Genomic DNA, 57671 nt, shown 5'->3' with positions numbered 1-57671 from the left:
CGGACGCAACAAAGTGGCAGTATGAAAACGGTGTCGCCGATAAGACACTGGTTGACCCGACCACCTATACCCTCGACCAGGCTGGCATGGATCGCCCTGGAAACGCCGATATTCAGCTCGACATGCTCTATGACTATCGGACGAACGTCCCGTTCTATCCTGCATTTCAGGAGTTCTTCCGGAAGTTTCAGCCGCCGATGCTGATCGTTTGGGGAAAGAACGACTTTATCTTCCCTCCGGAAGGCGCAGCCCCTTACAAGCGCGATCTTCCGAAGGTCGAGACGCACCTGCTCGACGCAGGACATTTCGCACTCGAAACTCACGGTGAAGAGATCGCCTCACGCATTGAAGGCTTCTTCTCGTCCAAGTAAACCTAGGCGGGTGAGCAGGGTTTAGACTCTGCTCACCGTCTCCCCACCGTGAGGTCCTATGAAATTCGGTTCGATTCTCTTCACGCCGGTAGTGCAAAAGCTTCAGGAGCGCTATGGCAGCAGGCGCCAATACGAGAGAATCGCTTCATCGGAGGCAACACGAACGCAGCTAACGCCGTTCGAGATCGAATTTCTCTCTGAACGTGACAGCTTCTATTGGGCAACCGTCAGTTCGTCCGGTTGGCCGTACGTGCAGCATCGAGGAGGTCCCCCGGGCTTTCTCAAGGTCATCGACAATCGGACTCTTGCTTTCGCCGACTTCGCTGGAAATCGACAATACATCACCACCGGAAATCTGTTGACCGACGACCGAGTCGCGATGATTCTCGTTGACTATCCAAATCAGGCGAGGCTGAAAATCCTTGGCCGGGCCAAGGTTGTGGAAGGCGAAGAGGCTGCACCTTGGATCAAGCGGACTCAGGTAAAGGAATATAAAGCCATCGTCGAACGGGCCTTCATCATCGACATAGAAGCATTCGACTGGAACTGCCAACAGCACATCGTTCCGCGGTACACTTCCGCCGAGATACACGCAGCCGTCCGCGAAATTGAAGATCGGCTACACGACCTCGAAAGCGAAAATCAGCGCCTCCGGCAGGAGCTAGCAAATACGCTTGCTACGACTACAGATGCCAGAGGCTAAGATCGGTCTCAAAGAGGTCCTTCCGCGTTGATTAACGATCTCGTTGAGTGGGCGACCAGGCTTACAGTTATCGCGTGTTGCTATGCGTTGCGCCGCCATTCAGCGGGGGAAACACCCGTGATTTTCCGAAACATGCGAGCGAACTGACGTGCATCGGAGAACCCGGTGCTCCGAGCGATATCCGCGACCGCGGTACGTGGCTGCCTGAGGAGCGTCTTCGCTCGTTCAATTCTTTTCTTGAGAATGTACTGATAGGGGGTCTCGCCCAGCGACTCCCGAAACGACCGTGCGAAATGATAGCGGCTCAAAGAGCTTAAGACGGCAAGATCATCGAGCCGAATGCCGTCAGAAAGGTTCTCTTCGATGTATCCGAGGATGCGATTTATATGCGGGCGCGACAATCCGCCCTTAAACGAGGGAATACGATGAGACAGCTCGCCGTATCGACGGATGAGCCCCACAGAGAGGGCCATCCCAAGAAGGTCCCCGTACAGACCTCCTGTAGCAAATCCAGACCTCATCTCCCGGTTCATCTCGTTCAAAAGCGCTTCCAGCTGTTGGTCGCGAAAAGACCACTTCAAATTGAAGTCAAACAGCCCTTTGATTCCCATCTGCTCGGCCGCATCCTTCAATAGCGAAGGTTCAATCCCTGCCACCATCCGCTGGGTGGAGCCGTGCCAGATTACTGAGTCGCGTGTGCCCGCGGGCAAGAGCATCATGCTTCCGGGCACCGAGCGTGTTCTGCCCGTTTTCCCTGAACAGAACCAGTCCATATCCACTTGGCCGCCTGTTTGGAGATGCAGACAGAGAGTCTCATGGTCGTGCACAGGAATCTCGCAGCCCCGATGATGATGCATTTCGAGGATCAGGCCATGCCACGGTGACCTGAGGCTGTCCAAGATAGGCTGATCTTCGAATAGCGGCATTTCTCCGTCGCCGACGCGAACAACCAACCGTCGGCCACCGAGCGGGTGAGACTCAAGTGCCGCAGGCACTTCCGTACTGGAAGTTGCTTCGCCTAGCCTTCTTGGCATCCCCGAATTTGCGTGATTGGCCATATCTTCGATCTTCGCAGCAAGAATCCACTCGTTTCAGCAAGTATCACCCACGTAAGCACTTATGCACCCCGGCCAACCTGAGATCATGAATTCGATGACCGAAATAAACGCAGTCAAACTTGCTGCCTTACGAAAATCGAACCACAGCCTTTGGCCCGTGTCCGATTCGGTATGCGGGTTCGATGACGGTCTTCGCTTCGCCAATCTGGGTTCCGACCTCATGCTGCAGGAGGTCGCTCAAGATGTTCAGCAGAAAGGAGCGTCCGCCACAGGGAAGTTCTCTTTCAGACCCTAATTTTACTCTGAACTTCTCCTCTGGGCGTCCGATGCCATGTACAGATTCCTCCCCTACAGCCTCGACCCAATCGATGAGTCTCTGTTGCGACAGTTGTCCGGAAGAGACGAGAGGATTCACCTGCCTCCCAAGGCATTCGCCGTTCTGCGCTTTCTCGTCGAGAATGCGGGTAGGCTTGTTCCTCACAACGAACTGATGGAGAAAGTATGGCCAGACACATTCGTTCAGCCGGAGGTCTTGTCTAGTCACATCCGGGATATCAGGGCGGCCCTGGGCGATAGCGCTCGGAGGCCTCGCTACATCGAGACGGTGTCACGACGGGGCTATCGCTTCATTGCCTTGGTGGATCAGAATGCGTCGTCCACTCTCGCTCAGCACACATTGCCATCGTCAGGCCAGGCACTCGTCGGGAGGGACTATGCACTTGCCAAATTGCATCAGTGTTACCGCACAGCCCTTACGGGATCGAGGCAACTGGTGTTTGTCACTGGCGAGCCAGGTATCGGCAAGACGGCGCTCTGCCGAGAGTTCCTTTGCCAGGTGCGCAGCTCAGACGCCCCTTACGCTACGTGGGGCCAATGCAATGAAGGCTATGGAGTGCAGGAGCCCTACTTTCCCTTATTAAAGGCGATCGGGGATCTATGTCGTGCTGAGGGGCCGCCTTTGATAGAAATCTTCAAGGCGAAGGCACCGACTTGCATTGTCCAATTCTCAGATCTCATCAGTCGCGAAGAACGGGCGGCGTTGGACACTGACGTTCGGTCGGCAACGAGCGGCCGCATGTTGCGCGAGGTCCTGGATGCGCTTGAGGTTGTGGGAGAGTCTCGGCCACTTGTCGTGATCTTGGATGACCTTCAGTGGGTTGATCGCGCTTCAGTGGACGTCATAGCCGAATTCGCGCGGAGACATTCTCCTGCGAAACTGCTCCTCATCGGAACGTTTCGTCCCTTGGAAGCATTTCTGAATGAGAACCCAATTGCGGTTCTCAAAGAGGATCTCCTCGCGCACCGACTCTGTACCGAAGTAAGCCTCTCAGGATTGACCATGTCTGACATCGGTGAGTTCCTCAGTCAGATGACTTCCCAACAGGAGCTCAGGAGCGGGTTGGCGAAGCTTCTCTATAGCCGATCCGAAGGCAATCCGCTCTTCATGGTTGCCGCATTGGAGCACAGCTTGGAGAAAGGGCTGTTGATGATCGAGGACGGTGAACTCCGATTGAGGACCGCCCTTGACCAACTCGACCTTGATATACCCCTCAGCCTGAAACGTGTCCTTGAGGTCCAGATCGACAATCTCGAAACGGAAGAACGAAGAATTCTCGAGGTGGGTAGCGTTGAGGGGGTTATCTTTTGTCCCGCGGTGATTGCCGCCGCGACAGACCATAGTTATCAAGAGGTCGAGGATATCTGCCACGACTTGGCGATCCGAAACCAGTTGCTTCGGGCAATGCCCGAGCATCCGCTCTCAGACGGCTCAACAGCTCTTTGCTACCAGTTCGTCCATGTTCTCTATCGCGACGTACTCTACGACAGGCAGTCTCCGGGCCGCAGGTCCTCTCGCCATCTCCAGATCGGTCTCCAACTCGAGGACGTCCATCGAGACCATCTGGAGGAAGTCGCGGCAGAGATCTCCCTCCATTTCGAACTAGGCTGTGATTGGGAGCGGACTGTTCGGTATCTGCGTTTAGCCGCCGAGAACTCCGAGCGTCGCTATGCCCACCGCGAGGCCATCGCGCTTCTCACGCGCGCATTGGCGTTGGTCTGTCGGGTGACAAAAGAAGATCGATGCAAGCTTGAGCTGGAAATTCTTGAGCGTCTCGCGACTATTTACATCGCATGCTTCGACCCTCGCTGCGTCGCAGCTTATGAGGCGCTGTATCAGAAGGCGAACTCATGCGGTCAGATGGAGGTGAGTGCGCGGGCTCTTCTTAACCTCGCCGGCTGCCTCGTAACTCAGGACGGAAAGCGCTGTATCGAGACGGCCACGCACGCCGCCAAAGTCATCTCGACGCTTCCAAAAGCGCTGCTCCGAACTCGCATGGAGATGACATGTAAATTCATCTTTGTGTGTGCGGCGGGTTGGAACGCTGCTGAAGTTGATCAGCTTCGTCGAAGCTTTCATAACCTTCGTGAGCAAGTCGATGCGCCGGAACTCGCTCCGCAGACGATCCAATATGGAATCATCCAATGGGCCTCTTCACAATACGGGGAGGCCTTCGACTGCCTTGTCGAAGGTATGGAAGCCCTTTCAAAAAGGATTGTTGAGGGAGACCCATACATCACCATCGACTTTCAACGCGCCCACTTCTATTTACCTCGAGCGCTCCTGTTTGGAGGTAAATGGGGTCAGGGGCTGTCAGTCCTCCATGCCTCCATCTCGACTGCGGCGAAGAACGGTGACACGTTTGCGGTGAAAATTCTACGACTCAACCGCGTTTGGATCCACTACCACGCCATGGACTTCGACGAAGTGATCGCAGCATGCGAACCTCTACAGGACGCCGGTGAGGAGTTCAGCGGCTCCTATGTCGCTCGGATGGCTCGTATCCTGCTCGGGTCTGCTCAGGTAGGCGCGGGTGATCTGAGGCGAGGTGCTCTCACGCTGGCGAAGGTCAAAGATGAAATGGCAGTAGGTCCAGTGGTACTGGACTGGTGTTTTCGGCTCCCGCTCCTAGCGGCATTGACCGAACTGGCGCTTGCAGAGCGCAACCTAGATGAGGCGGGGGTTCAGGCTGAGCACTATGCGACTCTGGCACAAACCACGGAAAAGCATACGTATTCTGCCTTAGCCTTGGAGGTCAACGCCAGGGTCGCGCTCGCCCGGGGTGCTTTGACCGACGCCGCCACCTTCATCTCACATGCAGTGGAGTTAATAAACGAACATGATCTGCCGCTGGCCTGCTGGCGAGTTCACGCGACAGCCGCAGAAATATACCGATTGTTAGGGAAAAAGACAGTGTCCCGGAACCACCGTGACGCTGCTAGCTCAGCCGTCACGAAGCTAGCTGACTCACTTGGCCACGAACAGGCGCTTCGGGAGAAGTTTCTCCAGTCCTCGGGCATTTCACGTCTATCGATGAGCAACTCAAATTTGAGTGAAGAGCTTGCCTCGGCTCGGTAGCTCAGGACCACCGGCTACGGAGGAAGGCAACCTGCTCCATGCTAGGCACCCCAGCCTGATGCTGTTCCGAATCGGCCCACACTGGAATCTCTAGGGCGACGGCCATGCGTACCAGATCGGCCACCGAATCCGCTTGCATCTTGTGCAAAACATGACTCCGGTGAATCTGCAACGTCGTCTCCGAGATGCCAAGGACTCCAGCGGCCTGTTTGTTCAAGAGCCCCTTAACGACAAGCGGCAACACTTCTCTCTCTCTGGGAGTGAGAAGTTCGAATCTCTGGCTAAGTTCAGAGAGCAAGAGCCTTTGTTGCCTCTGGCGGCGATCAAGAGCGATTGCAGTCAGCATCGCCTCCGCTAGATGGAGTGGGTTTACGGGTGCCGTTAGAAGTTCCACTGCCCCGGACTTCAGAGCTCGAATTGCCGCCGAGACATCACTGTGGCGGTAGACAAACACCACTGGAGGAGCGCCTTCAGTTGCCATTTGGCACTGGTGGTCGAAGTCGCTGTCGTGATGGGCACATAGGTCAATGAGCAGACACGACGCGTCGTCGTTACGGACGTATTGAGCAAACTCCCTGACCGATCCCAGGCAGACCACTTCAGGGCTAATAAAACCTTTCACGTCGAGAAGGACTCGTTGCAGCAACGGATCAGCACCCACTACATACGCAACCTCACGACTCTGGCGCTGGCCACAATCGCAAGGCTTGTCACTTGCAGGACGAGTGGATCCGGAGCTTGCGTGCACCCCTGCGTCAGTGTGCATTCTGTAGTACCTCGATGTTTGACGTGGCGCAGCAACCATGGCGCTTCCTAAAGCCTTTCGGAAAAATTCACCTGAGTTGTCGCGCCACGGCATTGCAGTCCTACTTGAAGAATGGGACCCACGGTTTCGCGCCGTCTCGAGGCTTCGACTCATAGACATGACACTCTCCGGAGTCAATCTGCGTTTAGAGCCCAAGGTCGCTCAATCCCGGATGATCGTCAGGGCGCCTGCCTTGAGGCCAATGAAACAGACGCTCTGATTCGTCGATACGGACATCGTTGATGCATGCATGACGGTGGTGCATGATCCCTTCGGAGTTGAACTCCCAGTTCTCATTGCCATACGCGCGGTACCACTGGTTGGAGTCCGTCCGATACTCATATGCAAAGCGGACTGCGATTCTGCTACCGTCAAAGGCCCACAGTTCTTTGATAAGGCGATAGTCGAACTCTCGCTGCCACTTGCGGGTCAGGAAACGGACGATCTCTTCTCGACCGTTCACGAACTCCGCGCGGTTGCGCCACCAGCTGTCGACGGTGTAACCCAACGCGACATGTTGGGGACTACGGGTGTTCCAGTTATCCTCCGCCTTCCTAACTTTTAGGATGGCGGTCTCGCGGGTAAAAGGTGGGACCAGCTGTTGCGATGAATCACTCATTGTTTTCTCCTTGTCATTGCCGTTCTTTCAACAATCCGGATTGAAGAGCATAGCGCCCCTCGGTGACGACTCAGACTTCCGGAATGGGTGCCTTAGTCCGCTTCGATGGTCTCTGCAAGGAACCATGTACGGCGCTCTGTTTGGTCGATCCAATTTTCGATCAGGCTGGCTGTTGCTACATCGTGATACTCATCACAGATTGCGTGGGCCGAGCGGAGCCATGTCGTCACGCTCTGGTTGTCTGTAAGAAGCTCAGCGAGCATCATGGCTGCAGGAACCTGTTCTCTCTCACAGTCCTTGATTCTCTGATGACGTGCGATATCACCAATCGACTTCAATGTCGGTCCACCGAGTTTGCGCGCTCTTTCTGCGATCTCGTCGGTCATTGCGAAGAGCTGATCCGCATGCTCATCTAGGAGGAGGTGATAGTCGCGAAAATGCGTTCCCCGCATATGCCAGTGGAAGTTCTTTGTCTTTAGATAAAGAGCAAAGATGTCGGCCAATAGAACCTTGAGTTCAAGTGACAAGCGCTTTACCGCTTCCGGCGTTATCTCCAGTGCACGATCGATTTGCATTAATATCTCCGTCACAACATCGTTTATCGATCCCCGACGTCGTTACGTCCTTTAGGCGATCGAATGTCAGTGGTCATAGGTCGATAAAGGGCGGGGGCCAAGTCTCACAGGCCCCGCCGTGACCCGCCGATCTTAGCTATTCAGGAATTCGAGCAATGCTTGATTTACCTCATCCGCACGCGTTGTGCACATTCCATGAGGGGCTCCCTCAATAATTTGCAAACGAGCGTTCTTGATAATCTTGGAAGACAAATATGCGGAATCCGCAATCGGAACGATCTGATCCGCGTCCCCATGCAGGACAAGGGTCGGCACCTCTATCCTCTTGAGGTCTTCAGTGAGATCCGTTTCGGAAAACGCCTTCACGCAGTCATAGGACGCAATCATTGAAGACTGCATCCCCTCGCGGAAGAACTCATCGCGAACGCCGTCCGATATCTTAGCGTCCGGTTTGTTGTAGCCATAGAAAGGAAGGCTCAGATCACGGAAGAACTGGGCACGATTTTCCGCTACGCCGGCTCTGATCCCATCGAACACGGAAATGGGCAGTCCCCCTGGGTTCTTATCACTCTGTACCATGATCGGAGGAATGGCACCAATAAGCACGGCCTTCCGAACCCGCTTGTTTCCGTGGCGACCGATGTATCGAGTGACCTCGCCACCTCCGGTCGAGTGTCCGACCATAGTGATTTCTTTGAGGTCCAAGTGCTCGATGAGTTCAGCTAAGTCGTCTGCATACGTGTCCAAGTCGTTGCCGCTCCACGTCTGGCTCGACCGGCCGTGACCTCTCCGGTCGTGGGCGATGACTCGAAATCCTCGTTTAGCTAGGAAGAGCATCTGCGAATCCCATGCGTCCGCCTGCAGGGGCCAGCCGTGCGAGAACGTCACTACCGGTCCGCTGCCCCAATCCTTGAAATAGATTGATGTGCCATCTTGCGTTTTGAAGGTATTCACGGGAATTCTCCTTGTCTTGCTCTGTAAGCGTGACAGCCGAAGTAGGGCCACGGTTAGCGTCCATGAGACAGCCAATCAGCCATCCGAACGCACGAGTTTCATGATTCAAGCGAGCGCAAATCTTTAAGCTCGCTTATGAGACCGAGGTGTGTGATTCGGCCACATCGGTGGCGCTGCCCAACGGCAGCTGATTCCACGCCGCGGTCGAATCTACACAGTGACGGCGCCAACGTACAGATTGCTTTCCTGTGGAGACAAGGAGCGTCTCGTATTGTCAGGTGGCGTCCTCACAAGGACAGTAGTCTCCGGACAGCGAGAAACCCTGTTGGAATTATGGAGTTTTTCAGTAGCCCTATCGACTGAGGTGACAAGGTGACCTTGGCAGCTTCAGGATCATCGGTCAGGACTCGCGATCCCTCACGCTGAGAAGTGTGCCATGTATCGCACGCTCCATAGCCAGAACATCTTCACGATTTCGACAGAGTTTTTTATCAAAGCCTGGCTAGGCTTTTGGGAGGATACCCCTCCTTCACCTCTAGTCGAACGGAATGACCGTGACAAAGACTTCGGAATCTTCCCCACCGAACAAATCGATAGTCCCCAACACTGCGGAAGTTCCGTTAGCCCTGGCGATTCTCGCCATCGTCTTTGTCGCCATCGATCTTCGGCCGGGGATCGTCTCCATCGGACCGGTCTTGCCATCGATTCGCGAAGCATTTCATCTTTCTCATACAAGTGCAGCTCTCATGACGTCCATACCAGACGTTTTCATGGGACTTCTGGCGCTCCCGACGCCTTGGCTAGCGAGACGATTCGGAAGAGACCGCGTCATGCTAGCAGCCCTTATCCTCCTTCTTCTTTCGATCAGCCTCAGAGCATTTGCACAGAGCATTGCGGAGCTCTTGGTGTGCACCGGCGGCGTGGGAGCAGGGATCGCCATTGCTGGGACCCTCGTAGCGGGTTTCATCAAGGCGGAATTTCCCTCACGAGTGGCATCCGCCATGGGACTGTATGGAACATCCTTGGCGGTAGGTAGCGTGGCTGCCGCCGCTCTAACTGGGCCACTCGCAGAGAGAACTCAAATGGGCTGGCGGTTCGCCACAGGAGGATGGTCACTCTTGGGGATCGGAGCGATCCTCTCTTGGGCTCTTGCAACGCGTGGTGCGTCCAAGGTCGGTCCACAAGTGACTCACTTCCTCCATGTGTACCCGCTGCCCCTAGGCAATCGAAAAGCTTGGTCAATTGCGATCTTCTTTGGGGTGAATAATCTGTTGTTTTACGCCTTGCTTGCCTGGATCCCATCGCTATACCGGGACTTGGGCTATTCGCCCGCGAGGGCGGGCTTGATTCTCGCCTGTTTTGCGGTTCTCTCTCTACTGGGGAATCCGGTCTTTGGAATCCTTAGCCATTCCCGAGACAGACGTGTCTGGCTCGGCATCTCGGGCGCTATCTGCTGTATTGGTCTGGTCGGGCTACTGGTTGCGCCCACGTCCGCTCCTTATCTCTGGATCTCACTTGCCGCTTTTGGCCAAGCCGGCGGATTCACCCTAGGGATGACCCTGCCCTTGGATAACACCGACTCCGTTGAAGAGACGGATGTCTGGAACGCCTTCACTTTGACTGTCGGCTACCTGATCGCGTCCGCTGGCCCTATGCTGGTCGGCTTCCTGCGTGACCGAACAGGCTCGTTCCGAGCACCAGTCGAATGTCTTGTAGCTGTCGGAGTCGTAATGCTCTGCCTGAGCGCGATACTCGGTCCCCGGAAACTGCCCTCGACGGGAGCGTAGTTGTTCATTGCAAGTACATCTTGCATGCAATCCCTTACAGAACCACACAAGAAAGAAGCGTGCTGAAATCGTGACAGTCGACCCCGCTCAATCTGCTGAGAAACGTCTGCAAGCTCTATTGCCCGAAGTCTATCGCGGCCGCACGGACGACGTTCAGCCGGTCTCCATGGGGTCGGCCCCCTTAGCATTCGATGTCGATGGCAATGTGGCATGGGAGCGCATGTGGGGTACTTTCTGCGATCTTGCCATGGCAGGCGGGCCTCCCCATAAGGGAAAACTCTTGGAACCAGCCGCTCCCGAATCAATCTCCGAGGACCCCGTAGGTTATGAGAGGGTTTGTTCTGAGATCGCGCGTGGCGTGCGACTAGCGGCGAAGCTTCAAACCGAGGCGGGGAGCTACCCTGGATGGCTGCGTGTGAAATGCGTCAACGACGTTATGGCGCAATGGCTGCTCAGGGCTATCACGATGGAGAACGTCTCCGTGCGTTTGGAAGAGTCGGCAATTTTGCTACCGGCAGGCCCCGCGTTTCGTCTTGAGAAAGAAATCAAAAATGTCATAACGGTAATTTCCAAGACCACGCATTACTGGAGTGGCCATCTTCACCGACTCCAGCAGATTGGAATCGCCAATGTCTTCGCTAAGCTCGACACTGACTTTCCCTTGCTGCAGCCAAGCTGGGAGGATGTGGACTGCGACCCGATACCTCGTGGTCGCATCGAGCGTGATCTCGAAGCTACGACGAGCCTGAAGTGTACGAGGGGGACTTACAAGAATTGGATTGGTCTGGAGGTCGGAAACGTCGCCTCAGCCGTGGTCGCGATGCGGCGTCTAGTTGCCACCAATATCTTGTGTCGACGTGAAGAGAGCGCGATCTTTGTGCCCTTGAACCCTAAAATCGCGCCAGACGGTGTGAGCCTTGGAAAGCGCATCTTCGAACTCCTGCCCGATGTGCATAACTCCTAACTAGACTTCCTTGCTTGATCAGGGAGGTGTCGTTGAACGAGCCGACATCAGGCTTGAGGTTCCAGGGCTTGTCGAGAGGCTGCCTTCCCGGTGCCGAAAACCATTCATTCTGGCTGAAACGTTCTCATCCTAAGCGACGTTCGACCGGGTCGCGGCGTCTTTCCGTGCTCTCGATACCGCTCCGGCCTCAGCGTTGGCTCACAACATCTGCAGACTAACTCCAGAGTATGGACAGAGTGCGGCTTCGAGGCAACCGTAGACTCCATGTGGGCGCTCAGTGCTATACCCAAGCTCTTACTGAAGTCCACAAAAGTTGTGTTGAACGGCACGAGTCGATGAAAGATCGGTCTTCACTCATCTATCTCGCTCGACTGCATTGGCCAGTGAGTTGCGCCGAACGACACTCAGACGGAATCCCTCCTCAGAAGTCGCCATGATCTAGGAGACCAACCGCAATCCATCAGTGAAAGAGGCCCGACTCATATGCGATCTGTCAGGAAAGCGAATGTTCAAGAATCGGCGGCCGTCGAGATCATGACGATGTCCCGCCGTGCCGTCCTTGTACGCGGTGCGATCGTGGCTGCCGGGATGAGCCTGCCCAGCGCTGTCTCAGCACTGACCATCGAAGGCAAGCCCCAACCAAATTCTGAAATCACAAAGGGAGAAAGTATGTCTCATCACCTCGATTCGCCCATTGCTCGCCAGGACCTCAGACTCGATATCACCGATCTTTATGTGTTTCGCGGAGAGGTCGGAACGGCCTTCGTCATCAACGTCTGCCATTCGATCGGGCAGCCTCCCATCAGCGGCTACCATCCAGAAGGGATGTACGAGTTCAAGATTGACCACAACGGGGACGCCGTTGAAGAGGTCACATATCGCTTTACGTTCAAAGAGCGTGATTCCGAAGGCAAGCAAAAGTACACCATCCACCGCATCCACGGGAAGGATGCCGTCGATCCCCATGCTCAGGGCACGGTTGTCGCGCAAGGTGAGACTGAAGAGACTGTGAGCACACCTGAGGGAGTGCGGGCATGGGCCGGCCATGCAGGAGATCCGTTTTGGATTGAGCCCGACGTTTTGCACGCGGTTGGACATGCCTTTGAAGATGGGACGAAAGTAGATCTCACGGGCTGGGATCCGAGCAAAGCACACAACCTATTCGCGGGACACACCGTTTATGCGATCGTTCTGGAGATTCCGGACTCGGTATTACTTGCCAATGCCAGAGATAACCACAAGATCGGCGTTTGGGCCGTTTCCACCCTGGCAACAGATGCAGGAGGATGGCGCTCCGTTAATCGCATCGGTCTGCCGATGATGCCGCCCCTCTTTGCGCAATACGACGAGCAATTTGGTAACAGCCTCAATGCGGGCCATCCGTCTGAGGACTTTGCTACCTATGGCTCGCACATCATCAAGTCCATCAGCTCAGTCGTTGCGGCATACGGCACCGCCGAAGACCCTCACGCGTACGCAGAAAAGATTGCCCATCGCATGCTGCCGAATGTCCTCCCATACACAGTGGGGACCCAAGCATCTCTCGGATTCGTCGAGTGGAACGGACGTTCCCTCACCGATCACGCTCCGAATGTGATGTTTTCAACCGCCGCCAACGCTCCGATTCAGTTAGGGATCGGTAAGGAGTCGGTCACATCCAAGCCGCGAAAGTCGTTCCCTTACGTTCCCGTTGTGCTGTAGTAACCCATCGACTGGGTGAGGCCGCACCCAGTCGATAATTTCTCAGGCCTTAGATTCCAAGGCGGAGACTGTGTGGTGGGTTTGCTGAACAATGCTTTCGTAGGTCTTCGCGGGAAGCTCCTGAGTACCTACAGTTTTCTTCTGCTCGCGAACGGAGCGGCTTGGCTCTGGGCAGCTCTAGCCTTTCGGCACTTCCCATTGTTGCTCGGTACTGCGTTCCTTGCGTATAGCTTCGGCCTTCGGCATGCTGTGGACGCAGACCATATTGCGGCGATCGACAATGTCACTCGAAAACTGATGCAAGAAGGTAAACGGCCTGTCACGGTCGGTCTGATGTTTTCGCTTGGGCACTCGACTATCGTTTTCGTCGGCTCAATTCTTTTGGCTTCGACCGCTCAGAGTCTCCAACATCGCGTGGAAACCTTCCGAAACTTCGGGGGACTGATCGGCACAACGGTGTCGACCCTCTTCCTGTTCGGGATCGCGCTCGCAAACCTGACCGCCTTACGCGGGATCTACCGAGTATTTGCGCGCGTCCGCAAAGGCGCCCCGTATATCGAGGAGGAGATGGACCTCTTACTTGCGAATCAAGGGCTGCTCGCACGCGTGTTGCGGCCGATGTTTAAACTGATTCGCGAGAGTTGGCACATGTATCCACTCGGCGTGCTGTTCGGGCTGGGCTTTGATACAGCAACTGAAATTGGCCTGTTGAGCATCTCGGCGACGGAGGCTACTCGAGGGTTGCCGCTGCTCGCGACTCTTGTGTTTCCCACCCTATTCGCTGCGGGTATGTGCCTCGTAGACACGACAGACAACGTCCTCATGCTGGGAGCGTATGGTTGGGCCTTCGTCAAACCCGTCCGGAAACTGTATTACAACCTAACGATCACTCTTGTCTCAATTATCGTTGCGCTCGTGGTCGGAAGTGTCGAGGCGTTGGGCCTGTTGGTTGCGCATTTCCGCCTAAACGGTTCGCTGTGGGATCTCATCCGCAGACTCAACGAAAACTTCGGAACCCTGGGATACCTCATCATCGCTATTTTTATGGTGAGCTGGATCGGCTCGATCACTTTCTACAGGTTGAAGCGCCTCGACGATTCAAGTGTGCAGGCTTAGTGCGCCGTTCAATCGGTGTGCCTAGCTGCGCTTGAGCTCGTTTGAGTAATGACTCATATGCAGATCTACACGCTCATGGCGGCTCGAACCGCCCCGCTTGATACGCACGCCTTTCCTTGAAACGCAACTTGATGATCATTCTTGAACGAGACCTACCAGTTACGATTCGGAGTCTGACGCCCGCGCTCATCCGTCCAAGGTTGAGGACGATCAAACTCTTCTCTGTCCTCATCCTGATCGTTTCAACCTGCTTGCCTAAAGCACGATGCACGAGCACCGTTCGGTTGAACGAGCCGCTCAACGATTCTCAAGCCGATTCCGCCCGAAGAACAAACGCTCCCCCGCCTCAACTCACGGGAGTTGTCTTTGATGGCTCTGGAGCGCTGATGGCAGGAGCCACGATACGCATCTTCAGTGACAAAGGCACCGTCCGCCGCACTCTGCAATCGGGCAAGGATGGCAGCTTCATCGTCGTCGCCTTGCCTGCAGGTGCTTACCGGTTTGTCATTTCGAAACCCGACTTTGTGAGCAAGGAAATCGCCGTCACTCTCCGTGAAAAAGAAAACGAAGGGGTTTTGCGTATCGCCCTTGAGGTGAGTGGCGGGAGTACGACAGTTGATGTTGATGGACGAGGGGATGACCTCACCGGAGTAGCGAGTTCTGCTACCCAGGGAACGGTGGGAGCCGCAGAGATCCAGGATCGTCCGATTCTTCGATCGGGCGAAGTATTGGAAACAGTTCCCGGCGTGATCATTACGCAACATGCGGGTGGCGGAAAGGCTAACCAATACTTCCTCCGCGGCTTCAACCTCGATCACGGCACTGACTTCGCGATTTTCATCGACGACATGCCTCTCAACCTGCCGTCCCATGCACACGGTGAAGGCTACGCGGATATGAACACGGTCATCCCGGAGCTGGTGCAGCGTGTCAATTACGAAAAAGGTCCGTACTACGCGGATGTTGGCAACTATGGCTCGGCTGGATCAGCCCATCTGGAATTCCTTAAGACGGTTTCTCAAAGCTTTGTTCAGGTGGAAGGCGGGATGTACGGCTATGGGAGGTTGGTGTTCGGAGCATCTCGCAAGCTCGGGTTCGGTGATTTGCTTTACGGGGGAGAGGCTTACCACGATGACGGACCCTGGACTCATCCTGATAACTACTACAAATTCAATGGCCTTCTCACGTACAGCCAAGGCGGAGACCTCAATGGTTTCAGCATCACGGCTCGTGGTTATCACGGAACGTGGCACTCCAGTGATCAGATCCCCATCACTGCCGTCCCACTCGTCGGTCTCTTTGGGTCCTTGAACCCGACTGACGGCGGCCATTCACAGCGTTACAGTTTGCAAAATGAGTGGCATCGTCGTGGCGCAGGTACAGAGACGAAGGTTACTGCATACGCTTTCTATTACGACCTCAATTTGTTTTCTGATTTCACTTACTTCCTCACAGATCGTAATCGGGGGGACCAATTCGAACAGCAGGACCGACGTTGGGTAGCTGGAGTCGACGCACGTCACAGCATATACGGTCAATGGTTTGGCCGAAAGGTCGAGAACACCTTGGGACTGCAGGTCCGCAAAGATTGGATTCACAATGCGCTATTTCAGTCGGAAGACCGGATGCGCGTCGATAAAACGGATTCTTCTACCGGAAACACACTGCCCGCCACAACGCAGGCAGACCGATTCACAGATACACAATCGGGCTTCTATGTCGAAAACGAAATCGAGTGGTTCGATAAATTGCGCTCCGTCGCTGCTCTGCGCGGCGACGTCGATTTTTTCAACGTCACCAGTCTCGTTACTACCGCCAACACAGGAACAGCGCTGAAGGTGTTGCCCAGCCCGAAGTTAAGTTTGACTTTTGGCCCTTGGTTCGACACTGAGTTCTATTTGCAGGCGGGGTTCAGCTTTCACAGTAACGATGGGCGTGGGGCTACACAAACCGTGCAGCCGGTTTCGGCAGAGAATCCATACCCCAATACGCCCGTCGCAAGAATCCCTGGCTTGATCCCAACCAAAGGCGGAGAGTTCGGTGTGCGCACGACGTCCCTTCCGCATCTGCAAAGCGTAGTCTCCATTTGGTACCTATACAGTTCTTCCGAGTTGCAACAGGATGGCGATACCGGAAGTACGGTTCCTTCGAAACAACCGAGCAACCGCTACGGCTTTGAATGGGCGAACTATTACACGCCAACAAAGCTTTTAGCCTTTGACTTTGATCTTGCAAACTCGAAGGCCTTATATGCGGCAGTCGACGAAGATGATGCCGCACCCGGCAGCACGGGCGGTAAGCGAGTGCCCGAAGCGGTCGGACTTGTGATTTCGTCGGGCGCAACGCTACATAACTACAAGGGCTTCACGTCTACTCTGCGCTTGCGTTATTTTGGTCCGCGCGACTTGACGTCAGATAGCATCTATCGCTCGCGGGCAACGGCGTTACTCAACGGAGAAGTCGGTTATCGTTTCCACGATCGATGGGGCATCTCTGCCGAGTTCTTGAATTTGCTCGACCGCTGCGATCACGACATCGACTACGCTTATACGTCACGAGTAACGCGAACCGCTGCGTCCGCATTCACAGACGTCCTGCACCCAGAGGAGCCTTTCCAGTTACGTTTCTGGCTGAAACGAAGTTTTTGAGAATGCTCTAGTTTACGAGCAGGTTTCCTGCCGCTGCGTACCAGGCCGCAGGCAGTAGAGGGGAAAAGTGCAGGAAGGGGGAACGTCGTCCTGCCGCGCAGCCGGCGAGCGGGGGCCGGAGCAAAGCGGGAACGTGGGTGGCAGGGAGAAACCGAAGCGGTGTCTTCCTGCGCGATTTTTGAGCAAAACAAATGAGAGGCGGCAGGTTCGCCGCCCCTCGAAAGATGCATTGTCAGGCCGCTTTCTTGGCCTTGGGTGCGGGTTTGGCTTCTGGCTTGGGTTCTTTCTTCGCCTTGGCCTTCGCGGCGAATTCCTGTTTGACCTTCTGGCCGATGGCTTCGGTGTCCACTTTGTACAGGGCCGCGGCATCCTTCAAGACCGTCGCTCCATTTTGGCGGGACGATGCGAGGAGTATCGTCGCCTCGACCATCAGCCGGGACAGCGTGCCTTCATCGGCGCGGCGCATGAATGCGAGTAGCGTTTTCGCGGTGCCTCCCTCATCCCGCTTCTGCCGGATGCCATGTTGACGCGCCAACGTCTCGATGCGCGACTCATCCAAGACGGGGACCAACTTCTCCAGTACGAAGAAGAGATCGCGCTTGAGTAGGCGCACCGGGACGGCGGCGGCGATGGCAGAGAGGACGCGAAGCCCGGTCGCATTGGCGATGGTCTGATCGCGGCGCTGCTTCTCCTGTTCGGCCTTCCATCGCGCCTCATCCCGTCCGCCTGTTTGCTTGGGATGATGCACCGGGCAATTCAGGTTCGCGCATACCTTGTGGATGGTGCCGACATCGCTGCCCTCGGTGATGATGGCCTCGGCGGTGTACTTGCACTGCTTGAACTCGGGACGTTTCGCCTCATCGTTGGACTTGGGGCGGTCGTCACGTATCGCGGTGTACTTGTTCCGTGGCAAGACGGGGCTGCCTTCCGGTTGCGCACCATAGGCCGTGCTGATTTGGACGAGTTCCGGCTTCGCGGCGATGGTCTTCGCAACGTGTGCTTCGACCTTGGCTTGATAGCAGGTGGGGTCGGTGCACTGGTCGCCCTGCTTGCCAAGGTCATCCCCGAAGAGCAGCTTGTTGTGGCCTGTGCGCTTGGGGCAATCGGCGCAACTGGCAGCCATCGGCACAAGTTGCGCGTCCCGCTTGTTGAAGGGCGCATCCTTGAGGATGAGCAAAACGTTGGTCGCAATCCAGAATTGCAGATTGCGGACAGGCAGCAGAACGCGCGTCGGCTTCTCCCCGCCGTTGTAGACCTCCTTGAAGCAAGCCCGAAGGGCGGGCTTCTGTTGCTCTGGCGGCAGCTTCGCCAACAAGAGCGCGTGACCAACGCCGACATGGTCTTGATAGAACGCAGCGGCAGCTTCATCGCACAACTCGGTGAGTTTCAGACGCGTCGTGATGTAGGCAGGAGTCTTGCCGACCTTCGCGGCGATCTGCTCGACGGTATAGGTCGGCTCTGTCAGCGTCAGCAGGCGCTTGTAGCCTTCGGCTTCCTCCATCGGATGAACGTCCCGGCGCTGAAGGTTTTCGACTTATCTTTAGTCCTTCAGAAGCAGTCCATGACGTCCACGACGTGCCATTTCACACCGTCGTGGAATTGTTATCTGTAGAGCGTGTATGACGTGTAGCTGGAAGTGAAGTTCTCTGCTTGCCGGATGGAGGTAGCCCGCATTGGCACAGTGAGCGTAGCGAACTGCGCCAATGCGGGCTGGCGCTCAACCTCTGGGGGTAGATGTGAGCAAGGTGCAACGAATCATCATGGCAGATAGCCATGAGCGCAGTTGGATCGTCCTCGATGCGAGCGGACGACCCATTACAGAAGTCAATGAATACCTGCTGTATCTTCACCATCTCGGGCGGTCCCCGAACACGGTCAGAGCCTATGCTCATCATCTTCAGCTCTTCCACGAGTTCCTGATAGACTCCCGTCGCAACTGGAAGAAGCTGGCTCTGACCGATCTGGCCACATTCGTGGGCTGGCTACGTCTGTCATCGAGGAAGGCCAAGGAGCCGCGTTCCGACTCGACAATCAACGTAGTGCTGGCGGCAGTGGGATCGTTCTATGAATATCAGGACAGGCTGGGTGTAGAGACGGAGATCAGCCGTTCACGCCGCTTCGGAGCAAAGAGTCCCTACAAGCCGTTTCTTCACCAAATCAATCGGACACAATCTCTGCGACAAGCTGTGATGCGTGTGCGAACAACGAAGCTGTTGCCCAAGGTTCTTATAGCCGCCGACGTTCAGCGGCTGCTGGATGCCTGCATCCATCTTCGGGATCGCTTGCTGTTGTGCCTGCTGTATGAAAGTGGGATGCGCATCGGCCAAGTGCTTGGCCTGCGACACGCAGATATCCGTTCGTTCGATGGCGAGATCGAAATCGTTCCACGTCTAAATCTGAATGGGGCACGCGCAAAGTCGCGCACCGCCTACGTCGTCCATGTCTCAAAGGAGGCCATGTCGCTGTATGCAGACTACCTCGTGCACGAGTGCCAAGAAGCTTCGAACGACTACGTGTTCGTGAACTGCTGGGGCGGCCGCATCGGGGCTCCGATGAACTATGCGACCGTCATCGATCTGTTCCGCGCTCTCGGTAAGCGAACTGGGCTGCATATAACGCCACACATGTTCCGGCACACGCATGCAACCGAGTTGCTGCGAGCTGGATGGGATGCGGCCTATGTGCAAAAGCGGCTGGGTCACGCCCATATCCAGACTACGACGAGCACCTACGCGCATCTGTCCGGTGAAGATATGGGAGCGGCGTACGCACGCTATCTGCGGGAGCGTGAACGATGAGCCGCCGATGCGCGGAGTGGAATCACGCCAAGCAGCATCGCCTTCTCGCTCAACTAAAGGGCTTCTGGGCGGAAGATGTCTGGGACATGCAGAGCTGCCCGATGCAAGGTCTATCGCTGAAGGCAAACCAACGTCGTCTCCGGCTCGAATGCAAGTCGAGAACGATCAACGGAGAGCTGAAGTATGCGTTCTGGAAGAAGTTCGCTGAGGGCCAGTGGACAAGCACACAAGAGCTGACGAGGGTGCATCTGCTCGTGAGATGGCTCAACAGCCTAAAGCATCTTCCGGTATCGCTCATGGAGCGTGACCTGGAATCGTGGAAGCGTTCGTACACGGCTTATCTTCGACGCTGCGGGATGTATCGCATGGGCATAACCCATCGCATGGATAGCAGCCAGCAACCGCGTGTGACACCGCGCGATAGCGCGTATATCAGCACTCTGCGGCAGGCATACCTTGTTCTGAGCGACGCGTATGATGACCGACCGGAGCAGGAAAAGGACATATGGGATCTGCGACGCGTATCAATGCTGCACAACCCAACGCTGTCTCCGGGGCCGCTGAACTTCCTGAAGATCAGGCAGCCCTGGCTCCGTGTCGCGGCAAAGTCACATCTTGCATACAGTCTCCCGATCTATGCGGAGGGAACGTGTCGAACACGGCTGCAATCTCTGGTCTGCTTCTCGGAGTTCCTCGCTGCCGCCAAGCCTCAAGCCACGGCCCGTTCGATCACGCGTCCGCTGCTGTTGCGCTATCTGAGCTACCTTCCGAGCCGAGTGTGTACCGGCGCGAGAAAGAACCATGTCATCAACCTGCGGACGTTCCTTGAAATGGCTCATCGTGAGCGGTGGTTGCCGGTTGGTCCCGAGCGGCTGATCCACGACGAAGAGGTTCCGCAGCCAATGAAGCATCAGCCTCGTTATATCCCTTCGACGGTGCTCGACCAACTGAACCAGCACCTTCATGACCTGAAGCCATCGTGGATGCGGAAGGTGCTCATCTTGCAAGAGTGCGGCATGCGAATCAGCGAGCTGCTGCAGCTCTCGCTGGACTGCCTCTCGCAGGACGCGCGTGGCATCTACTATCTCCGTTACCTCCAGGGCAAGGTTCGGCGGGAGAACGCGATCCCTGTATCGCAGGAGATAGCGCATGTCGTGCAGGAGCAGCAAGCGTCAGTTCGGGAACGTCATCGAGACTTCTACCTTCTGTTCCCCAGCGAACGGGGTCGTCCGATCCGCCAGGCCAGCTTCGCGCAGGTCATCAATCAGCTCGCCTACAACCATCGCATCACGGATGCGAATGGGAACCTCTTCCGCTTCCAGTCACACCAGTTCCGCCACACGGTGGGCACGCGCATGATCAATCTCGGCGTACCTCACCACATCATCCAGCGCTACCTGGGGCACAAGGGCCCCGAGATGACCAGCCGTTACGCCCATATCCACGACAGCACGATGCGGGAGAAACTCTCTGAGTATCTTGCAGGCACGCTGGTTGATGTCGCTGGACATAAGGTCGTGGAAGACAGCGTCAACGATACGGTCGAGCTGCAGTGGTTCACCCGTAACGTGCTCGCGCAGGCTCTGACCAATGGCTACTGTGCGATCCCCACGGTGGCTGGCCCTTGCCCTCATCCGAACGCCTGTCTGAACTGCGCTCACTTCCGCACCGACATCACCTTCCTGGACGTTCATCGTGCCGAACTGCGCGAGACCGAACGCGTCATCGCCAAAGCCGATGCGAACGGCTGGACGCGACAAAGCGAGATGAATGCGCGCAAACGAACGAATCTGGTAAACATCATCACCACTCTGGAGGAGACACATGCGTAGAAATACAGAAGGGCTGAAGCGTAGCGCAAAGCTCAGAACCGCCGCCGCGCTGGAGAAAGCGCAAGCCGCCATCCGTCGTATGCAAGTGGAAGAGATCGCGATCAACTTCCGCACGGTCGCGGCCCACGCCGGCGTATCCACCGCCTGGCTCTACAGCACCAAACCTCTACGAGATCGCATCGTGAAGCTTCGCGCCGTATCGAAGACGCCCGTGCAGAACGATACGAACCATCGACGGCTCATCTCGCAGGAGCGAGTGATCGCCACACTGCGACTCCGCGTCAAGGATCTGGAAGCCAACAACAACGAGCTCAAAGAACAACTGGAACGAGCCTATGGACAGCTTGCGATACCTTCCTCAAATAACAAATCTGCACGTCGTGGACATGTCCATGACGTGCAGGCCCGCGAAAACAGAAAGAAATCTCTTGACCACTACAGATAATTCAATCAACTGCGCCTCCAACACTTCGGCATCGGTCATGTACTTGATGCGGACAGGCACAGTGGCAGCTTCGGCCATCTGCGCGGCGCGGTAACGCCGTGCGCCAAAGACGATCTCGAAGCTGACCTCATCCTTGGGACGGACGAGCAACGGCGAGAGAACGCCCTGGGTGCGGATGGTTTCGGCAAGCTCCTTCAAGCTGGCCTCGTCAAACTGACGGCGGGGTTGGTGGTGGATTCCGCAAGCAGGGACAGCGGAAGGTCGCGGTATTCGTTGGCATTGACGATGGTGGTGTTCATGGTGACAGGCTCCTTTCGAGCGGTTGAAGGATGAAGACACGCGGAGCGAAACACGGTGGCCGGTTCCGCTCCGCAGGAGGGAGCGGACTAGCCACGAATCGACTTGTCCGTGAAGGCTTCTACAAAGCCTTGCAATCTGAGGTTGTCGTTCCATGTCTCCGCGAACCGCTCATGCTGCTTATGCAGTTCCAACAGGCACACGTAATGCTCACGAACGAGATTGCGGCTCCACTGCTCCACGCCGAAGTAATCGTTGCGCCAGTAGAAGGGATCGAGACACGCCTTACTTGCGATAGGCAGGCACAACTCGAAACACATCTCCGGGTCACGCATAAGGTCGCCGTTCTGTTCGCCGTAGTGCGCGACGGAGAGAGCGGGGAGTCCCATCGGCCCCGTTCCGATGGTTTCGATAACAAGAGCCATATAGGGAGCGTTTTCGATTTTGAGGTAGAGGTTAGGCCGGAATCCTCCGGCCATCTTGAGAATGTCGAGGATGGTCTGCATTACGCCACCTCCGCAAGTTCTGCCGCTGCGGGGACGGGCGGCTGCAACGCGGCGGCGGCGTCTTCTTCCTCTTCCGCAAACGTGGTGCCGAGAATCGAGTCCACGGCTTTCTGAGCGTTCGCGGCAGCGTGGACGATGAGGCGGTTATCCTCTTCCAGCTTGGAAATCCAGTTCTGAATATAGGCAGTGGTGTTGCGGTCGGTGTGTTCGTTGGCAATCTCCGCGATGGCGCAAAGGAAGGCTGCGCCCATCTCGGCTACCAGTTCCTCCTTGCTGTAGAGGTGATCTCCGAAACGGTCGCCAAAGGTGCGATTCAAGCGGCTTTCGTGGCCGGTGCTGTGGATTAGCTCGTGAAACAGGGTGCTGTAGTAGTGGGGCGTATCCACGAAGCGGGAGCGGACGGGCATGTGGACGGAGTCGGTGCTTGGCCGGTAGTAAGCGCGGCACTCGGTCGCACTGGTCAGATGAAGGGCGGGGCGGTTCTCCCATCCGGTAACGATGGCTTCGCAAGTCTCGTCCGCGTCGATCTCCGGGGCGGTGGTGGGCTGCTCGATGATCTGTGGGAGCGTGAGGCCGTCGCACTGCTCCACGTTGAAAACGGTGTAGTAGCAAAGAACGAAGGGGGCGCGGTCGTCCGCTTCGCGGGTGCTTTCGTCTTCTTTCCTGCGGTCGCGTAGCTGTTTGTAAAAGACAATCTGCGTCCCTTTCTCTCCCTTGCGGACGGTGCCTTTTAGCTCCTGCGCCTGTTTGAAGGTGAGCCAGAAGGGAGAGTTATAGGGGCTGGACCAAAGCAAAAATACGTTGATGCCGCGATAGGGCTTCCCGGTACGGAAGTTGCGCGGGAACGGGCCTCCGGTAAAGTGCGGGGTCTGCCACGGCTTCTCCCACGGAATGACGTCAGCCTTGAGGCTGGAAAGAATGCGGTCGGTAACGGTCTGGTAGATGTTCGGTCTGCTGCTGGTGCTTGGCTTCTTCATCGCTTGCTTCCTCCCTCGTAGTTGCGGTTGCTGTTGCACGTCCGCGTTGAAACGCGGCATGTACATGCCGAACGCCTCCTGGCGAAGGTGGGGGGTAGCAAGTGCAAGCCGAGGGGTATCCCCACCCGGAGCAAAGCGGAGGGCGGAGCGCAGCGGAGGTCTGCACAAGCGAAGCGCGGAAGATTGGGGAGTGGCTTGCAGGCGCGAGGGGCGAAGCTCCCCTTAGCGGCTTTTGCTTGTTCTACCCGGTGGGGCGTTGCGGGGAGGGTGGACCTCCCCGCTGAGGAGGGAGCGGAGAACGCGCACGCGGTCGCAGCGGGGAGGAGACTTCCTCCCTACTGGCAATGCACTCCTGAAATGAAATACTTAGAGTTGCGCGCGGAGATAAAGAGAGTATTCTCGGTTGCACATACTAGAGGACGGTTAGCAGAGGATGCCTAAGTGCGTCTGCGCCGATGAACGCATGATTGACCGACTTGAGATTTCAGGATGCGCCAGTTACGGAGATGCCGTCGAGTTGATGGACGGACTGCGTGAGATCAACTTTGTGTATGGCCCCAACGGAGCTGGGAAAACTACTGTATCGCGTCTGATCGCTGATAGCAGCCCATATTCCAAATGTGCTGTTCATTGGCAACGCGGGACGAAGCTGGAAACATTTGTCTACAACCGCGATTTTGTAGCTAAGAACTTCAACCAGCCGGGAGACCTAAAAGGCATTTTTACCCTGGGTCAGAAAGACGTAGAAACCCAAAATAAGATCGCGCAAGCAAAACTTGACTCGGCAGACCTCACCCGGAAGATCGAAAATCTCACTCACACATTACAGGGTGACGATGGCACAGGCGGCAAGCGAGGAGAACTCGCACGACTTGAAGATAATTTTCGGGATGCGGGCTGGGAGGCCAAGAAACGGCACGATGCAAAGCTACAGGGGGCGCTAACGGGCTACCGTGGAGACAAGCTGAAGTTTAAGAATCGGCTTGTTACGGAATGCCAAAAGAAAGCACCCGCGCCTTTGCCTATCCAATCTGACCTTGAGGCGCGTGCGGCCTCCCTGTTCGGAACAACGCCGACCACCGAATCGCTATTGAGCACGATTAACGACACCCAATTTCTCGCGTGGGAGGCCGATCCCATTCTCGCCAAGCGAGTCATCGGAAAGTCCGATGTAGACATTGCGGCCATGATCCTGCGGCTGGGCAACAGCGATTGGGTCAAGCAAGGCATCGCCTACTACGACGTGAACGACGGAGATTGCCCCTTCTGCCAGCAGAAAGCGCCTCAAAGCCTCGCCGCAAGCCTGGAGGAATACTTCGACGAAACCTTTACCCAGGACGCTTCTGCCATCGCTGCCCTGAAAGACGGGTACTTGCTGGCAGGAGAACGCATCAGCCAGACAGTCGATACGGTGGTGGCTACAGCTTCCCGCTTTCTCGATACCGCCATGCTGAAAACAGAAAAGCAGGTCTTCGATGCCCGATTCCAAACGAATCGGCAACGACTGGAACAGAAGGCCAAGGAGCCGAGCCAATCCATCGCGCTGGAACCGCTCAAAGACATTCTCCAGAAGATGAAAGACCTGATTGAGAAGGCGAATGGCTCGATCCGTGAACACAATACGATGGTGGCAAATCTGGCATCCGCTCAAACGCAGCTCATCGCGGACGTATGGGCCTTTTTCGCTCATAGCGAGACCACAGCCGAGTTTGTTAAATACCAGCGCGACAAGAAAAGCGTGGACGCTGCCATCAGCTCTCTTGAGCAGCAGATAGCGGCAGCGACCTCCGAACGGAAAACGAAAGATGCCGAGTTGCGCGGCCTGGAGAAGCAAACCACCAGCGTTCGTCCGACCGTAGATGAAATTAACAAACTCCTGAATGCCTTCGGCTTTGCGAGTTTTTCGCTGGAAGCGACAAGCACCAATCTTTACCGGCTACGCAGATCGGACGGAAGCGACGCTAAAGAGACGCTGAGTGAAGGAGAACGCAGCTTCATCACGTTTTTGTACTTCTATCACTTGTTGAAGGGGAGCGAATCAGCATCCGGCGTCACCACGGATCGCGTGATCGTCTTCGATGATCCGGTATCGAGCTTGGATAGCGATGTTCTTTTTATCGTTGGAAGTCTGATTCGTCAGACCCTCGAAGATGTACGTGCCAAGCGCAGTCACATCAAGCAGGTATTCGTGCTTACGCACAACGTCTACTTTCACAAAGAAATCACCTTCCATAAAGACCGCTCTGCGGGGCAAGCATTCACAGAAGAGACGTTCTGGATCATACGGAAGGTCGATGGGAAGTCGAAGGTCCAGAAGTACACCATCAACCCCATCAAAACGTCGTATGACCTGCTGTGGGCGGAAGTCCGTGACAGCAGACCGCAAGCACCGGGCGTCCAGAATGCAATGCGGCGCATTTTGGAACACTACTTCCGCATCCTCGGTGGAATCGGGTATGACGAAATCGTTGATTTGTTCGACGGTGAGGAAAAGCTGATCTGCAAGGCCCTCTTTAGCTGGGTGAACGACGGGTCGCATTCCATCCCGGATGATGTATTCATGACGTTTGACGATGGGGCTGTCCAGAAACAGCGGGTGGTCTTCAAGAGTATTTTCGTCAAGACGAAGCACATCAATCACTACAACATGATGATGGGCGAGCCGTATGTCATCGAATCCATCGCTGCATCGGTTGAGCCAACCGCCATAGCGTAGGGTCAAGCGTTCGCAGCGATCAGCAATTTGACTCTCTGACGAATTTCGTCTCGTATAGCGCGCACCTCTTGAATGGGCAGTCCTTTGGGGTCCTGTAGCGGCCAGTCATCTCGACGCAATCCGGGCACATAGGGGCATTTATCCCCGCATCCCATTGTGATGAGGAGCTGTGCATCCTTCGCCAGCTCCTCAGTCAGTTTTTGCGGCTTCGCATGGCTCAGGTCAATCCCAATCTCTTGCATAACTGCCTGGACTTCGGGATGGACGCGCACACCCGGCTCCGTCCCCGCTGAAATAGCTACGGCTTTTTGCGGATCTGCAAGGTGATTGAAGAATGCCGCCGCCATCTGAGAGCGGCCTGCGTTGTGAACGCAAGCGAAGATTACCTTATACATGCTGTCTTTCTCCTCGGATGGTGTTGACTGTCGTGTTCCAAGATTGGCAAGCCATCTGTACCGGGTCCCACGGACTGCTGAGTGGCGGGGTATAGCTAAGGTCGAGATCGGAGATGTCATCGACTCTCATCGCATGAAAGAGCGCGGTAGCGAACACGTCGATTCGCTTGGACACCTCGGCCCCCCACTTACCCATGAGCTGCGCTCCCAACAGGCGTCCCGTCGCAAGGTCGCCTGTTACGCGTACTCGGAGAGGCGTGGCACCGGGACAGTAGGCTTTGTGGTCGTTCATCGTGCTCTCCACCGTGAAAGGCTGAAAGCCGTAGTGGTCTGCTTCGTCTTGTCGAAGGCCGGTACGTGCAATCACTAGGTCGAATATCTTGACGACCTGTGTCCCAAGCGATCCGGTAAACTCACGCTGGCCACCCATCGCATTCTCTCCCGCGATGCGACCTTGCTTGTGAGCGGTGGTGCCAAGCGGGAGATAAACGTAACGGCTGAGAAGCTTGTGCCAAGTCTCTCCACAGTCTCCGGCAACATATATATCCGGCACTCCACTCTCCATCCTTCGATTTGTGAGGAGAGCACCTTTCTGCCCGACTCCTAAACCAGCTTCCACACCAAGCGTTGCATTGGGCTTCACGCCCACGGCGATGAGGACCATTTCGCAATCCTGCTCGAAGCCATGACTTCCTGAAATATGAAGCTGGTTACCAACCTGCGAGATTTTACTCGCGTCTACGTTCGTGCAAACGGTAACGCCGTGCCGCTCCAGTTCTTTTCCAACGGAGTCGCCGAACTCAGGATCGACCGTGGCGAGCACGGAAGAGGTGCGGCTTGCCACGATCACTTCAATACCGCGATGCGTGAGTGCATCGGCCATCTCAAGGCCGATATATCCCGCTCCGATAATCACTGCACGGCGCGGTTTCGCATCTTCCAAGTATTGATGGACGGCGAAGCTGTCTTTCATCGTGTGTAACAGAAAGACGCCGGGAAGCCGCCAGCCGTCAATCTGTGGCTGTATCGGACCTGCACCCGTTCCGATCAACAGCTTGTCATAAGGAAAGCTGATCTGGCCGGACTCCGCTGTAGAGACCTCCACCGTCTTCGCAGCGATGTCGATGCGGGTTGCGCGGTATCCACGGCGTATAGCAATGCCGTCGAACTCTGTGCGATGGGCAAGACTCTTCCAGTCCGGCGTTTCGCCACTGAGATAGAAGGGCAAACCGCAGATGCTGTAGTTGGGAAAATCGTCCTCAAGCAGCACCGTAACCTCCGCCTGGGGGTTGACTTCGTGCGCTCGCAGAGCCGCACTGATACCGGCGTCGCTGCCACCAATGATGAGGAATCGCATCGTGCTTATCTCTTTCCTATGCTGTCGATTTCTTTTTTGATGGCTAAGGATTCCATCGTTGCCAACGGCAGAGCAAGCATCAGGGAGATGCGAGTCGTCAGCATGGCGAACGCTTGCTTGTACGCACGCTCAATTTCCTCGGGGGTTCCCTCGACGGCGGCGGGATCGGGAATGCCCCAATGAGCGGTCATTGGTTGCCCCGGCCATACAGGGCACACCTCTTTGGCGGCATTGTCGCAGACGGTGAAAACGAAGCTTAGATGAGGGGAGTCCGGTTTCGTAAACTCCTCCCACGATTTACTCCGAAAGCCTTCCGCGCTCAGTCCGGCGGCCTCGATCTGCCGCAGGGCTTTGGGCCGCACCGTTCCCGTAGGATGGCTGCCCGCGCTGTAAGCGGTGAAGTTGGGTGCGCCTTTGCAGTTCATGATTGCCTCTGCCATGATCGACCGGCTGGAGTTGCCGGTGCAAAGAAACAAGATGTTGTAGTGCGGCATGGGAGCGTCCTTTGCGAACAAGCGAGGTTACGAGCAGCACGTTGGGCCACAGCAGGAGCGAGTGTCGGTAGCTCTCGGCTTGACGGCATAGACTTTCACGCTTGCGGCCGCCGAGTTGAGATCATGCTGCGTTAGCAGGTCGGTCAGTTCTGTGTGGAGTGACGCTGCCGTATCGGATGTGGGAGTACAGCAAGACTCTCCATCCATTGCCGGAGAGCAGCAACCTGACTGATTTTCAACCTTCGTGTAAGCGTTTAGGTCGGCTCCACTGTCCACGATCTCAACGTGCTCGAATCCGGCAGCGAGAAGACCGGCGCGGTAGTCTTCGATCCTGATTGCACCAGCGATGCAACCCACGTAGGCAGCCATGCTACGAGCCACGGCCTCCGGCAGCTCACCCTTCAAGGCAATGTCACTGACGGCTACGCGGCCACCGGGCTTAAGTACGCGGGCGATCTCGCGGAAGACGGCGGGCTTATCGGGTGCGAGATTAAGGACGCAGTTCGAGATGACGCAATCAGCCGAAGCGTCAGGAAGCGGAATACGGTCGATAGTGGACTGATAAAACTCCACGTTGGTATAGCCGCCCGCCGTTGCGTTAGCTCTGGCCCGCTCAATCATGGCCGGAGTCATGTCAATGCCGATAGCTCGACCCTCTGGCCCCACCATCTTCGACGCCAGAAAGACATCCAAGCCACCACCAGAGCCGAGGTCTACAACTACCTCACCAGGCCGAATGTGGGCGGTCGCCGTGGGATTGCCGCAAGACAGGCCCATGTTGGCCTCGGCTGGAATCGAGGTCAGTTCTTCCGCCGAATAGCCAAAGGCTTCCGCAACGGCCTTTACGCCGTCATCGTTACTCGATAGCGTGCTCTGCGCGACTGCGCCGTATTTCGACCGGACGGACTCAAGAATCTCTTCTGCCATGCTCCCACCTCCAAAACATATTCGTTAGGGTGAATGTATCCCTTGCATTCGTATTCGTCAAGGCGTATACATTCTTTATGGCAAGACGCGCACAACAGTTCGATATGCAGCAGTTCTTTCAAGCTCTGGGGGATAACACTCGCCTCCGGCTACTCAACCTCATGGGAGACCAGGAGGTTTGTGTCTGCTACTTCGTAGAAATCCTCGGCGGTCCTCAGCCCAAGGTCTCCCGGCATTTGGCATACCTGCGGAACGCTGGTATCGTCTCAGCGCGACGTGAGGGCAAGTGGATGCACTACCGCATCGTCATGCCGCCGCACATCGGAGCGACACAGATTCTCCGGCAGACCCTCGATTGGCTGAAAGAAGATAAGGCGATGCAGGCAGACAGAGGGCGTCTCACAAAGGTTTGCTGCTCTCCGTCGAAGTACCCCGCGCTGGAAGGCGCTCCGTTGCCCACGACTGTCAATGAACAATGCTGCGAGGCTTGCTAGATATGGTTCCCTCTGTGACGCAAGGCCGCGTATGCGCTCCTACGCAACGAAAGAAGTTGTCCTTTCTGGATCGCTTCCTGACGCTCTGGATATTTCTCGCAATGGCTGTTGGCGTGGGCATCGGCCACTTTGTTCCCAGCTCGGCGGCCTTCGTCAATCGCTTTCAGACGGGCACAACGAACATCCCCATCGCCATCGGACTCATCATCATGATGTTCCCGCCGCTGGCGAAGGTGCGATACGAGAAGCTGGGCGAGGTCTTCCGCAATAAGCGCGTGCTCGGTCTGTCGCTGGTGCAGAACTGGCTCATCGGCCCGGCGCTTATGTTTGTTCTTGCGGTTGTATTTCTCCGCAGCGAACCGGCATACATGCGCGGCCTTATCCTAATCGGCATTGCACGTTGCATTGCGATGGTGCTTGTCTGGAATGAGCTTGCGGAAGGTGATACGGATTACGTCGCGGGGCTGGTCGCTATTAACAGCGTCTTTCAGGTGCTCTTCTACAGCCTCTATGCCTGGGCCTTTCTCACGGTATTTCCGAAGTGGTTTGGCCTTGAGGGCAGCGTTGTCGAAATCGGGATCGGCCAGATTGCAAAGAGCGTCGGACTCTACCTCGGGGTTCCATTCGTCGCGGGATTCCTGACACGCTTCGTCCTGATTCGGCTCAAAGGAGAGGAATGGTATCGGACACGCCTCATTCCTCGGATAAGTCCACTCACGCTGGTTGCGCTGCTGTTCACGATTCTGGTGATGTTTTCGCTCAAGGGCGACCTCATCGTGAGGCTACCGCTGGACGTGGTGAAGATCGCCGTCCCGCTAGTCATCTACTTCCTAGTCATGTTCCTGGTCAGCTTTTGGATGGGCAAGCGGCTCGGCGCGGATTATGCACAATCAGCCACGCTTTCTTTCACCGCCGCCGGGAACAACTTCGAGCTGGCGATTGCGGTCGCCGTTGCAGTCTTCGGATTGAACTCTGGCGAGGCGTTCGTCGGTGTCGTCGGCCCGCTCATTGAAGTTCCGGCGCTCATCGGCTTGGTGAACGTCGCGTTCTGGATGCGGCGGCGCTACTTCGGTTCGGACAAACAGGACTTCGAGGTACGTCCCGTCGAGGATGCACTGTGAAAGCTCAAAGGGCCAAGCCAAGGTCCGTAACCGGGTGTGTCTTGTTCAACGGAGCGACCTGCTCCAGCCCCACGCTTGCAATCGGCGTTTGCCCTTTCCCCAAGTCAATCGCGGAAGATTTTGTCACATCATGGCTGAGTCTTTCGGCAAGCGATGCCGCGTTATTGGTGTAAATCTGCGCGTCGTGCGAGGCCCGCGAGACGGACACATAGGCAAAGCGGCGGTCGATGAGTTCGGGATGAACGTCGGTGTCCATGTTGACCATGACACGCTCTGCCGTGAGTCCCTGGGAACTGTGGCTGGTGACGGCGTAGCCGTGGTCGAAGTGCCGCATCTGGTTGGCATCGAAGCTAACCGCTTTACCGTTGTCCATCTTTACGGAGAGCTGGCCGTCTTTGTCGATGCGCTGCACCGTGCCAAGGTCGCGGTTGGCAATGCCTAACTCTTTGGACGGGGCTGTGAAATGAAATCTCCCACTCATCATGCGGATTCCCGCAAAAATGAGGCCGCCGAAACAGATGACAGCCCCCGCATAAATCGCAAAAGTTTTGAAGGTTGTCATCAGCGTTTGTGCCCCGGAGAAGTCCATCGTCCCCTGTGCGTGGGCGACGCCTGCGAATGAAAGGGCAAGAAGGGTGGGTGCCATTGCGCGGATGGCATGGAACAGGGTTTGTTTGAGGGAGCGTTCCGCCCGCCGATTGGCAGGCCGAACAGGCAACCGAATGGGAGTCTTATCCAATCGGGGGAGACGGCGGAATCGATTCACTTTGCACCTCCGCTGACTTCACTGCGTCAGCATGGCGCAAAGCTAAGTGCTCGACTCGAACGGCGTCCAATGACTTTTAGGGAGAGCGTTATTCCATTTGGGAATAATGGTGCGATATTTCAGGCCCAAAATCCTACAGCTCGTAGTCGCGGAGGACTTTGGGCGTGCCAACGCCACCTTGATACAGAGAGGCGGTCACTACGGGAGGGTGTGACACGCAGCAGGAGAATGATGTCCCGTCCGTCAGATCGATCTGAATCTCGGTTCCGTCGTGTCCATCTTTGTAGACGCGGAGCGTGCGAATGGTCTTTCCAGATAGTTCGGAACATTCCACGTAATCTTCGTTCATGTCCTCAGACCTCGCTAAAGCTTCATGCCAAGTCCATTATCACACTCATAGTGTGTAGACTCATAGTGGTCACGATCCAAGTATGGAAGTGTGACTACTCGTTCCGTCAGGTCTCGCTTTGGTACCTCATTACGCAGACTGCGCGAGGAACGAGGCTATTCCCAAGAAGAACTCGCTGAACGTGCTGGACTGCACCGTAACTATGTTGGCAGCGTAGAGCGAGGCGAACGGAATGTGGCTTTAGAGAACATCGTAAAGCTGGCGAAGGCACTTGCGGTAGGTCCCAAAGACCTCTTTATCGACTTTTCATAACCCCATACCAGCCTTGGAGGGCAGGGGAGATTCAATCGCAGCACTCAGACGCTGTTTTAGTGATGCTCTTCTCTGGTGCATAAACGATCCGGTCAAGATGGAGATCGTCTAATATTGATTTGAGGCTTCTGGGAGCATCCCTGCCGCAAGGCACATTTCCAGGGCAAAGAGGAGAAGGGGCCAGCGATGGCCCTTCTCCTTTTGAGGCACACAGCGCTGGCGGAAACTCGTCTCAGGAAAGCAAACCGAACATCTAGCTCAATTCCCAAGTTTCTTAAACAGAAACAAAAGACACGGGGGCTTCGCCATTAATCTCCTGTTCTAATGCCATCAGTCCAGCCAGGATCACTGCAAAGTCCGGCGGGTCTCGGAAGAACATATCGCGCATCGCGCGGTAGTCTCTTTCGAGGGCGGAGAGCTGACTGGATGGAGGACTCAACCGGAAGGAGCCAGGAGTGGCGAGGTCGTAACGGGCCCATGAAGAGTAATAGAATCGCTCTTTGAATTCGACAACGGATGTCAGCAGGTTGAGGTTGGCAAGCGCAGTCTTTCTAATCGGACTTTCGCTTAGCTTGTAGAGGTCGTAGTAATGCCGCGAATATCGTGAAGGCATCGCACCGGGACGATGGGCTTCCTGATGAAGGATCGTTGCCTTTTCCCAGAACGTCCGCTCAGCATCAATCGCGATGACTTCAAAATCAGGATTGGAAAAGGCGTCGGGAAAGACTTGAGCAGCGTAGGTCTCGATGCTGTGCGAACTCGACGGAACCCAGGACGCGAGTGGACCAATCTCCAATCGGACTGCAGGCCGGATATATTCAGCCGCAAATGCCGCAGGATAGAACACGTTGACTGTATGAGGATCGTCTTCGTCAATTCGAGCGATCACGCCAGAGATTGGCGCGAAGAGATCGTTTAGTTGAGAAAGCAGCGTGTCCCGAATGTATGTAACTGCCTTTGCGTTCATCTCCTGGTTGTAGCGACTTTGCTGAGTCTTCGATGATGTGGTTTGGTAAGGATCATTTGCACCTTCTTGATCGTAGCCAAGAAGTCGCCAGTCAAGTACCAGGTCAATGTCTTCCGAGAAGCGGTCGATTAACCCAAAGACCTTTGAAAGGCTGGTGCCACCTTTGAACACCATCTGGTTTTTCAGGCTGGGTTCTGCAAAGAGGAGCCGGAGAATCCAGCACACCCAGAAGTCTTTCTCCACGATAGCGGGATTCATGCCAAGCCGGCTCGCCGACTCTCGGAATAGATCCCGCCTGTCGGAGGCTGGTCCGGCAGCGATCTTATCCATGAACGTCCTCCCGCGCTATCTGCTGGATGGCGCTGTAGACCCAACCGGTAGCAGTTTTGGTATCAGCTAAAACTTTGGCGCGCAGCGACTCGGGGAGCCACTCGCGCATTTTCGAGATGATGTCCGGCGTAATCTGCTCCTGTCCAAGAGACTTGAGCGCTTGAACGAGCAGACCACTTTCCTTGAGTTTGATCCCGGATTCTTTCAAGGCGGTGTGCTCGAAGGACAGCGCTGTATTCCCGATCTGATAGGCCCGATCGGGGCCATCCGAGAGATAGACGGCACGGGCAGGCACCTGAGTGGAAAGTCCGAGGAAGTTCAATGCAGTGGACCCGCTGGGCTGGATACGCCAGCGGAACTTCCGCGCCAGAGCCCTGGCAACCTGGTCGATGTCGGGGCTGAGTTGCTGATCGAGGAGCTTGCTAAAACGGGGATAGTCATAGATGCCACGAATGACGCGCCGAATCTCTCCGCGCTTCTCCAGGCGGTGAAGTCCTGAATCGACAGTGGGGCGACCTCCAAGGTCGAGAAAGTCTATGGGCGAAAATGCCCAACCTCCCCCTGTCCCGCGAATTCGATAGAGTACTTTATCTTCAAAGGTTTGTCTCATATCGATTTGCTCATCCTGCAAGAAAAAATACTACTATTTTCTTGCAATGACAAGCCTCACAAACCAAGTTAGAAATGGGGCGTAAACAATCAACTCCTTAAACTACTGAAATGGAATAGCTTGCTACGGCACGAGGGTGCTTGAGCACCCTTCCGCACCCTCAAAATTTGAACAAACAGGAAATCAGTCAGACCTCTGCCCTGATAGACCTTTCTGCCTATGCACGGCAGAGGTCAACTCTCAGAACGCTTAATTTCGCGAGGGTGCTGGCGAGGGTGCTGAAATTCGGAGTTCGCGTTTTTCCCAATGTTTTTGAATGCTCAAGGGTGCTGTCGTTAGCCATCAACGCCCATGAAATCATTTAGATGCAACCAGTTAGCGTAACTGTCACGGCAGAGGTCGCGGGTTCGAGCCCCGTCGTCCCCGCCATAAACCCAAAGGTATCTTCGGTTTATGGCATTGTGACAACAAGCTTGGGTATAGGGCCCTGTGAGGGCGCAGAAGGGTGTCGGGAGTCTCCGGCGCCCTTTCTGTTGTTTGGCGGGAGATTCCTGGGGCTGAGCTTTCGGCTATAGTGACAAGTAATCGTCAGCCTTCGGGTCGTCGATCTCAAGGCCCTCGCGGTGCTTCGCCAAAAAAGACAGCCGCGAGGGTCTCGTATCCGGGGAGCGTGTGGCTATTTGCCGGCGGGCGCGGTCGAGTGGATCTCCGCGATGTAGCCGCCGGGAAACTTTACGATCGCCGAGGTTCTGAGGCCGGAGGTGTACGGCTCGACGAGAACGGTGGCACCCTGGGCTTTGGCCTTAGGGTTACGTGAAGATAGGGGCGAGAAGATACTGCGCCATGCGGACCTCGTCATGCAGCACGGTATGCGGCCTGCCTGCGTATCGCTTGGTTTCGACGACGGCTCCCATCCCTGCAAGAGTCTCGGCCGTCTCCAGAACTCGCGACCACGGCACATGCGGGTCGGGATCGCCGGAGCTGAGCAGCACCGGGGTTCCAGCCAGCGAGCCGGGGTGATGCAGATCGCTGCCGAGGGGGCCGACAAGGCCGCCGGTAAAGGCGATCAGCGCCGCGTAACGTTGCGGGTGCCGCGCGACGAACTCGGAGGAGAGACAGGCTCCCTGCGAGAAGCCGGAGATAGCGATGCGTTCAGTGGAAACGCCCGCGTCGACGCAGCCCTGTACGATGCTCTGGATGAGCGCCAGCGCGGAGGTAAGCCATGGCTCGTTGTTCTCAATCGGCGCGAGAAACGAGTTGGGATACCATGTGTGGCCCATAGCCTGTGGGGCCAGCAGAGTGACATCCGGAAGGCGCAGCTCGTTGCCGAGACCGAGGATATCTTCCGCAGACGCTCCACGGCCGTGGAGCAGGATCAGGGCTCCGCGTGATGACGCGAGGGGAGTCCCGCGCTGGATCACAGCGGCTCCCGCATGCGGTGAGCTTGCCAGCGCTGCCATTACCTGCCCCTCTGATAATGCAGCGTGATCTCGGGCAGGATCTTCTCGATTACGCTCCGCTTCGGCTCCAGCCAGGGCGGCAGCTTCAGGGCCTCGCCCAGCGATTCGATGGACTCGTCGAAGGTGAAGCCCGGCGGGTCGGTGGCGATCTCGAAGAGCACGCCGCCCGGCTCGCGGAAGTAGATGGAGTGGAAGTAGGTGCGGTCGAGCACGGGGGTGACGTCGAGCGACATCGCCTTCATCTCCTCGCGCCATACCAACTGCGCCGCATCGTCGGTGGCGCGGAATGCGATGTGGTGCACGCTGCCTGCGCCCATGCGGCCGTACATCAACTGTGTCTGGATAAGGATGTCGATGTGCGTGCCCAGCGCATTGCCCGGTGCGGAGAAGCGATAGCGATTGCCCGCCTCGGCCGTCTTGACGTAGCCCATCTTCTCGAGCACCGCCGCGCTTTTTTCATAGCCCGCCTCGCAGAGCGTGACGCCGAAGAAGCCGCGGATGCTGTGCTCGGCGGGCACGTTGGCCGTGCGCGGAGCGTGCAGTGCGGGGGCGCTCTGATGGCCGATCAGCTCGAGCCTCATGCCATCCGGATCGGCGAAGAGCAGTACCGCATCGCCGAAGCGCGCGTCGCCCTGTTCGACCGGAATACCGGCGTCGAGCAGGCGGCGCTCCCAGAACTCCAGCGAGGTGGCCGGAACGCTAAACGCTGTGGCCGAGGTCTCGCCTACGCCCGCGCTTCCCCGCGTGGCATGGGGCCAGGGGAAGAAGGTGAGGATCGTCCCCGGCGAACCGGCATCGTCTCCAAAGTAGAAATGGTACGTGCCCGGATCGTCGAAGTTGATCGTCCTCTTTACAAAGCGCAGGCCCAGAACCTCGGTATAGAAATCGAGATTGCGCTGCGGGTCGGAGGCGATGGCGGTGACGTGGTGCAGACCCTCGATAGCGTTTGGCATATTAAGCTCCATGGCCTTTCTTCGAAACATTCCTATTAAAGCGCAACATCTGGAGGGGCTGTGAGCTTCTTCCGAATATTCCTGCTGGGCATGATTTTTGCGCCACCCGGAAGGGGGTAACGTGTCGTCTCGATTAAATTTCCTGGTTCCTATCTTGGCTTCGTGCTCAGTCTCGCTGCGTAGCAGTTGCACTGCGGTACAGGCTCCGCTGAGTGTGGCTGCGGCTGCCAGCACCGGGCACAGCGAGTGACGCAGCAGCACAGCGCCGCTGGCCGCGCCCAGAAACATGCAGGCAATCGAACCGGCCCGGCGTGTCCAGCGTGCATCGTTGCCGCCCGCAGGGCGCGACTCCAGGGCCAGCCGGAGATGGTCGAGGTTAATACATTCGTTGTATGATCCAGAATCGCAAGCCGCCTGACGGTGCCGTTGCGTATGCCCATGGCCACGCCGGTCAGCACGATCACCAGCATGAGCGCGAGGTTGCTGCCGATGCTGGTCTGCGTCAGCGAGGTGGACGCCGCCGACAGAATGAGTAGCAGCGTCTTCAGCATAAGGGCAAAGGCCAGCCACTCGTTGCGCCGTTTTCGTCACCACTATGCGTCGCAGCTCCGTCATGGGTACGGAAACTCTAAGTCATTCCGCATAATCTATTTACAATTGCGTGTACGACGGTCGCATACTCATTCCAAACAGAGTTGTCTGTAGGTGCAAGCATGAGAGTAGCGAAGGCCGAGGACCCGGGCCCTTTTACGCTGTTGCATCGTTGTGGTTTGCTTTTGAAAAGCCTGTTTGCGTGGATCGTGCGGCTGATGTCGGTGCCGTCCGATAGTCCAGAGCTGCTCAAGGCGCAGTCACGCGCATTCTCTCAACAGGTTCCGATGATGTATGCCACGCTGCTGACAAGCACATGGGCCGTGGCCATCACGCACTTTGCGTATACGCCTGTCTCGATTGCGATCGGTATTCCGATTCTTATGACGGTGGCCTGCGGGCTTCGCATGATCGACTGGTGGAGGACCAGGCAGCGAGAGCTGACGCCGGAGAGTGCTCGCCAGTCGCTGCAGCGCACCAATCTCGTAGCCCCCATCCTGTCGGTCGTCTTCGTGGTCTGGACCATGATGATGTTCCCCTACGGAAACGACTACGACAGGGCGCATCTGGCTTTTTTCCTGGCCATCACGATCATCGGTTGCTTCTTCTGCCTCACGCATCTGCGCTCGGCTGCGATCAGCGTGGCGGTGATCGTCAACAGCGGCTTCATCGCCTTCTTCGCATCGACGGGACAGCCCACGTTGATTGCCTCTGCCGTCACCATCGCTCTGGTTTCGGTCGCCATGTTGATTATGCTGACGATCAACTACCGGGACTTCACGCGCATGGTCGATGCGCAGGTACGCACCGAAGCCCTGAGCAACGAAAACTTCCGTTTGGCCAATCTCGATAGCCTGACCAGTCTGCCGAACCGGAGAGCTTTCTTCACGCGTCTGGATGAGGATCTGAAGCGAGCCGCTCAGCAACGGACGAGGCTCGCTGTGGGCATCATCGACCTCGATAGCTTCAAGCCGATTAACGATCTCTATGGCCACGCCGTCGGCGACAAGTTGTTGATCGAGGTCGGCCATCGGCTCTCTATCCTGTGCCCGGAGAAGATGCACCTGTCACGGCTCGGTGGCGATGAGTTCGCGCTGATTATCTCGGAGGCGGAGGACGACTGCACCCTGCTGGAGCACGGCGACATGCTGTGCCAGACGCTGCGCGTGCCCATCGCGTTTGCGGAGGCTACGGTGCAGATCGCGGCTTCAGTCGGCTTTGCGGTCTATCCCGAGATGGCGGCCACACCGGAGCAGCTCTTCGAGCGCGCCGACTATGCGCTCTACCACGGCAAGCGCACCAATCGCGGCAGCGCCATCCTGTTCTCCGCGGACCACGATGCGGAGATACGCCGCGACGCCCGCATCGAGCAGGCCTTGCAGATGGCGGACCTCAACGCCGAGTTGGACGTCGTCTTCCAACCCATCGTCGATATACGCCAGCATAAGACGATAGGCTTCGAGGCGCTGGCGCGATGGACGAGCCCGACCCTGGGAAGGGTATCGCCCGACCTGTTCATTCCTGTTGCCGAGCGGAACGGCATCATCGGCTGTGTTACGCGGCCATTGCTGCAGAAGGCTCTTGCAGCGGCAAGCCTGTGGCCGGAGGAGATTCGCCTGGCCTTTAACCTCTCGCCGCAAAACCTCACCTCGTCCGAGAGCGCGCTGGCGATGGCTACCATCATCGAGCGCAGCGGCTTCGATGCCAAGCGGCTCGATCTGGAGATTACGGAGACCGCGATCACGCACGACTTCGGGCAGATCCAGAGAGCGACCGAGATGCTGCGGGTGCTGGGCTGCGGCATCTCGCTCGATGACTTCGGGACGGGCTACTCTTCGCTCTCGCATCTGCATGGTCTGCCGCTGACCAAGATCAAAGTCGATCGCAGCTTTGTCACCAACCTGCACCACAGACCGGCCAGCTACAAGATCGTCAAATCGCTGCTCGCGCTCAGCCGAGATATGGGTCTCGATTGCGTCATCGAAGGCGTGGAGACTAAGGAGGAGATGGCCGCTCTGCGCAACCTGGGTTGCATCATGATTCAGGGCTTCTACTACTCGCCGCCGATGGCTGAGATGGAGATTATGACTTATCTCGAAATGCCGATTACCTGATCGCAGCTCTTGCCGATTCGCGGGACCACTTACACCTTCCTGATGCTCCGTCTTCTAAGTTAGGAGCACGCCATGACTCGATGCTCAGCCATTCTGATTCTGCTGCTGGCCGCAACGCTCGAAGCTGTCGGCGATGCGATGATCCGCACGGGCCTCCATGCTGGCGTGGCCTGGCATCGCTATCTCCTCTTTGCCGCGGCCGCAATCGTTCTGTTCGCCTACGGATGGACGGTGAACGCACCGCCGTGGGACTTCGGAAAGCTGCTGGGCCTGTACGTTGTCTTCTTCTTCGTCATTGCGCAACTGATCTCGTGGGTGTTCTTCAAGCAGCCTCCTTCGGCGTTGGTCCTCGCTGGTGGCCTGCTGATCGTCGCGGGCGGCATCGTCATTTCGTTCGCCAAGGTCTAACGCACGTTGTAAAAAGAGCCCGTGGGAACGCCTGCTAGAATGAACGTTCTATGAAGCAGACTGCGATGGCCGAAAAGACTCCCGACAAGAAAGAAGCAATCCTGAACGCGATGCTCGATCTCATCGTCGAGCGTGGCTTTCACAACGCACCCATGTCGGTTCTCGCCAAGCGCGCTGGTGCCAGCCCCGGCGTCATCTACCACTACTTCTCCAGTAAAGACGACATCATTCACGCCCTCTACGCGCGGGTTAAGTCGCTTAAGCGCGACGTGCTGCTGCGCGGCCTGTCAGAGCAGATGCAGCCGCATCAGGTGGCCGTGCATGTGTGGCTCAACGCCTACCACTTCTATCGCACGCACCTGCGCGAGAAGCGGTTTCTCGATCAGTACCTCAATTCGCCTTACTGCGCAGCGGCTCCAACTGACGAGGTCGATCCCAAGGCCGCCAGCCTCATCAAGTTATTCCGCCCGAAGAAGAAGGGCGGGGTGTTGAAAGATCTGCCGCCCGAAGCCATCAACAGCATCTTCTTCGGCCTGGCATCAGATCTTTCGAAGTCTCCTAAAAACTACTCCGCGCCGACCTTGAAGAACATCGCCGAGACGGTATGGGTTGCCATCGCAGCCGAGTAATTCGACGTATTGCGTGGCTCTCCCGTTCGCCGGGAATAGAGATGCTCGATGCCGACCAACGGGGAGCCCTCAGAAGATAATTTCCCTGTACCGCTCCGAGGACGGTACGAAGTACCATCCAATCCATATGACTCCGACGACCTCTCCGCACTCGGCTCTTTGGTGGCGCTCTGGCGTCATCTATCAGATCTACCCGCGCTCGTTCCAGGACACCAACGCCGACGGCATCGGCGACCTTCCCGGCATCGAGCGCCGCCTCGACTACCTCGCCACCCTCGGCATCGCGGCCATCTGGATCTCGCCCTTCTATCCCTCGCCCATGGCCGACTTCGGCTACGACGTTGCCGACTACACCGGCGTCGATCCACTCTTCGGCACCCTCGCCGACTTCGACTCCCTCCTCACCGCCGCCCACTCTCGCGGCCTCCGCGTCATCCTCGACTTCGTCCCCAACCACACCTCCGACCAGCACCCCTGGTTCCTCGCCTCCCGATCCAGCCGCACCGATCCCAAGCGCGACTGGTATCTCTGGCGCGACCCTGCTCCCGACGGCGGCCCGCCCAACAACTGGACCAGCCAGTTCGGCGGCCCGGCCTGGACGCTCGACCCCGCGACCGGCCAGTACTACTGCCACTCCTTCCTCACCCAGCAGCCCGACCTCAACTGGCGCAACCCCGAGGTCCGCGCTGCCATCTACGCCGCCATGATGTTCTGGCTCGACAAGGGCGTGGACGGCTTCCGCATGGACGTCCTCTGGCTCCTCATCAAGGACGACCAGTTCCGCGACAACCCGCCCAACCCCGACTGGCGTCCCGGCAACTCCACCTCCTGGTCCGTGCTGCCCCGCTACACCGCCGACCAGCCCGAGACCCATAGCATCGTCGCCGAGATGCGCGCCCTGCTCGACACCTACTCCGAGCGCGTCCTCATCGGCGAGATCTACCTGCCGCTCGCGGAGTTGATCGCCTACTACGGCCATCCCGACACCCTCACCGGCGCGCACATGCCCTTCAACTTCCACCTCATCCAGACTGAGTGGAGCGCCGACCGCATCGCCCAGCTCATCACGACTTACGAGGCGCTGCTGCCCACGGGCGCGTGGCCCAACTGGGTCCTCGGCAACCACGACCAGACCCGCCTGACCAGCCGTATCGGCCCCGCGCAGGCCCGCGTGGCGGCGGTGCTGCTCCTCACCCTGCGCGGAACCCCCACGCTCTACTACGGCGACGAACTGGGCCTGCCCAACGCCGCCATCGCGCCCGACCAGGTGCAGGACCCCGCCGAGAAGAACCAGCCCGGCATCGGTCAGGGCCGCGACCCCGAGCGATCCCCGATGCCGTGGGACTCCACACCCGGCTTCGGCTTTACGACAGCCGACCACCCCTGGCTCCCCTTCGCCGACCCCACCGGCCAGCTCACCGTCGAGCATGAATCCGCCGACGCAGCCAGCAGCCTCACGCTCTATCGCACGCTGCTAACCCTGCGCCGCAATTACCCCGCTCTTAGCCTCGGCTCCATCGCCGACGTGCAATCCCGCGACGGCGTCCTCTCCTATCGGCGCACCTCCGCCGATGAGACCATTCAGATTCACCTCAACTTCACAGACCAGCCACGGCCCATTCCGCAATCCGGCCGTCTCCTCCTCAGCTCTTTTGTGGATACAACGGACGCCCCAACCACGCTCCGTCCCAACGAAGCCATCGTCCTTCTCGAACCCAATTCATAGCTCATTCCGGCTATTACAACAATCAAGTTGCCCCAAACCCCGCCCCGTGTTTTCATCGGTCATACGTCGAGCAGTCATCTCAGGAGTTCCCTCCCATGCACTACCAGATCTCACGCAACGGCCAGCAGTACGGACCCTACACCCTTGAAGATCTCAAGCGTTACCTGGCTACCGGCAACGTTCAGCCCACCGATCTGGTGAAGAACGAAGATATGCCCGAGTGGATTCCGGTCTCTCAGCTCCTGGCCGCCGAACCCCAGACGGCGCAACCCCAGCCCCAGTCCCAGTTTCAGCCTCAAGCCCAGTCTGCACCCTTCGAGCCCACTCCTGCTTACTCCCAACCCGCCCCGTCGGTCATGGTCGATCAGTACCCCGACCCGCCCAACCTGAACTGGGGCCTGGTCCTGCTCTTCGACCTCGTCACCTGCTCGCTCTTTCAGTACGTCTGGAACCTCATCGTCGCTGCCTGGACCCGCCGCGTCCAACCCAACAGCACCGCACTCTTTTACTACATCGGCGCGGACCTGCTCTATCTCGTTTACATGGCCGTCACCTTCGTCACGGGCTTCAGCAGCGCCATCTTCATGGCGCGCTCTGGTGTCGTCTACCACCACAGCTCCGGCGAGTATGCCATGCGCGGCTTCATCGGCCTCGCTTTCTGGGTGCTCAAGCTGATCGCCCGCTTCCAGCACCGCGAGTCGCTGCTCGAACACTTCAACGGCCCTGAGCCGATCGGCCTGCGCCTCTCGGGGGTGATGACCTTCTTCTTCGGCGGCCTCTACTTCCAGTACCATCTCAACCGTATCAACGCCCTGAAGGCAGCGGCCCGGTTCGGTGCTCCGCGCTACTAGTGGGGTAAATGCCTTGCCTCACGCGAAGCGTCCAGCACCGCACGAAGTGCCGCCCGCCCGGCGTAAGGGCGCACTTGCTGTTGCTTTTTTCTCACTAGCAGCGCTCGCACTGCTCTATCGCTATCCCCCGGCCAGCACACCTATCTACCCACCGTGCCCCATCCACGCCCTCACTGGCCTGCTCTGTCCCGGCTGCGGAGCCACCCGCTCCCTGGCCGCACTCCTCCACGGTCATCTCCAGCAGGCGTTCCATCTCAACGCGCTCTTCGTCATTCTTCTGCCGCTGGTCCTCACCTACGCTGCCTGTGCCTACACCCAACAACGCTGGCCCAGAGTTCCCACTCCAGGGATGACAGCCCTCTACGCCGCAGCCATCATCTTCACCATCCTGCGCAACACCGTCGTCTAAGCAAGAAAAGACCCGGCACAAGGCCGGGTCTTTTCCGTATTGCAGACGAGCTTAAGCGGTGGTCGTCGTCGCAGCAGGCTCGGTCGCGGGAGGCACGCCAGCCTTCTGGTCGCCAGCGCCCGGCTTGCGGATGTCGATGCCGCCCTTGAAGAACGCGCCGTCCTCGATCGAGATACGCGCCGCGATCACGTCGCCGGTCAGCGAGCCTTCGCTGCGGATATCCACGCGATCCGCCGCCTGGCAGTTTCCACGCACCTTACCCAGAACGACGATCTCGCGAGCCAGGATATTCGCAGCGACCTGACCGTTCCGGCCCACCGTCACGCGGTTGCCCGGCAGGTTGATCGTGCCTTCAATCTTGCCGTCGATGTACAGCGACTCGGAGCCCGAGACCTCGCCCTTGATGATGAGCGACTTGCCGATCGTCGCCTGCTCGCCCGTTCCCGGAGCTGCGGTCGTGCCTGTGGCAGCGGGGCGCGCTGCGTTGGTCTCGAAGCTCGCGGGTGCCGGCGTCATCCGCTCTGGGGTCTGGGGTGTCGTGCTTGGCTGGTTTGGCTTCCACATAATTCGGTAATTCCTTCCTTTACTGTCTGAATAAGATGCCTAAAGGCGCTTTGTCCGATGCCGTTTGAACACTTTTACTTCGATGCAGCCGGGCAGATGGAGTGTCGTTCCAGTTATGTCCGCCTACTTGTCTGCGGAGGCCGCCGCCGGATGCTCCATGCGCCGGTCGTGCGCTCTTTCTCCACGATACTACTCTCGGGCGTGTGCGTTTTCTTGAAAACTCCCGCCATACCGCCCTCCCTGTGCCAGAAATCGCAGGGGAGACTCAAGACAGTTACACCCCTGCCGCGGATCTGGTGCAATCGAGCCCAAAATGGGTCTCGGAGGCAACTTTAGTAACGTCGCGCATGGTGCCCCTTGCAAGCCATCGCCGAAGGCCCTACTCTCCGGGGATGCAGACCTTTTCCTATGCTCCTGTGCCTCTGCTATTGCTTGCCGTGTCCGCAGTTGGACAGACTCCGCGCCCACCGCGTCCGGCCTCTCCGCCCCGCACCCACAGCGTCGTGCTGGGGGCTGCGCGCCGCGTCCCTTATCTCGCGCCCGATACCCCAGCCGACGAGAAGGACGAGGACTCGACCAGCCTGAAGGTCCGCCCGCTCATCGTCGACGAGCGCCAGCGCGAGTGGACGACCGGCGAGTTGCACGAAATCACCGACCGCACCTTCGCGATACGCCGCGCCCTGCACCTGAACGATGCACTGCCGCAGGACCGCGAGCCGCACTGGGTCTGGCAGCCCGGCCCCTGGCTCACAGTGGACCGGGTGACGGGCCACATCACTGCGCTGCACCTGCCGGACTTCGACTCGGCAGTCTCGAACGTGGCCTGGTACCGCGACTACGCGGCTTACTGTGGCATTGCTACGACCGCTCGGGGAGGGCTGGTGGCGCTGGTCGCGCAGCTCGGCGCGCGCAAGCCGGTGGCCCAGAAGATCATCGGCCCGTGGCCGCAGCCGAACCACTTCATCCCGGTCTGCCGGCCTGCGACGTGGCAGCGCCTGCCCATGCGCGCGACGCTCCAGCCCACCGGCGGCGAGCCTGTCACCTTCGACGTGGTCGGCTCGACCTCGCTGGTCGAGGAAGGAGAGTCAGCGGATGAGCAGCCCTGATCGAAAAGCCCAACGCGGATAAGACGGATCAAGGCGGATTAAAAACAAGAACTTCAACCATAAAGAACTTGTTGTTGCCGTTGCCTGTTTTCTTGGTTGTCATTCAGGAGCGAAGCGGAGGAATCTGTTTCTGCCGTTGCTCTCGTTTTTGTTCTTGCTGTTGCCGTTGTTTTTGCCCTTGTTTTTGTTTTTGCCGTTGCCCTTGCTTCTGGGGTAGGTCGGGGCTTTAGCCCCGACACTAAAACCCGCCACTCATGCGGGCTTTAGCCCCCGAGGTATGCTTTCTTTGCCCGGCCCAATCCGCCAATCCCCCGCCTAGAAGAGCTTGCCCAGCGTGAACACGAACTTACGATGATCCGCATCGCCGAACGTCGGAGCCAGCGTAATCACGCCCAGCGGCGTCTCCGCCACGATGCCGAAGTACACATCCTGCCGATGGATGGCATCCGTGCCTGGAGCAAATATCTGCCCATACTCGTACCCCGCGCCGACGTAGATGCTCTGCCCCAGCGGGCTCGGCATCTTCGCGATCCTGCGCAGTATCGCCGGTTCGACCAGCCAGTAATCCGTGCCGCGATACTCGTCAATCGCGCTGGCCGAGAGCCGGAGCGGCCCGCCCAGCGTGTAGCGGAAGGGCTGCGCGACATCCCGATGGAACATCGTGCCGCCTTCACCCGCGAAGATCAGCAGGTTCTTCGAGTCCTTCCTCTTGCCCAGCGCGTGAGCGAAGCTTCCCTGTCCGTAGAGCTGAGGCGCGTTGCGGCTACCGACGGCCTCGTACAGATATGACGCCTCCGACACCAGGTGAATCCCAAACTGCGGCACCAGATTGCGGTCCTGCGTGTCGTATATATAACGCAGCCGTGCCCTCTGCGATCCACCCGTGTAGCTCGGTTGATGATCGTCACCCACCTGCAACTGCCAGTCGACGTAGTTGTACTCGAACCCCGCGCGCAACTCCTGATTCCGGGCATTGCCCCAGCCGACATCGGCCCCGACGCCCAACCGTTGCAACTGCCGGTCCGCCAGCCGCACCTGATTGGTATAGATCGAGAAGGGCTGCCGCAGCAGGTCCGCATGGGGAGCGTAAAAGAACTGGCTCGAGGGTGCGGAGATGAGCTGGATCGGCCGGTAGTACTCGCTGTTCAGCTCGGTCTGGTAGCCCAGCCGGATGATCGTCCGCAGCTCGTCGCCGTAGCCGCCCAGATCCTGCTGGATCAGGCGTCCTTCGAGCGTCGCGCGGGTCACGGCAGTGGTCTGGGCCTCGATATTGAGGCCCAGCTGCAGGAACGGCGGCCCGGTCGATTTATCCGTCACCTTCACCAGCAGTACAGGCCGCGCGGAGATCTCGGCCAACTGCTCCGGCGTGGCTGCGCTCTGGTCGGGCGCGACTGGCCCGGACGTTCCCGGAGCTACCTCGAGACCCTTCCCATCGACGGCCTGGCCGGTCTTCACATCCAGCGCGACAGCCGGGGCCATATCGCCGTTCGCTGCCAGCTTCCGCCCCAGTGCCGCGGACTGCGCCGCCGTATAGTACCCGACGGCGTAGTCCGCGTCGTAGCGGCCGTCGCTGCGAATCTCATCGAGCATCGCCTCGATCTTCGCGGTATCGACAGGCTTGTTCACCATCGGCGCAAACAGCCGCTGTACCGCGCGGGTGGCGCTGTCGTTGGGAGCGTCCACCTTCACGCTTAGCACCGGGCCTGCGGGGCCGCGCCGCTTGGACTGCCGCTGGGCCAGATACTCGGCCCACTGCGCATCGTTCAACGCATACTTCAGCAGCTCACTCTTGTGCTCCTCGGCGGCAGCGTAGCCCTGCTTCGAAAGCTCCACCGTCTTCAGGTAGTCGGTGGCGGAGAAACCCTTCAGATCGGGCATGATGACCACGTCGGCCAGCTTGCGCTGCTGCCGCTCCGCGCCCTCGATCGCCACTGAAAAGCTACGCTGTAGCACCCCGAAGATCGATCCCAGATCGCCGGGGGCCACGGGTGAGATCGGCAGCGAGACGGCCAGCACCACGTCCGCGTTCATATCCTTCACGGTCCGGGCAGGCAGGTTTTCGAGCACCCCGCCATCGACGTACTGGTGCCCGTCCATCTCGAACGGACGGTAGATGACGGGCAGCGAGACCGAGGCCCGAATAGCATTGGGGATAGAGCCGCGCGCAAAGGTCACGGTCCGCGCCTCGTTCAGATCGGTCGAGAGGCAGCGCAGCGGAATGGGGAGGTCGTTGAAGTCGATCTGGTCGTCGTAGCGAAAGAACTGTCGGTCAAGAAAGGCATTCAGACCCTGGTCGGTCAGCAGGGAGTTGCGGAAGGAAATGCGTTTGCGCAGGCCCACGGTCACGGCGTTGGGCAGTTCGCGCGAGTCCTCGCGCCGCCGGAAGCTGCGCGACTTGTAATCCGCGCCGAAGCTGAAGACGGAGTTGAAGACCGAGTCGTTCATCACGACCTTCAACTGCTCCACCGTCTTACCGCTGGAGTAGAGCGCGCTGACCATGCAGCCCATGCTGGTGCCCGCGATGACGTCGACAGGAACATGGTGCTCTTCGAACCACTGCAGCACGCCGACCTCGGACAAGCCCAGCGCGCCGCCGCCGCCCAGCGCCAGCCCGATGCGGGGCCGACCGGTGTTGTTCACGGGAGCCACCGAGGGGTCTAGGGGAGACTTGCTGGTCTGCCTGCCGCTGGCCGCGAGCCGTTCTCCTGAGCTGCTGTTCGTAGTCGATTTGGCCGTATCGCCCTGCGCCCCGGCTTTGCCTTGGGTGGCTTTGCCCTTCATGGCGTTGGTCTCGGCCGCGGGCAGGCTCTGGCTAGGCTGAGAGGAGGCCTTCGCATCGGGCGAGTCCATTCCTTCGCGCTGACCTGAGCTCTGGGCAGCGGCAGCGATCCCAAGGGCAAACCAAAGCGATCCTGCCAATAGCAGCGTGCGATTCCAGATCATGCTTCAACCGTATACAAAGCGTTTGAGATGCGCGAGTACATCCGGTGGTTACATCGACAGCACAAGCCCTGTGGACCAGGAGATGTTCGCATCTGAGCTAAGATGCTGAAAATAAGATGCTGAAAATAGGTGGACTGGGGAGTCACCTTCAGCCACCCACGGGCTCAAGCCGGAGTGGCTCGGGCTGAGATCAGAACCGGCAGCCCATCTTCAACCGGATATCTCCGCCCGCATCCCGTGCAAGCCACGGTATTGCCATCCAGCCGCAGGCCCTGACGGCAGACCGGACAGACTAAGGCCTCGAGATGTTTTGCCGGCAACTCCATCACAACTTAACGGTACATCACAGCGCGAGGATCAAGAGGAGACACAGGTTAGTCCGTCGCCTTGTGATACAGCCGGTCGATGGAGTCGCGGAAGAACTCTTCCACGATGAACCCCACGGCGGCTCCAGCCATCGACCCGCCAAAGGTCTTCATCGTCGGCCCAAAGCCGGTGTTTCTGGAGGGATAGTACGCCTGGGTCAGCGCCGCTCCGGCCAGGTTGCCGCCGAGCATCGCAAAGTTGGGTGTAGGGTGCCCGTTGTCGTCGCGCGTGATGATGGTGCGCGTGCCCGCATAGAAGAACCGCTTGATGTAACCGGAGCGGTTGCCCATCTCGTAGTAACGCGGGTCCTCGTGCAGGATTGGAGCCAGGATGGAGTCGGTGAAGATGGTATTGGAGGAGGCGCGCGCCGACGCGGCTCCCAACCGCTGCACAAAGCCCTTTGCACTCTGCCCGTAGTTCGGGCTTCCGTCGATCGCCTGTTCGTAGGTAGCGGATGCAGCCCATCCGATCATCGCCTTGGTCGAGGTGGCGACGGAGAGGCCGAGCAGGATCTTATCCCCAACCGACAGGCGAGGAGCGGTCACGCCCACGCGGATGGTGCGGTCGTGCATACTGGCGACGCGGGTCTGCGTAGGCTGCGCGGCAAATGCGTCGTCCGCAACGCCTTCATGGCTTGCAGCGTAGGAAGTCGAGAAGCCCGGCGCATCGGGAAGCAGGGAAGTGTCGGGAAGCAGAGAAGCGCCAGCCGAAGAGGATACCTCTACCGGATTTGCGGTGTCCTGAGCATGGCAGGGAACGATGGCGATGCCGCAGAGCGCCACTCCCCACATAAGTTTTTTCAGCAGGAAACTCTGCTGTAGGCTGTCTCGCATCTTGGTCACATCGGTGTACGAACGATTCATCATTGTCTTCAACGTGCTCTTTCTTCTATAGACGGCAATCCCGTCTTTAAAGCATCTTCGAACCTGAAGCATGGGTGAGCTGGAGCGAAGACGCAAAAAACCGCGCTCACCCAAGCGTTGCCCTGGCGAGAGCGGCCTGCCCGTCCTGTGGTCCTATCGGTTCCCTTGTTCATCGGACGCTCACATTGGGTGAGTAGTTGTACGGGCAGGCTCATTCGGTGCGGTTTACTCCGCGGGCACCGCGCCTGCGATTTTTACTCCTCTACGGTCCCGGCGCTTTCATACTGAACATGGGAGGGGCCTGCCCATGCCGTTCGATCCATCGCACGACCCATCGCATCAGCCCGGTTCCAAGTCGTGGGAGCAGCGTCTGCGTGAAGCCGGCGAGAGCGTCGAGACCGACGTGCAGCGCCTCATCGGCTACATCAACGACGAGGTCGTCCCGGACATTCGCCGCTACGGCTCCGAGGCCTTGCGAGTTGCCGCCAACGAGCTGCAACGGCTGGCCCAGCGCATGGACGACGCCCGGCCTCCGCAAAACCCGCCGCCGCCCAGCAAATCCGATCTGTGATGTCACCTTTCCCCAAAAAGAACACGCCACCGAACCTTCGCACGCTCGCGCCGCTGCTGCTGGCGCTGTTGCTGGTCGTCCTGACGGGCTGCCATCACAAACAGCAGACCGCTTACGTGCCTCCTCCCCCGCCGATCAACTCCACCAGCCGCCCGGCCTACCGGCCCGCTCCTTCTACCCAAGGCAGCGTCGCGCCCCGGCCCGCGCTGCCGCCGGACGATCTCAACGGCAAGCCGGTCTCCACCGAGATCGGGCTGGCCAGTTGGTACGGGCCGCCGTACCATAACCGCCAGGCCGCCGACGGCTCCATCTTCGACCAGAACGCCATGACCGCCGCTCATCGCACGTTGCCTATGGGCACCACCGTGCGCGTCACCAACCTGGCCACTAACGAGAGCGTGGTCGTAAAGATCACCGACCGCGGCCCCTTCGTGCAGGGACGCGTGCTCGATCTTTCGCTGGCTGCGGCCAAGGCCACCGGCATCTATCGCGCGGGCGTGGCCAAGGTGAAGATCGAGGCCTTCGCGCATAACACCGCCGACCCCGCCGGGCGCTGGTGCGTGCAGATCGGCGCGTTCCTCGACCAGAGCGAGGCCGTCCAGCTAAAGAACGATCTGATGCGACGCTACGCGAACGCCAAGGTCATCGAGTTCGCCGGGCCGACAGGGCACTGGGTCCGGATCAATCCGGCACAGTCCGACCGCCAGCACGCCGAGCAGATCGCCGACTCGATCCACATCCCGGACGCGGAGCCATACCTCACTCGTCTTAACTAAGCTGCTTCCCGGTCCGTCGCACCATCTCCGCTTTGAACTCCTCAGCCGCCGAGTGGTTGTTTGTATGAGTAATCACCACGCGGTTATCGCCGATGACGCGAACCGCGCGCCCCGCTCCGAAGACCTGCACGGAACTTACATCGCGATACCGGATCACCTTCGTCTTCAGCAGCCAGAACCTCTGCGAGAGCGAATCCGGTCCCAGGACAATCGTTCCGGGAAGCTGAATCATACTGAACCCCACCACGATCAGGATGACGATGGGAAGCCACGCGGGCATCACGAACCGGCTGGTCCGCACCGAGTAGATGAAGTAGCCGATGTAGACCAGCAGCGCCAGCAGCCGCGAGATCATCACGAACGGCTTCATCCCGAAGCTGAGCCCATCCGGAGTCTTGCGAGCGGAGCCCGCAGTCAGTCTGCTGCCGTATAGCATCAGGACCACCAGCGCCACAACCGTAAGTCGAACTCCCTGCATATTCACGTAACAATCTCCGTTACTTTTCCGGCGTCGGCGGTGCGTAGTACGGTAGCTTCTGCTGTTCCTCCGACGCCCGCTTCACACCAATATCGCTGAACAGCAGGCTCGGCGCTATGGTCGTCTGAGGCACCGTGCCCAGCGTGTTCGAGATGTAAGAGTCGTCCCCAGCCGCAACGATATCGCTGCGCAGGCTGCGGTTATCCAGTTCATCGAAGACCGCGCCCCGGATCAGTTCGCGCTTACCGTCGGGCTGCACCCGGTAGAGCAGCCTCGGCGTCGCCTCGCCGCCCATGGTCTCGACCTCGTACACGGGCCGCCCCTGCTCCTTCGCCATTGCGAGCAGCTTGCTGTGCATCTCGGCAGCCGGAGTAGGCGTGGTCGCGGTGAAGAGCAGCACGCCCGCGCGCGAGTGCGCAGCCTGCCCCAGCGCGGCTCTGCCGTGTCCGTTCGACGCGGGAAAATCACGCACCGGCGTACGCCCGATCAGGTAGTTCTCGAGCTTGCCCTTTGTGGCGACTTCAACCTTCTGCGCGGCCACGCCCTCGTCGTCGAAGGAGTAAGAACCCAGCAAAGCCTTGCCGTTGAAGGTCGTCTGCAGCGGGTCGTCCACCACGTTTAGAATCTCGGGCAGCACCCGCGATTTGTAACTGGATGTGTACGCGCCGCGCGTGCGAGCCGTCGTTCCCGCATCAGGACGATCCGCCTCAACGTTAGGTACAAACAGCCGGTCGAGCACATCAGCCGCCGCATCGCCGCTGAAGAGCACGGGGCCATGATAGTCCTCGGCATCGGCCACAGGCGCGTTGCGCAGCGCCTCAAGGCTCTTCACATCATCGACCGCGCGCTGGTGAAACGCCGCCGCCGACTCAAGCTCGCTGGCGTGTACTCCAACGGTTCCATTGTCGCGGCCCAGGCGCATCCCATCCGTAGCCTGTCCACTCACACTGATGTTCGCGGCATAGCCCGAGTACCCCTGGCGCAGCACAGTCCCCTCGGTATTGACGAGATAGCGATTGACCACGATAGCCCGCAGATTCGAGGACGAGTACTGCACATCGGCCGCCGCCGCGGAGACCTGCTCATCGTTCAGGTAAGCTCCACTGGCATCGATCAGGCGACGCTTCCACTCCTCCCGGTCGAGTTCCATCTTCACCAGTGGCCCAATGTGAATCGAGGGCGCCGCCGGTGCGAAGTCCTTCTCGGGCTGCACCTTTTCAAATCGCTTCAGGTCCGCCTGTTTAGCGGCATACGCACGCAGCGCGGCCTTATAGGCATCGTCCGTCGCGGTCCAGAGCGCATAGCGCAGCGCCGCGGGATCATTGTCCTCAGGCGCAAGCTGAATGGCCCCATCACCGCGTAGCGAGCTGGAATCGGCGCTGTAATCGCCCACCCGCACGGTGACACGGACGACCCGCTGATGGCCCTGCTCCTCGCGAGTCAGCGCGCCGTAGTTGGCCACGGCCTCGTAGCTGGCGATGTCATCAAGGCGATACTCGATGAAGTAAGGCCGCTGCATACCCTCAAGTACCAGCCCGCTATTCTCTCGCTCCAACTCGGCCAGCATCGCCTGCAACATCTTGTCCTGAGCCGCGGCACTCTCCGCCGCAGCCAGAACCGCAGGCGCAGGCGTGTCCACGGCAAAACAAGCAACTGAATTAGTAGCAAATGCCAGTCCTAAAGCAGTATGTAACAAAAAGTAGTGCATATTCTTCATCGCGTCCCCTCCGTCGCGGGCGGCCCAAGCACCGGCGGTCTGGCTGTGCCCTGCGACTGGCGCTGGGTTTCGATCTCACTCACCAGCATCGCGGGCGCGACCGCGCTCACCGGGATGCTTCCGCTCTCGGCCCCGCAGATTCCGTTGAAAATATCCTGCTTATCGTTCGTGGCGAGAATACGGTTCAGCGCGGCCTGCGGAGTGCCCACGATGCTCACCCCGCGCACCAGTTCATCCGGTCGTCCATCGACGAAGACCCGATAGACCACCAGCGGAATCACCTGAAACGCCTGCGGACTGCGCCGCGTGGTCACCGCGAAGCCCGAGGAGATGTCCTCAAAGTAAAGCCCATACGGCTTGCCCTGCCGCTTCGCCTCGGCCTTCAGCATCGTGCGCAGCTCCGCGTCGCTCACACTCTTGGTAGAGGTCACGATGAGGTTGCCCTGCCTGCCCGTGGGCATGTGTCCGCTCTCCGCGCGGCCGTGGCCGTTGCTGTTCTGGAAGCTGGCGATGGGTTGCCGCGACATCAGGAAAGTATCGAGCACGCCATCTTTAATCAGTTCGACGCGTCGCGCAGGCTGACCTTCATCGTCATAGCTATAGTGCCCGCTCAGCGGCACGCCGTTGAACTTTGCGACAGTCGGATCATCGGCGACCGAGAGAAACGTCGGCAAAATAGGCTTGTTCAGCAGCTTGGTGAAGGTCTGCCCTTCATCATCGCCTCGCTGCCGCTGGCCCTCCAGACGATGCCCCAGCACCTCGTGGAAGAAGACCGCGCTTGCGCGTCCGCTCAGGATCGCCGGTCCATCGAACGGCTCGGTGATCGGCGCGGCGCGCAACTCTTCAAGGTTCTTCGCCATAGCCGTGGTCTTCTCGAGCAGCGTCTTCTGATCGGGCAGATGTCCCAGTTCGTCGGCCTCAAAAGTCTCTACGCGGAAGAGGTCCATGCCGTCGGCGGCACGCGTGCGGCCCACCACGACAAGCCGAGCCACATGGTTCGGCGTCGCGACTTTAGCCCCTTCGCTCGACACAAAATAGTCCGTCTCATTCGAAGCCTGTAGCGAGACGTTATTGAAGAAGATATCGGGAAAACCCTTGAAGATCGCGGAGATCTCGCGCAGCCGCTTCTCCCATGCCTCCTGGTCGATCGTCAGCTTCGGCGCTGGAGCCAGCATCTCGGAGGCAGGCTTCTCGACGGAAAAATCATTCGAAGCATCCTCCTCCCGAGCACGCACCTGCTGCTCGGTCTTCACCTTCAGAAAGCCGTCGAGCGCCCGTCCATAGCCGCGATTGGTCGCAAACCACAGGCTCCGCGCGATGGCCTCGCGGTCGTCCACCAGGGGCAGCGGCATAGTGGTCAAGGCGGAGTTGCGATGATCGCCGTGCGTATTGTCCTCGGCCGCGCTGCCGAGCCGCACTTGCACGTCGGCGTTGCGGCGGCGGCTCTGGTTGCTGCCGGTGATCGCGCCGAACTGCGCAGAGATCGCCACGCTCTCGGCATCCGAGACGGCATAGCTGATGAAGTAAGGCTTCGGCGTCGGCTGCGTTCCTTTCTGTGCAGCATCACTGCCCAGCGACGTCATCGCCCGCGCCAACTCCAGCTCCATCGCGCCGATCAGCACCGCATCGGCCTTGCCGCTCTCGACGCGCACCGCGCCCTTTGCCTCCGCACCCCAGGCTGGCGCTGCCGCCAGCGAGGCGGCCATCACACCTGCCCACCACCTACGCTTGTTCAAAATGGATTCCAGACCTTCCCCGACAAAGATGAGACTGAGGCCGAGTCTAAATGAATTTGCACTCCGCTTTTTAGACGGCGGCGCGCGGCGCTTGTCTCCGCAGTTTGATCCTTGCCGACGCGAATCCCTGAGATAATATACGGATGCTCTCCGATTGGTCTGTCGAGTGCGGTGCCGAAGATCCTGTGCTGGTCGTGCCTTGGAACCACGACACGGACGACCCGTCGATTGGCGCCGGCTTCGTCGATCTGCGCGAGAACCCCTACGACCTCGACTACCTGCCCGAGGCCGAACAGCACCCTGCGCTGATGCACGCCCTGCGCGCGCTCAACGCGGTCCGTTCGCCTGTCTTCACGGCCAAGTGCGACGCCTGGACCGCGACGCCGGACGAACTGGAGCGCCTGCACTTCGAGCTGGATTACCTTCCCGAGGAACAGCCCTTCGGCTTCGCCAGCTACCTCGACCTCATCTGGCGCGAGCGGTCGCTGTTCGCCTCGTTTCACCAGCATGAACAGTTGCTGCACCGCCTGGTCCGCCACGCCGAGCCGCTCGATCACCCGCTGGCCGCGCTGGAGTGTGTCCTCCGCCCCGCGCTGGTCGACCTGACCGGCCCGCAGGAGGGCTTCGCCATCACGGTCTACGTGCGCGCCCTGGGCGCCGACGCTGCCTCGGCCTACAGCCACTGGGAGACGGCGCTCGAGGCGGTCGCCGGACTCATCCGCAGCAAAGACCTCGCGCAGTTCCGCCCCAAGGCTACAGAACCGGCGAGCACGCCGCGCCGATAAGTTCTCGCATCGCCGCCGTCCGGCGGGCTACAATCGAATCGGTACGGGCGAGTAGCTCAATTGGATAGAGCACGAGCCTTCTAAGCTCGGGGTTGCAGGTTCGATCCCTGCCTCGCCTACCAGTATTTGGAATCAACGACTTATTGGGGTGTCCTGTCGCGTCTGCCCCCAATCCGGTAGAGGAAGAAAACCAACCGCTGTGGTGTCAGTTAGGCAGATCAAGGCTTACCGCTACACTACTCCTGTGACTCCGCCGCGTTCCATCCTGATTGTCTCCGTTGCCATGATTGCCGCGCTCGTGGTCTGCGCTTTCTTATGGCACAACTGGCGACCAGCGTCGGCCGTCCTGAAACCAGCATCCCCCGCAATCCCTACTACGACACCAGTCAACGACGATGACTCCGCTCCCACCACTCTCTGGGCGCACAACATCCGTCTCCGTAAGGGACCCCATTTCCGCGTTTATATTCTCTGGATTCGTGGCGAGATGCTTCGCATCAACCCACGCATCGTTCCTTCGCTGGATGCGCCCGAATCTTTCATCTTCAATATCCGGCAGGGAGTGATCCATGCCAATATCGGAGACCTTGCGGCATACCTGAATGCTGTCTCACTGCCAGATGCACCGCTAAAACAGATCACCGTTCAGCCTGACGGGGAACGGCTTAGGGTGCACGGCCTCCTCAAGAAAATCGTTCCTCTCCCGGTCGAAATCGTAGGTGGTCTATCTCCTCTCCCCGACGGGGATGTTCGTTTTCATATCGAGAAGATCAGCCTTCTGAAGATCCCGATGAAAGGCTTGCTGGGCGCTCTTCGCATCCAGGTATCCGACATCGTGGGTGCCACCCGTATCCCTGGTATCCAGATCTCGGACAATGACATCATCTTCGATACCAGTATCCTTCTTCCTCCTCCGCATATTCGAGGTCAGATCACCTCTATCCACATCGACCCTCCCGACGTCGAAGTGGTGTATGGCAATGCCCACAATGATGAGGTGAAACTCGCCCAATGGCATAACTTCCTCCGGCTTTCAGGAGGAACCATTAATTTTGGCAAATTTACGATGCATCAGGCCGATCTCACGATGATCGACGTTGGCAATCATCCCTGGTTCGGCCTTGACCTCTCCAACTACCAGGCCCAACTTACAAGGGGCTATGCCCGCATCACTCCCGCCTCTGGTATCGAAGCGTATATGCCGGATATGGACGAACGTAATCCAGCCACAGCGCCTCCACCCGTCACCATCGACACTCTTCGCAATCGCAACAACTCTATTCCCGGCAAAATTCAAAAATAGTATTTATCCGAGATTGTCGAACTTAGGTAAAAGAGAGTTCTTGCACCGAAGGGCCATGGCTCCAGGAGGATGTGAGCGTTGGGATGACAGGAGCATCGGCGTCTGCCCTGTCGGAGAGAGCATCTCTTGCTTCCAACCAGCGGGAGGACCACAAAAAGACCACTTACGGATAACGGCACGAAGTGCTACGCCAGTTCGATCATCTCTGCATCCGTGTCCATCGGCTGACCGTCCTGCCGCTTTACATCGGGCAATCCGGTGATGTGCCGTAGCGCCGCCAGCGCCACTAACGCGATAGCCAGCACGCAAACCCCATTCCAGTGCCACCTCACCCACGCAATCGTGGCCAGCGCCGAGCCGATCGCCGCGCCGGAAAAATAAGTCACCATATAGACCGTATTCAGGCGGCTCCGCGCCGACGGCACCAGCCCAAAGATCCGGGTCTGGTTGGCCACCTGCGTCATCTGCGCGCCGAGGTCGAGGATGACAACGCCGAGGAACAGCCCGGCAATATGGAGATAGGTAGGCATCTTCGCGACCTCTTCTCCCCACAGCAGCAGGTACGACGCAGCCAGAATCGCCAGTCCCACCGCCACCACCCAGCGCGGCCCATGCTTATCCGAGGCCCGTCCCGCAAACGGAGCCACCATCGCGCCCGCCGCGCCCACGATGCCGAAGGTCCCAGCCACACCCGCGCCCAGTCCATAGTGGCTGTCGAGCAGGAAGGCCAGCGTCGTCCAGAAGCAGCTAAAGGACGCAAACGCCAGCGCCCCAATCACGCACGACTCTCGCAGCAGAGGCTGCGTGCGCACCAGCGTCCACAGCGAGCGCATCGCCTGTCCATAGCGGAGGCTCTGCCGCGGCTCCAGCCGAGGCATCTTGCGCCACAACAACGGCACAAAGCTGGCATTGA

The 57671-nt window shown here is 58.3% G+C and carries 52 protein-coding genes, 1 tRNA gene and 1 pseudogene (2 of these 54 running past the window's edge); 27 read left to right on the top strand and 27 right to left on the bottom strand.

What is annotated here, in order from left to right; all coding sequences use genetic code 11:
• A protein-coding gene (locus FTO74_RS16200) for an alpha/beta hydrolase (protein ID WP_162539071.1) crosses the window boundary here: on the top strand, positions 1-371 show its 3' portion. The gene continues 514 nt to the left of window position 1, outside the view; the window shows 371 of its 885 coding nt (coding positions 515-885); its start codon lies off the left edge, out of view; its stop codon occupies positions 369-371.
• Positions 372-429: 58 nt separating this feature from the next.
• Positions 430-1074 (top strand): pyridoxamine 5'-phosphate oxidase family protein, encoded by a 645-nt coding sequence (locus tag FTO74_RS16195; protein WP_162539070.1) that lies wholly within the window; start codon positions 430-432, stop codon positions 1072-1074.
• 80 nt (positions 1075-1154) lie between these two features.
• Here the strand turns inward: FTO74_RS16195 and FTO74_RS16190 are convergent, their stop codons facing one another.
• On the bottom strand, positions 1155-2132 hold the full coding sequence (locus FTO74_RS16190) for an AraC family transcriptional regulator (RefSeq protein ID WP_162539069.1): 978 nt from the start codon (positions 2130-2132) through the stop codon (positions 1155-1157).
• 1339 nt (positions 2133-3471) lie between these two features.
• On the opposite strand from FTO74_RS16190, the gene FTO74_RS16185 reads away from it, so the two are divergent.
• A complete protein-coding gene (locus FTO74_RS16185; protein ID WP_255462334.1) occupies positions 3472-5547 on the top strand; it encodes a hypothetical protein in 2076 nt (691 codons plus the stop codon).
• Between the two features lies 1 nt (position 5548).
• Here FTO74_RS16185 and FTO74_RS16180 read toward each other — a convergent pair whose 3' ends face one another.
• The 4 genes from FTO74_RS16180 to FTO74_RS16165 form a co-directional block, all read right to left on the bottom strand.
• Complete coding sequence (locus tag FTO74_RS16180; protein ID WP_162539067.1) at positions 5549-6208, bottom strand: LuxR C-terminal-related transcriptional regulator; 660 nt, start codon at positions 6206-6208, stop codon at positions 5549-5551.
• A gap of 289 nt (positions 6209-6497) precedes the next feature.
• Positions 6498-6971, bottom strand: a complete 474-nt coding sequence (locus FTO74_RS16175; RefSeq protein WP_162539066.1) for a nuclear transport factor 2 family protein — start codon at positions 6969-6971, stop codon at positions 6498-6500.
• Positions 6972-7063: 92 nt separating this feature from the next.
• Positions 7064-7546 (bottom strand): DNA starvation/stationary phase protection protein, encoded by a 483-nt coding sequence (locus tag FTO74_RS16170; RefSeq protein ID WP_162539065.1) that lies wholly within the window; start codon positions 7544-7546, stop codon positions 7064-7066.
• 132 nt (positions 7547-7678) lie between these two features.
• Positions 7679-8500: an alpha/beta hydrolase gene (locus FTO74_RS16165; protein ID WP_162539064.1), complete on the bottom strand. Its 822-nt coding sequence runs from the start codon at positions 8498-8500 to the stop codon at positions 7679-7681.
• 548 nt (positions 8501-9048) lie between these two features.
• Between FTO74_RS16165 and FTO74_RS16160 the strand changes: the two genes are divergently transcribed.
• From FTO74_RS16160 to FTO74_RS16140, 5 genes are all read left to right on the top strand, one after another.
• Positions 9049-10287 carry an MFS transporter gene (locus FTO74_RS16160; protein ID WP_162539063.1) on the top strand — a complete coding sequence of 413 codons (1239 nt, stop codon included), beginning with the start codon at positions 9049-9051 and terminating at the stop codon, positions 10285-10287.
• Positions 10288-10357: 70 nt separating this feature from the next.
• Positions 10358-11251, top strand: a complete 894-nt coding sequence (locus FTO74_RS16155) for a hypothetical protein (RefSeq protein WP_162539062.1) — start codon at positions 10358-10360, stop codon at positions 11249-11251.
• A gap of 483 nt (positions 11252-11734) precedes the next feature.
• Complete coding sequence (locus tag FTO74_RS16150; protein ID WP_255462333.1) at positions 11735-12952, top strand: DUF4331 family protein; 1218 nt, start codon at positions 11735-11737, stop codon at positions 12950-12952.
• Positions 12953-13027: 75 nt separating this feature from the next.
• Entirely contained in the window at positions 13028-14068 is a 1041-nt protein-coding gene (locus FTO74_RS16145; RefSeq protein ID WP_162539061.1) for a HoxN/HupN/NixA family nickel/cobalt transporter, read from the top strand.
• A gap of 131 nt (positions 14069-14199) precedes the next feature.
• On the top strand, positions 14200-16716 hold the full coding sequence (locus FTO74_RS16140; RefSeq protein WP_255462332.1) for a TonB-dependent receptor: 2517 nt from the start codon (positions 14200-14202) through the stop codon (positions 16714-16716).
• Positions 16717-16948: 232 nt separating this feature from the next.
• Here FTO74_RS16140 and FTO74_RS16135 read toward each other — a convergent pair whose 3' ends face one another.
• Positions 16949-18217, bottom strand: a complete 1269-nt coding sequence (locus FTO74_RS16135) for a chromosome partitioning protein ParB (RefSeq protein WP_255462331.1) — start codon at positions 18215-18217, stop codon at positions 16949-16951.
• A gap of 259 nt (positions 18218-18476) precedes the next feature.
• On the opposite strand from FTO74_RS16135, the gene FTO74_RS16130 reads away from it, so the two are divergent.
• Genes FTO74_RS16130 through FTO74_RS16120 form a run of 3 tightly spaced genes read left to right on the top strand, consistent with a single transcriptional unit; the run spans position 18477 to position 21791 of the window.
• Positions 18477-19514 (top strand): tyrosine-type recombinase/integrase, encoded by a 1038-nt coding sequence (locus FTO74_RS16130; protein WP_162537768.1) that lies wholly within the window; start codon positions 18477-18479, stop codon positions 19512-19514.
• Complete coding sequence (locus tag FTO74_RS16125) at positions 19511-21346, top strand: tyrosine-type recombinase/integrase (protein WP_162539059.1); 1836 nt, start codon at positions 19511-19513, stop codon at positions 21344-21346. Before FTO74_RS16130 ends, FTO74_RS16125 begins: the two co-directional genes overlap by 4 nt.
• Positions 21339-21791, top strand: coding sequence for a DUF6262 family protein (locus tag FTO74_RS16120; protein WP_162537771.1), 453 nt, complete (start codon positions 21339-21341; stop codon positions 21789-21791). Before FTO74_RS16125 ends, FTO74_RS16120 begins: the two co-directional genes overlap by 8 nt.
• On the opposite strand, the gene FTO74_RS16115 is transcribed toward FTO74_RS16120, so the two are convergent.
• The 3 genes from FTO74_RS16115 to FTO74_RS16105 form a co-directional block, all read right to left on the bottom strand.
• Complete coding sequence (locus FTO74_RS16115) at positions 21705-21989, bottom strand: ParB/RepB/Spo0J family partition protein (RefSeq protein WP_255462330.1); 285 nt, start codon at positions 21987-21989, stop codon at positions 21705-21707. The two genes, FTO74_RS16120 and FTO74_RS16115, sit on opposite strands and share 87 nt — an antisense overlap.
• Positions 21990-22177: 188 nt before the next feature.
• Positions 22178-22594, bottom strand: a complete 417-nt coding sequence (locus tag FTO74_RS16110; RefSeq protein WP_162539058.1) for a hypothetical protein — start codon at positions 22592-22594, stop codon at positions 22178-22180.
• Entirely contained in the window at positions 22594-23571 is a 978-nt protein-coding gene (locus FTO74_RS16105) for a zincin-like metallopeptidase domain-containing protein (protein ID WP_162539057.1), read from the bottom strand. Before FTO74_RS16105 ends, FTO74_RS16110 begins: the two co-directional genes overlap by 1 nt.
• Positions 23572-24034: 463 nt before the next feature.
• Here FTO74_RS16105 and FTO74_RS16100 point away from each other — a divergent pair, with 463 nt between their 5' ends.
• Positions 24035-26287: an AAA family ATPase gene (locus FTO74_RS16100; RefSeq protein WP_162539056.1), complete on the top strand. Its 2253-nt coding sequence runs from the start codon at positions 24035-24037 to the stop codon at positions 26285-26287.
• Between the two features lie 2 nt (positions 26288-26289).
• Here the strand turns inward: FTO74_RS16100 and FTO74_RS16095 are convergent, their stop codons facing one another.
• Genes FTO74_RS16095 through arsM form a run of 4 tightly spaced genes read right to left on the bottom strand, consistent with a single transcriptional unit; the run spans position 26290 to position 29460 of the window.
• Positions 26290-26682: an arsenate reductase ArsC gene (locus FTO74_RS16095; protein WP_162539055.1), complete on the bottom strand. Its 393-nt coding sequence runs from the start codon at positions 26680-26682 to the stop codon at positions 26290-26292.
• Positions 26675-28039 (bottom strand): FAD-dependent oxidoreductase, encoded by a 1365-nt coding sequence (locus FTO74_RS16090; RefSeq protein ID WP_162539054.1) that lies wholly within the window; start codon positions 28037-28039, stop codon positions 26675-26677. Before FTO74_RS16090 ends, FTO74_RS16095 begins: the two co-directional genes overlap by 8 nt.
• Before the next feature lie 5 nt (positions 28040-28044).
• Complete coding sequence (locus tag FTO74_RS16085) at positions 28045-28533, bottom strand: arsenate reductase ArsC (protein ID WP_162539053.1); 489 nt, start codon at positions 28531-28533, stop codon at positions 28045-28047.
• A 27-nt stretch (positions 28534-28560) separates the two neighbouring features.
• A complete protein-coding gene (gene arsM / locus FTO74_RS16080; RefSeq protein WP_162539052.1) occupies positions 28561-29460 on the bottom strand; it encodes an arsenite methyltransferase in 900 nt (299 codons plus the stop codon).
• Between the two features lie 77 nt (positions 29461-29537).
• Between arsM and FTO74_RS16075 the strand changes: the two genes are divergently transcribed.
• Together FTO74_RS16075 and arsB are read left to right on the top strand one after the other, a co-directional pair.
• Complete coding sequence (locus FTO74_RS16075) at positions 29538-29954, top strand: metalloregulator ArsR/SmtB family transcription factor (RefSeq protein WP_162539051.1); 417 nt, start codon at positions 29538-29540, stop codon at positions 29952-29954.
• A 2-nt stretch (positions 29955-29956) separates the two neighbouring features.
• Positions 29957-31075: an ACR3 family arsenite efflux transporter gene (arsB, locus tag FTO74_RS16070; RefSeq protein ID WP_162539050.1), complete on the top strand. Its 1119-nt coding sequence runs from the start codon at positions 29957-29959 to the stop codon at positions 31073-31075.
• 4 nt (positions 31076-31079) lie between these two features.
• On the opposite strand, the gene FTO74_RS19845 is transcribed toward arsB, so the two are convergent.
• Positions 31080-31409: an ATP-binding domain-containing protein gene (locus FTO74_RS19845; RefSeq protein WP_255462644.1), complete on the bottom strand. Its 330-nt coding sequence runs from the start codon at positions 31407-31409 to the stop codon at positions 31080-31082.
• Positions 31410-31541: 132 nt separating this feature from the next.
• Positions 31542-31742 (bottom strand): annotated as a pseudogene (locus tag FTO74_RS19840) (hypothetical protein); the annotation flags it as partial.
• Between the two features lie 538 nt (positions 31743-32280).
• Between FTO74_RS19840 and FTO74_RS16060 the strand changes: the two are divergent.
• Complete coding sequence (locus tag FTO74_RS16060) at positions 32281-32502, top strand: helix-turn-helix transcriptional regulator (RefSeq protein ID WP_162539049.1); 222 nt, start codon at positions 32281-32283, stop codon at positions 32500-32502.
• A 274-nt stretch (positions 32503-32776) separates the two neighbouring features.
• Here the strand turns inward: FTO74_RS16060 and FTO74_RS16055 are convergent, their stop codons facing one another.
• From FTO74_RS16055 to FTO74_RS16035, 5 genes are all read right to left on the bottom strand, one after another.
• A complete protein-coding gene (locus FTO74_RS16055) occupies positions 32777-33799 on the bottom strand; it encodes a nucleotidyl transferase AbiEii/AbiGii toxin family protein (protein WP_162539048.1) in 1023 nt (340 codons plus the stop codon).
• Positions 33792-34430, bottom strand: a complete 639-nt coding sequence (locus FTO74_RS19400; protein ID WP_255462329.1) for a DUF6088 family protein — start codon at positions 34428-34430, stop codon at positions 33792-33794. Before FTO74_RS19400 ends, FTO74_RS16055 begins: the two co-directional genes overlap by 8 nt.
• Before the next feature lie 788 nt (positions 34431-35218).
• A complete protein-coding gene (locus FTO74_RS16045; RefSeq protein WP_162539047.1) occupies positions 35219-35869 on the bottom strand; it encodes a dienelactone hydrolase family protein in 651 nt (216 codons plus the stop codon).
• Complete coding sequence (locus FTO74_RS16040) at positions 35869-36822, bottom strand: ring-cleaving dioxygenase (RefSeq protein ID WP_162539046.1); 954 nt, start codon at positions 36820-36822, stop codon at positions 35869-35871. The genes FTO74_RS16045 and FTO74_RS16040 overlap by 1 nt, the downstream gene beginning before the upstream one ends.
• A gap of 149 nt (positions 36823-36971) precedes the next feature.
• Positions 36972-37388: a hypothetical protein gene (locus tag FTO74_RS16035; RefSeq protein ID WP_345934275.1), complete on the bottom strand. Its 417-nt coding sequence runs from the start codon at positions 37386-37388 to the stop codon at positions 36972-36974.
• A 210-nt stretch (positions 37389-37598) separates the two neighbouring features.
• Here FTO74_RS16035 and FTO74_RS16030 point away from each other — a divergent pair, with 210 nt between their 5' ends.
• The 6 genes from FTO74_RS16030 (at position 37599) to FTO74_RS16005 (ending at position 43550) form a co-directional block, all read left to right on the top strand.
• The gene (locus tag FTO74_RS16030; RefSeq protein WP_220399037.1) at positions 37599-39527 is read left to right on the top strand and encodes an EAL domain-containing protein; all 1929 of its coding nucleotides are present in this window, start codon (positions 37599-37601) and stop codon (positions 39525-39527) included.
• A 72-nt stretch (positions 39528-39599) separates the two neighbouring features.
• Positions 39600-39935, top strand: coding sequence for a hypothetical protein (locus FTO74_RS16025; RefSeq protein ID WP_162539044.1), 336 nt, complete (start codon positions 39600-39602; stop codon positions 39933-39935).
• Positions 39936-39985: 50 nt separating this feature from the next.
• Positions 39986-40564, top strand: coding sequence for a TetR/AcrR family transcriptional regulator (locus FTO74_RS16020; RefSeq protein WP_162539043.1), 579 nt, complete (start codon positions 39986-39988; stop codon positions 40562-40564).
• A 127-nt stretch (positions 40565-40691) separates the two neighbouring features.
• The gene (locus tag FTO74_RS16015) at positions 40692-42290 is read left to right on the top strand and encodes an alpha-amylase family glycosyl hydrolase (protein WP_162539042.1); all 1599 of its coding nucleotides are present in this window, start codon (positions 40692-40694) and stop codon (positions 42288-42290) included.
• 95 nt (positions 42291-42385) lie between these two features.
• Positions 42386-43141 carry a DUF4339 domain-containing protein gene (locus tag FTO74_RS16010; RefSeq protein WP_162539041.1) on the top strand — a complete coding sequence of 252 codons (756 nt, stop codon included), beginning with the start codon at positions 42386-42388 and terminating at the stop codon, positions 43139-43141.
• 13 nt (positions 43142-43154) lie between these two features.
• Complete coding sequence (locus FTO74_RS16005; protein WP_162539040.1) at positions 43155-43550, top strand: DUF2752 domain-containing protein; 396 nt, start codon at positions 43155-43157, stop codon at positions 43548-43550.
• A gap of 51 nt (positions 43551-43601) precedes the next feature.
• Here the strand turns inward: FTO74_RS16005 and FTO74_RS16000 are convergent, their stop codons facing one another.
• On the bottom strand, positions 43602-44114 hold the full coding sequence (locus FTO74_RS16000) for a polymer-forming cytoskeletal protein (RefSeq protein WP_162539039.1): 513 nt from the start codon (positions 44112-44114) through the stop codon (positions 43602-43604).
• A 392-nt stretch (positions 44115-44506) separates the two neighbouring features.
• Here FTO74_RS16000 and FTO74_RS15995 point away from each other — a divergent pair, with 392 nt between their 5' ends.
• Complete coding sequence (locus FTO74_RS15995; protein WP_162539038.1) at positions 44507-45220, top strand: hypothetical protein; 714 nt, start codon at positions 44507-44509, stop codon at positions 45218-45220.
• A 315-nt stretch (positions 45221-45535) separates the two neighbouring features.
• Here FTO74_RS15995 and FTO74_RS15990 read toward each other — a convergent pair whose 3' ends face one another.
• Both FTO74_RS15990 and FTO74_RS15985 read right to left on the bottom strand, forming a co-directional pair.
• Positions 45536-48163 carry a patatin-like phospholipase family protein gene (locus FTO74_RS15990; RefSeq protein WP_255462326.1) on the bottom strand — a complete coding sequence of 876 codons (2628 nt, stop codon included), beginning with the start codon at positions 48161-48163 and terminating at the stop codon, positions 45536-45538.
• Between the two features lie 374 nt (positions 48164-48537).
• Entirely contained in the window at positions 48538-49395 is an 858-nt protein-coding gene (locus tag FTO74_RS15985) for a hypothetical protein (RefSeq protein ID WP_162539037.1), read from the bottom strand.
• Positions 49396-49699: 304 nt separating this feature from the next.
• Between FTO74_RS15985 and FTO74_RS15980 the strand changes: the two genes are divergently transcribed.
• Together FTO74_RS15980 and FTO74_RS15975 are read left to right on the top strand one after the other, a co-directional pair.
• Entirely contained in the window at positions 49700-49963 is a 264-nt protein-coding gene (locus tag FTO74_RS15980) for a hypothetical protein (protein WP_162539036.1), read from the top strand.
• Positions 49963-50739: a septal ring lytic transglycosylase RlpA family protein gene (locus FTO74_RS15975; protein ID WP_162539035.1), complete on the top strand. Its 777-nt coding sequence runs from the start codon at positions 49963-49965 to the stop codon at positions 50737-50739. Before FTO74_RS15980 ends, FTO74_RS15975 begins: the two co-directional genes overlap by 1 nt.
• On the opposite strand, the gene FTO74_RS15970 is transcribed toward FTO74_RS15975, so the two are convergent.
• Genes FTO74_RS15970 through FTO74_RS15960 form a run of 3 tightly spaced genes read right to left on the bottom strand, consistent with a single transcriptional unit; the run spans position 50732 to position 54670 of the window.
• Positions 50732-51223, bottom strand: a complete 492-nt coding sequence (locus tag FTO74_RS15970) for a hypothetical protein (protein WP_162539034.1) — start codon at positions 51221-51223, stop codon at positions 50732-50734. The two genes, FTO74_RS15975 and FTO74_RS15970, sit on opposite strands and share 8 nt — an antisense overlap.
• 13 nt (positions 51224-51236) lie before the next feature.
• The gene (locus FTO74_RS15965) at positions 51237-52934 is read right to left on the bottom strand and encodes a metallopeptidase TldD-related protein (protein WP_255462323.1); all 1698 of its coding nucleotides are present in this window, start codon (positions 52932-52934) and stop codon (positions 51237-51239) included.
• Positions 52931-54670: a metallopeptidase TldD-related protein gene (locus FTO74_RS15960; protein WP_255462322.1), complete on the bottom strand. Its 1740-nt coding sequence runs from the start codon at positions 54668-54670 to the stop codon at positions 52931-52933. Before FTO74_RS15960 ends, FTO74_RS15965 begins: the two co-directional genes overlap by 4 nt.
• Positions 54671-54813: 143 nt before the next feature.
• Between FTO74_RS15960 and FTO74_RS15955 the strand changes: the two genes are divergently transcribed.
• The 3 genes from FTO74_RS15955 (at position 54814) to FTO74_RS15945 (ending at position 56758) form a co-directional block, all read left to right on the top strand.
• Positions 54814-55455, top strand: coding sequence for a hypothetical protein (locus FTO74_RS15955; RefSeq protein WP_162539033.1), 642 nt, complete (start codon positions 54814-54816; stop codon positions 55453-55455).
• A gap of 45 nt (positions 55456-55500) precedes the next feature.
• Positions 55501-55577: transfer RNA gene (locus FTO74_RS15950), tRNA-Arg, on the top strand.
• A 122-nt stretch (positions 55578-55699) separates the two neighbouring features.
• Positions 55700-56758 (top strand): hypothetical protein, encoded by a 1059-nt coding sequence (locus FTO74_RS15945; protein WP_162539032.1) that lies wholly within the window; start codon positions 55700-55702, stop codon positions 56756-56758.
• A 185-nt stretch (positions 56759-56943) separates the two neighbouring features.
• On the opposite strand, the gene FTO74_RS15940 is transcribed toward FTO74_RS15945, so the two are convergent.
• Positions 56944-57671, bottom strand: the 3' portion of a protein-coding gene (locus FTO74_RS15940; RefSeq protein ID WP_162539031.1) for an MFS transporter. 538 nt of this gene lie beyond the right edge of the window; the window shows 728 of its 1266 coding nt (coding positions 539-1266); its start codon lies off the right edge, out of view — the gene reads right to left on this strand; it ends in the stop codon at positions 56944-56946.

Origin of the sequence: Granulicella sp. WH15, assembly GCF_009914315.1 — a bacterium.
Classification (GTDB): Bacteria; Acidobacteriota; Terriglobia; order Terriglobales; family Acidobacteriaceae; genus Edaphobacter.
Note: the sequence above shows the minus strand (reverse complement) of the source record. Positions and strands in the feature narration are given on the sequence as shown.

Coding starts and splice junctions, on each gene's coding strand:
- FTO74_RS16195 (WP_162539070.1), top strand. CDS start 430: ATGAAATTCGGTTCGATTCTCTTCACGCCGGTAGTGCAAAAGCTTCAG.
- FTO74_RS16190 (WP_162539069.1), bottom strand. CDS start 2,132: ATGGCCAATCACGCAAATTCGGGGATGCCAAGAAGGCTAGGCGAAGCA.
- FTO74_RS16185 (WP_255462334.1), top strand. CDS start 3,472: ATGTCTGACATCGGTGAGTTCCTCAGTCAGATGACTTCCCAACAGGAG.
- FTO74_RS16175 (WP_162539066.1), bottom strand. CDS start 6,971: ATGAGTGATTCATCGCAACAGCTGGTCCCACCTTTTACCCGCGAGACC.
- FTO74_RS16170 (WP_162539065.1), bottom strand. CDS start 7,546: ATGCAAATCGATCGTGCACTGGAGATAACGCCGGAAGCGGTAAAGCGC.
- FTO74_RS16160 (WP_162539063.1), top strand. CDS start 9,049: ATGACCGTGACAAAGACTTCGGAATCTTCCCCACCGAACAAATCGATA.
- FTO74_RS16150 (WP_255462333.1), top strand. CDS start 11,735: ATGCGATCTGTCAGGAAAGCGAATGTTCAAGAATCGGCGGCCGTCGAG.
- FTO74_RS16140 (WP_255462332.1), top strand. CDS start 14,200: ATGATCATTCTTGAACGAGACCTACCAGTTACGATTCGGAGTCTGACG.
- FTO74_RS16135 (WP_255462331.1), bottom strand. CDS start 18,217: ATGGAGGAAGCCGAAGGCTACAAGCGCCTGCTGACGCTGACAGAGCCG.
- FTO74_RS16130 (WP_162537768.1), top strand. CDS start 18,477: ATGGCAGATAGCCATGAGCGCAGTTGGATCGTCCTCGATGCGAGCGGA.
- FTO74_RS16125 (WP_162539059.1), top strand. CDS start 19,511: ATGAGCCGCCGATGCGCGGAGTGGAATCACGCCAAGCAGCATCGCCTT.
- FTO74_RS16120 (WP_162537771.1), top strand. CDS start 21,339: ATGCGTAGAAATACAGAAGGGCTGAAGCGTAGCGCAAAGCTCAGAACC.
- FTO74_RS16110 (WP_162539058.1), bottom strand. CDS start 22,594: ATGCAGACCATCCTCGACATTCTCAAGATGGCCGGAGGATTCCGGCCT.
- FTO74_RS16105 (WP_162539057.1), bottom strand. CDS start 23,571: ATGAAGAAGCCAAGCACCAGCAGCAGACCGAACATCTACCAGACCGTT.
- FTO74_RS16100 (WP_162539056.1), top strand. CDS start 24,035: ATGATTGACCGACTTGAGATTTCAGGATGCGCCAGTTACGGAGATGCC.
- FTO74_RS16095 (WP_162539055.1), bottom strand. CDS start 26,682: ATGTATAAGGTAATCTTCGCTTGCGTTCACAACGCAGGCCGCTCTCAG.
- FTO74_RS16090 (WP_162539054.1), bottom strand. CDS start 28,039: ATGCGATTCCTCATCATTGGTGGCAGCGACGCCGGTATCAGTGCGGCT.
- FTO74_RS16085 (WP_162539053.1), bottom strand. CDS start 28,533: ATGCCGCACTACAACATCTTGTTTCTTTGCACCGGCAACTCCAGCCGG.
- arsM (WP_162539052.1), bottom strand. CDS start 29,460: ATGGCAGAAGAGATTCTTGAGTCCGTCCGGTCGAAATACGGCGCAGTC.
- FTO74_RS16075 (WP_162539051.1), top strand. CDS start 29,538: ATGGCAAGACGCGCACAACAGTTCGATATGCAGCAGTTCTTTCAAGCT.
- arsB (WP_162539050.1), top strand. CDS start 29,957: ATGGTTCCCTCTGTGACGCAAGGCCGCGTATGCGCTCCTACGCAACGA.
- FTO74_RS19845 (WP_255462644.1), bottom strand. CDS start 31,409: ATGCGGCACTTCGACCACGGCTACGCCGTCACCAGCCACAGTTCCCAG.
- FTO74_RS16055 (WP_162539048.1), bottom strand. CDS start 33,799: ATGGATAAGATCGCTGCCGGACCAGCCTCCGACAGGCGGGATCTATTC.
- FTO74_RS16045 (WP_162539047.1), bottom strand. CDS start 35,869: ATGGCAGCGCTGGCAAGCTCACCGCATGCGGGAGCCGCTGTGATCCAG.
- FTO74_RS16040 (WP_162539046.1), bottom strand. CDS start 36,822: ATGCCAAACGCTATCGAGGGTCTGCACCACGTCACCGCCATCGCCTCC.
- FTO74_RS16025 (WP_162539044.1), top strand. CDS start 39,600: ATGACTCGATGCTCAGCCATTCTGATTCTGCTGCTGGCCGCAACGCTC.
- FTO74_RS16020 (WP_162539043.1), top strand. CDS start 39,986: ATGAAGCAGACTGCGATGGCCGAAAAGACTCCCGACAAGAAAGAAGCA.
- FTO74_RS16015 (WP_162539042.1), top strand. CDS start 40,692: ATGACTCCGACGACCTCTCCGCACTCGGCTCTTTGGTGGCGCTCTGGC.
- FTO74_RS16010 (WP_162539041.1), top strand. CDS start 42,386: ATGCACTACCAGATCTCACGCAACGGCCAGCAGTACGGACCCTACACC.
- FTO74_RS16000 (WP_162539039.1), bottom strand. CDS start 44,114: ATGTGGAAGCCAAACCAGCCAAGCACGACACCCCAGACCCCAGAGCGG.
- FTO74_RS15995 (WP_162539038.1), top strand. CDS start 44,507: ATGCAGACCTTTTCCTATGCTCCTGTGCCTCTGCTATTGCTTGCCGTG.
- FTO74_RS15990 (WP_255462326.1), bottom strand. CDS start 48,163: ATGATCTGGAATCGCACGCTGCTATTGGCAGGATCGCTTTGGTTTGCC.
- FTO74_RS15985 (WP_162539037.1), bottom strand. CDS start 49,395: ATGATGAATCGTTCGTACACCGATGTGACCAAGATGCGAGACAGCCTA.
- FTO74_RS15980 (WP_162539036.1), top strand. CDS start 49,700: ATGCCGTTCGATCCATCGCACGACCCATCGCATCAGCCCGGTTCCAAG.
- FTO74_RS15975 (WP_162539035.1), top strand. CDS start 49,963: ATGTCACCTTTCCCCAAAAAGAACACGCCACCGAACCTTCGCACGCTC.
- FTO74_RS15965 (WP_255462323.1), bottom strand. CDS start 52,934: ATGAAGAATATGCACTACTTTTTGTTACATACTGCTTTAGGACTGGCA.
- FTO74_RS15955 (WP_162539033.1), top strand. CDS start 54,814: ATGCTCTCCGATTGGTCTGTCGAGTGCGGTGCCGAAGATCCTGTGCTG.